This window comes from Clostridium sp. OF09-36 (genome assembly GCF_003481985.1).
Lineage (GTDB): Bacteria > Bacillota > Clostridia > Lachnospirales > Lachnospiraceae > Brotaphodocola.
In genome coordinates this window covers 114040-160102 of record NZ_QUMD01000008.1, presented here as the reverse complement: position 1 = coordinate 160102, position 46063 = coordinate 114040, and the positions used below count along the sequence as shown (strand labels likewise).

General features: G+C 50.6%; 39 protein-coding genes and 4 pseudogenes (1 of these 43 cut by a window edge). 27 read left to right on the top strand and 16 right to left on the bottom strand.

Translation table 11 applies throughout. The features are described 5' to 3' along the window. The coding region (locus DXA97_RS20455; RefSeq protein WP_147355553.1) for a hypothetical protein at window positions 1–195 on the bottom strand (195 nt) is incomplete at its 3' end. A 342-nt stretch (window positions 196–537) separates the two neighbouring features. On the opposite strand from DXA97_RS20455, the gene DXA97_RS08865 reads away from it, so the two are divergent. The 4 genes from DXA97_RS08865 to DXA97_RS08850 all read left to right on the top strand — a co-directional run bounded on the left by DXA97_RS08865 (window position 538) and on the right by DXA97_RS08850 (window position 5901). Beyond that, window positions 538–1869 (top strand): leucine-rich repeat protein, encoded by a 1332-nt coding sequence (locus DXA97_RS08865; protein WP_182436843.1) that lies wholly within the window; start codon window positions 538–540, stop codon window positions 1867–1869. A gap of 27 nt (window positions 1870–1896) precedes the next feature. After that, window positions 1897–3267, top strand: a complete 1371-nt coding sequence (locus DXA97_RS08860; RefSeq protein WP_118719573.1) for a VWA-like domain-containing protein — start codon at window positions 1897–1899, stop codon at window positions 3265–3267. Between the two features lie 112 nt (window positions 3268–3379). Continuing rightward, entirely contained in the window at window positions 3380–4954 is a 1575-nt protein-coding gene (locus DXA97_RS08855) for an AAA family ATPase (RefSeq protein ID WP_118719571.1), read from the top strand. A gap of 8 nt (window positions 4955–4962) precedes the next feature. Continuing rightward, a complete protein-coding gene (locus DXA97_RS08850; protein WP_243031976.1) occupies window positions 4963–5901 on the top strand; it encodes a mechanosensitive ion channel domain-containing protein in 939 nt (312 codons plus the stop codon). 57 nt (window positions 5902–5958) lie between these two features. Here DXA97_RS08850 and hcp read toward each other — a convergent pair whose 3' ends face one another. Then, window positions 5959–7593 carry a hydroxylamine reductase gene (gene hcp, locus DXA97_RS08845; protein WP_118719569.1) on the bottom strand — a complete coding sequence of 545 codons (1635 nt, stop codon included), beginning with the start codon at window positions 7591–7593 and terminating at the stop codon, window positions 5959–5961. Window positions 7594–7755: 162 nt separating this feature from the next. Here hcp and bsh point away from each other — a divergent pair, with 162 nt between their 5' ends. Next, window positions 7756–8745, top strand: coding sequence for a choloylglycine hydrolase (gene bsh / locus DXA97_RS08840; protein WP_118719567.1), 990 nt, complete (start codon window positions 7756–7758; stop codon window positions 8743–8745). Window positions 8746–8748: 3 nt separating this feature from the next. Here the strand turns inward: bsh and DXA97_RS08835 are convergent, their stop codons facing one another. The 4 genes and pseudogenes from DXA97_RS08835 to bioB all read right to left on the bottom strand — a co-directional run bounded on the left by DXA97_RS08835 (window position 8749) and on the right by bioB (window position 11789). Then, window positions 8749–9882 carry a diguanylate cyclase gene (locus tag DXA97_RS08835; RefSeq protein WP_347560248.1) on the bottom strand — a complete coding sequence of 378 codons (1134 nt, stop codon included), beginning with the start codon at window positions 9880–9882 and terminating at the stop codon, window positions 8749–8751. A gap of 62 nt (window positions 9883–9944) precedes the next feature. Next, the gene (locus DXA97_RS08830; RefSeq protein WP_118719565.1) at window positions 9945–10142 is read right to left on the bottom strand and encodes a hypothetical protein; all 198 of its coding nucleotides are present in this window, start codon (window positions 10140–10142) and stop codon (window positions 9945–9947) included. A 93-nt stretch (window positions 10143–10235) separates the two neighbouring features. Next, window positions 10236–10795 (bottom strand): annotated as a pseudogene (locus DXA97_RS08825) (biotin transporter BioY). 22 nt (window positions 10796–10817) lie between these two features. Continuing rightward, window positions 10818–11789 (bottom strand): biotin synthase BioB, encoded by a 972-nt coding sequence (bioB, locus tag DXA97_RS08820; protein WP_118543192.1) that lies wholly within the window; start codon window positions 11787–11789, stop codon window positions 10818–10820. A gap of 347 nt (window positions 11790–12136) precedes the next feature. Between bioB and DXA97_RS08815 the strand changes: the two genes are divergently transcribed. Further along, window positions 12137–12658, top strand: a complete 522-nt coding sequence (locus DXA97_RS08815; protein ID WP_118719563.1) for a phosphatase PAP2 family protein — start codon at window positions 12137–12139, stop codon at window positions 12656–12658. Between the two features lie 226 nt (window positions 12659–12884). Continuing rightward, the gene (gene clpB / locus DXA97_RS08810; RefSeq protein ID WP_118719561.1) at window positions 12885–15476 is read left to right on the top strand and encodes an ATP-dependent chaperone ClpB; all 2592 of its coding nucleotides are present in this window, start codon (window positions 12885–12887) and stop codon (window positions 15474–15476) included. A 47-nt stretch (window positions 15477–15523) separates the two neighbouring features. Here clpB and DXA97_RS08805 read toward each other — a convergent pair whose 3' ends face one another. Further along, window positions 15524–16423: a LysR family transcriptional regulator gene (locus DXA97_RS08805; RefSeq protein WP_118543195.1), complete on the bottom strand. Its 900-nt coding sequence runs from the start codon at window positions 16421–16423 to the stop codon at window positions 15524–15526. A gap of 276 nt (window positions 16424–16699) precedes the next feature. Between DXA97_RS08805 and DXA97_RS08800 the strand changes: the two genes are divergently transcribed. Then, complete coding sequence (locus DXA97_RS08800; protein ID WP_182436842.1) at window positions 16700–19084, top strand: phosphoketolase family protein; 2385 nt, start codon at window positions 16700–16702, stop codon at window positions 19082–19084. Window positions 19085–19282: 198 nt separating this feature from the next. Here DXA97_RS08800 and DXA97_RS08795 read toward each other — a convergent pair whose 3' ends face one another. The 3 genes and pseudogenes from DXA97_RS08795 to DXA97_RS08785 all read right to left on the bottom strand — a co-directional run bounded on the left by DXA97_RS08795 (window position 19283) and on the right by DXA97_RS08785 (window position 23559). Further along, window positions 19283–21025 (bottom strand): [FeFe] hydrogenase, group A, encoded by a 1743-nt coding sequence (locus tag DXA97_RS08795; RefSeq protein WP_118719559.1) that lies wholly within the window; start codon window positions 21023–21025, stop codon window positions 19283–19285. Continuing rightward, window positions 21019–22848 (bottom strand): annotated as a pseudogene (locus DXA97_RS08790) (NAD(P)-binding protein). The gene DXA97_RS08795 and the pseudogene DXA97_RS08790 overlap by 7 nt, the downstream one beginning before the upstream one ends. 381 nt (window positions 22849–23229) lie before the next feature. Continuing rightward, window positions 23230–23559: a cupin domain-containing protein gene (locus DXA97_RS08785; RefSeq protein WP_182436841.1), complete on the bottom strand. Its 330-nt coding sequence runs from the start codon at window positions 23557–23559 to the stop codon at window positions 23230–23232. A gap of 396 nt (window positions 23560–23955) precedes the next feature. Here DXA97_RS08785 and DXA97_RS08780 point away from each other — a divergent pair, with 396 nt between their 5' ends. The 11 genes and pseudogenes from DXA97_RS08780 to atpC all read left to right on the top strand — a co-directional run bounded on the left by DXA97_RS08780 (window position 23956) and on the right by atpC (window position 32747). Continuing rightward, window positions 23956–25140 carry an NADP-dependent malic enzyme gene (locus tag DXA97_RS08780; RefSeq protein WP_118719557.1) on the top strand — a complete coding sequence of 395 codons (1185 nt, stop codon included), beginning with the start codon at window positions 23956–23958 and terminating at the stop codon, window positions 25138–25140. A 350-nt stretch (window positions 25141–25490) separates the two neighbouring features. Continuing rightward, window positions 25491–25835: an AtpZ/AtpI family protein gene (locus DXA97_RS08775; RefSeq protein ID WP_118719555.1), complete on the top strand. Its 345-nt coding sequence runs from the start codon at window positions 25491–25493 to the stop codon at window positions 25833–25835. Then, window positions 25832–26296 carry a hypothetical protein gene (locus tag DXA97_RS08770; RefSeq protein ID WP_118544254.1) on the top strand — a complete coding sequence of 155 codons (465 nt, stop codon included), beginning with the start codon at window positions 25832–25834 and terminating at the stop codon, window positions 26294–26296. The genes DXA97_RS08775 and DXA97_RS08770 overlap by 4 nt, the downstream gene beginning before the upstream one ends. Before the next feature lie 19 nt (window positions 26297–26315). Further along, complete coding sequence (gene atpB / locus DXA97_RS08765) at window positions 26316–27017, top strand: F0F1 ATP synthase subunit A (protein ID WP_118544255.1); 702 nt, start codon at window positions 26316–26318, stop codon at window positions 27015–27017. A gap of 66 nt (window positions 27018–27083) precedes the next feature. Beyond that, window positions 27084–27344 (top strand): ATP synthase F0 subunit C, encoded by a 261-nt coding sequence (atpE, locus tag DXA97_RS08760; RefSeq protein WP_118544256.1) that lies wholly within the window; start codon window positions 27084–27086, stop codon window positions 27342–27344. Between the two features lie 58 nt (window positions 27345–27402). Continuing rightward, entirely contained in the window at window positions 27403–27918 is a 516-nt protein-coding gene (gene atpF, locus DXA97_RS08755; protein ID WP_118719553.1) for a F0F1 ATP synthase subunit B, read from the top strand. Continuing rightward, on the top strand, window positions 27906–28454 hold the full coding sequence (gene atpH / locus DXA97_RS08750; protein ID WP_118719551.1) for an ATP synthase F1 subunit delta: 549 nt from the start codon (window positions 27906–27908) through the stop codon (window positions 28452–28454). Before atpF ends, atpH begins: the two co-directional genes overlap by 13 nt. A gap of 21 nt (window positions 28455–28475) precedes the next feature. Further along, complete coding sequence (gene atpA / locus DXA97_RS08745; protein ID WP_118544259.1) at window positions 28476–29978, top strand: F0F1 ATP synthase subunit alpha; 1503 nt, start codon at window positions 28476–28478, stop codon at window positions 29976–29978. 19 nt (window positions 29979–29997) lie between these two features. Further along, window positions 29998–30861, top strand: coding sequence for an ATP synthase F1 subunit gamma (atpG, locus tag DXA97_RS08740; RefSeq protein WP_118544260.1), 864 nt, complete (start codon window positions 29998–30000; stop codon window positions 30859–30861). Between the two features lie 85 nt (window positions 30862–30946). Continuing rightward, a pseudogene (gene atpD, locus DXA97_RS08735) lies at window positions 30947–32337 on the top strand (F0F1 ATP synthase subunit beta). An 11-nt stretch (window positions 32338–32348) separates the two neighbouring features. Continuing rightward, window positions 32349–32747 carry an ATP synthase F1 subunit epsilon gene (atpC, locus tag DXA97_RS08730; protein WP_118719549.1) on the top strand — a complete coding sequence of 133 codons (399 nt, stop codon included), beginning with the start codon at window positions 32349–32351 and terminating at the stop codon, window positions 32745–32747. A gap of 83 nt (window positions 32748–32830) precedes the next feature. On the opposite strand, the gene DXA97_RS08725 is transcribed toward atpC, so the two are convergent. The 6 genes from DXA97_RS08725 to DXA97_RS08705 form a co-directional block, all read right to left on the bottom strand. Further along, window positions 32831–33190 (bottom strand): cupin domain-containing protein, encoded by a 360-nt coding sequence (locus tag DXA97_RS08725; RefSeq protein WP_118544264.1) that lies wholly within the window; start codon window positions 33188–33190, stop codon window positions 32831–32833. Window positions 33191–33302: 112 nt separating this feature from the next. Further along, window positions 33303–34001 (bottom strand): response regulator transcription factor, encoded by a 699-nt coding sequence (locus tag DXA97_RS08720; RefSeq protein ID WP_118719547.1) that lies wholly within the window; start codon window positions 33999–34001, stop codon window positions 33303–33305. Beyond that, complete coding sequence (locus DXA97_RS08715; RefSeq protein WP_182436840.1) at window positions 33994–36003, bottom strand: DUF4118 domain-containing protein; 2010 nt, start codon at window positions 36001–36003, stop codon at window positions 33994–33996. Before DXA97_RS08715 ends, DXA97_RS08720 begins: the two co-directional genes overlap by 8 nt. 69 nt (window positions 36004–36072) lie before the next feature. Further along, complete coding sequence (locus DXA97_RS20140) at window positions 36073–36246, bottom strand: hypothetical protein (RefSeq protein ID WP_154106736.1); 174 nt, start codon at window positions 36244–36246, stop codon at window positions 36073–36075. A 16-nt stretch (window positions 36247–36262) separates the two neighbouring features. Further along, a complete protein-coding gene (locus DXA97_RS08710; RefSeq protein ID WP_118719543.1) occupies window positions 36263–36910 on the bottom strand; it encodes a TrkA family potassium uptake protein in 648 nt (215 codons plus the stop codon). Between the two features lie 19 nt (window positions 36911–36929). Beyond that, window positions 36930–38261 carry a potassium transporter TrkG gene (locus tag DXA97_RS08705; RefSeq protein ID WP_118719595.1) on the bottom strand — a complete coding sequence of 444 codons (1332 nt, stop codon included), beginning with the start codon at window positions 38259–38261 and terminating at the stop codon, window positions 36930–36932. Between the two features lie 233 nt (window positions 38262–38494). Between DXA97_RS08705 and DXA97_RS08700 the strand changes: the two genes are divergently transcribed. From DXA97_RS08700 to DXA97_RS21545, 8 genes and pseudogenes are all read left to right on the top strand, one after another. Then, the gene (locus tag DXA97_RS08700; protein WP_118719541.1) at window positions 38495–39610 is read left to right on the top strand and encodes a DUF3810 domain-containing protein; all 1116 of its coding nucleotides are present in this window, start codon (window positions 38495–38497) and stop codon (window positions 39608–39610) included. A 117-nt stretch (window positions 39611–39727) separates the two neighbouring features. Next, window positions 39728–42111: pseudogene (glgB, locus tag DXA97_RS08695) on the top strand (1,4-alpha-glucan branching protein GlgB). A gap of 28 nt (window positions 42112–42139) precedes the next feature. After that, complete coding sequence (locus tag DXA97_RS21550) at window positions 42140–42361, top strand: PfkB family carbohydrate kinase (RefSeq protein ID WP_279221145.1); 222 nt, start codon at window positions 42140–42142, stop codon at window positions 42359–42361. Next, a complete protein-coding gene (locus tag DXA97_RS08690; protein WP_347561533.1) occupies window positions 42349–43038 on the top strand; it encodes a PfkB family carbohydrate kinase in 690 nt (229 codons plus the stop codon). Before DXA97_RS21550 ends, DXA97_RS08690 begins: the two co-directional genes overlap by 13 nt. Before the next feature lie 157 nt (window positions 43039–43195). Beyond that, on the top strand, window positions 43196–44173 hold the full coding sequence (locus tag DXA97_RS08685; protein WP_118719539.1) for a nucleoside hydrolase: 978 nt from the start codon (window positions 43196–43198) through the stop codon (window positions 44171–44173). A gap of 95 nt (window positions 44174–44268) precedes the next feature. Continuing rightward, window positions 44269–44997 carry a nucleoside phosphorylase gene (locus DXA97_RS08680; RefSeq protein WP_243107598.1) on the top strand — a complete coding sequence of 243 codons (729 nt, stop codon included), beginning with the start codon at window positions 44269–44271 and terminating at the stop codon, window positions 44995–44997. 38 nt (window positions 44998–45035) lie between these two features. Then, window positions 45036–45773, top strand: a complete 738-nt coding sequence (locus tag DXA97_RS08675) for a GntR family transcriptional regulator (protein WP_118719537.1) — start codon at window positions 45036–45038, stop codon at window positions 45771–45773. Between the two features lie 122 nt (window positions 45774–45895). Beyond that, a protein-coding gene (locus DXA97_RS21545) for a hypothetical protein (RefSeq protein WP_279221144.1) crosses the window boundary here: on the top strand, window positions 45896–46063 show its 5' portion. Its footprint extends 24 nt past the window's final position; the window shows 168 of its 192 coding nt (coding positions 1–168); it begins with the start codon at window positions 45896–45898; its stop codon lies beyond the right edge, outside the window.

Sequence of the window (46063 nt, the reverse complement as noted above, 5' to 3'; positions counted from 1 at the left end):
AGAAATCTCTAAATCCAGCGGAAGTTTGATTTGATAATACAGCGAAAATGAGGTATAATCCCTCTGTATTATTTTGTTTAGTCGCATAAACTGATTATACCACGAACGCGGGCTTTTCGAAGCTCGGCGTTTTGTGTTGGATATATAAAATGAGCTGCCGCACGTTAGTGCGACAGCCCCTTTTTGGTTTGCCATATGGAAATTCTCACATTCCTTAGCTGCCTACATCGTATTCTATTTTTGCCATGTTGTCAATATGTCTTGAATGCATATGGTCAATCCTGGATAAATTCCAGTAGTCTTTGGAGGTATAAGGACCTTTGACCAATGGCATGTTAACACTTCCTTTCCATTATCGTTATTATAGGAGAAACAGAGACGACAAACAAGGCTTTACTTTTGCCCCAAAGTTTTCTAATATAATAAAGAACCGTGTGACTGCAAAGTGTAACGCAGTTATTACCGTTCATGCGTTGCGCAAACAGCAGGATTTGTTTGTTGTTTTTCAGCAACAAGTTAGAATATAGAGGCATTACGATGAAGTTTATTTATACCAGAATCAACGATGAAATCCGTATAGATCAGATTGAAGACCCGGAGGCGGTGATCTATGTGCCGGAGCAGTTTGAGGATTGCCCGGTGACAGAACTTGGCTCCTATGTGCTGGCGCACAGTTCTGTGGAGGAGATTCATCTTCCACCGTATGTCAGAAAGATCGGTGCGTACGGATTTTATGAGTGTGAACAACTAAAAAGAATTTATTGTTATAGCCGGGTGCTGGATCTTGGTGCCGGGCTGTTTGCTGGTGTACCTGCAGTAGAGTATCTGGATATTACGGAGTTTCCGGGTGAGCGTTCCTGCTTAAAGGAGATGTTGACAGAACTCCGGCAGACTTTGCGGGTGCAGATCCATTGTTACTGCACACGCATGCGTGTGCAGCAACGGGATTTTGCCGATGCTTCGCATTCCAAATCGGCAAAATCCGCAGCCACAACTGTATCGTACGGAATTTTCAGTTCAGAAAATTCCTACCCGTGTACAGCCATGATTCAGCCGCTGCGGCAGGCGGGGCGAAAGGAAGCAGGGCAGGAAATCTTAAAACCGGGAGAAACAAAGCAGCGGGAAAGAGAACAGCAAAACTTGGATCTGTCTTCGGAGAAACTGCCGGAAGAATACGAGGCAAGACTGATCTTTCCGGAGTATTTCGAGGATTCGGTTGAGAATACACCAGCCCGCATTGTCTGCATCGAGACGCATGGCTGTGGGCACCGTTACCGGTACTGTTTTGCCGGGCGGGTGTTCCAGTACCGGGGCTACGATGAGCTTTTTCCACATGTGCAGGTGCAGGAAAAAGAAGAACTGGTCACAGAGCTGGCATTGGGAAGGCTGCTCTATCCCAAAGAATTATCGGAGAAATTCCGGGAACAGTACCAGACTTATATCCGGGAGCACTGGGAGATGGCCGGACGGCTTTTGATTCAGGCAGATAACATGAAGAAGAACCACGTGAGCAACCTGGAACCAGGAAAACTGCCGTGGCTGGTAGAAGAGGTGCTTATGCCAAGGAAGGATCAATGCGAAACCCGGCAGCCAGAACTTGCGGCAGAACAACTCCGGAATACGGAACAAAATCAGCCGCTTCAGAATTTCTCTGCCCAGCTTTCCACATTTATTCAGATAGCTCAGGAATCCGGCGATACGGAAATGGTGAGCTGGCTTATGGAACGGCGGCATCATCTGCGGGCAGCAGATTCGATGCAGTCTGCAGGTGCAGTGCAGGATGCTGAAACGACGCAGAATTTAACTGATGACATGGAAAATCTCATGAAATCGCAGCCGCCAAAGCGGAAACGCCGGTTTGAATTTTGAAACAGAAGAAAGGGGAAATCATAAACTATGATCGATCCAACCAGGCACAGACAGCTGGAAGAACTGAATATGGTGGAACTTTGTACCCGGATCTTTCGGAATGCCAGGAACGAGCTGTACCTGAATATGCGGTATCTGGACCTTTCGTTAAGTTCGCTTGCTTTTGAGGCAGACCCGGGCTGCCGTGGTGTGGGGACAGATGGATTTGTGATCTACTATCATCCAGATTACGTCTGCGATCTGTACCAGAGGGGACGCGTGCATGTGAACCGGGCATATCTGCACATGGTGCTGCACTGCCTGTTCTGCCATATGGACACGCGCGGCAAACGGGAACCGGAACTTTGGAACCTGGCCTGCGATATTGCGGTGGAATCCATGTTGGACGACATGTATGTAAAATGCATTCGTGTGGCACCGACGCCGTTTCGCCGGGACTGGTACGGACGGCTGCATGCGAAGCTTACTGTGCTGAATGCAGAGGGTGTGTATCGCGTGCTGAAGGAAGAGCAGCTGGAGCCGAGGAGGCTGGAGCGTCTGGCGGCGGAGTTTCTGGTGGATGACCACAGTTTCTGGGATCTCCCGGAGGATTCCCCGAAGACTCCCATGGTGCGCCAGACGCAGTGGAGCAATAACCGGGAAAAGGTGCAGACCGAGATGGAAACCATGGGAAACCAGCAGGATGAGGAAAATAAAAGCATACTGGAGCAGATCCAGGTGGAGAACCGGGAACGGTATGATTACCGTCACTTTCTGCAGCGCTTTTCGGTGCTGCGGGAGGAGATGCAGGTTGACCCAGATTCCTTTGATGCGATCTTTTATACCTATGGGCTTTCGCTGTATGGCAATATGCCGCTCATCGAGCCGCTGGAATCCAAAGAAGTCAGCCGGATCGAGGATTTTGTTGTGGTGATCGACACCTCCATGTCCTGTTCCGGGGATCTGGTGCGGTGTTTTCTGGAGGAAACTTACGACGTGCTTTGTCAGTCGGACAGTTATTTTAAGAAGACCAACATCCACATCATCCAGTGCGATGAACAGGTGCAGCAGGACCGTCTCATTACGAATCAGGAAGAGATGGAAGCCTACATGCGGGATTTTACCATCATCGGGCAGGGCGGCACAGATTTCCGTCCGGCATTCGAGTATGTGAATGGGCTGATCCGTCAGGGGGCTTTTCACCGCCTGAAGGGACTTCTGTATTTTACAGACGGAGAGGGGATCTACCCGGTAAAGCGGCCGGTGTATGATACCGCCTTCGTCTTTTTGAAGGATCAGTATACCGATATTTCTGTCCCGGCCTGGGCCATGAAACTGATCCTGGAGCCGGAGCAGCTGCTGGAGAACAGCGGCGGACAATCTTCTGGCAGTAAGGCAGCGAAGGTCGGTCCGCTTTAGGAGCAGCTGCTGGAGAACGATGTCACAGGCAGCGAACATGACGGACGGAACGTAACTGTGAAGGTACGGAACAGTTACGATAGAATTACATTGGAAAGGAAGAACAGGAATCATGAACATTAAGCGGGCAAAACAGGAAATCAAAGACACTGTGGCCGCGTATCTGGCAAAGGATGAGTTTGGGGCTTACGAGATTCCCTCCATCCGCCAGCGCCCGATGCTTCTGATTGGACCGCCGGGAATCGGCAAGACCCAGATTATGGAGCAGGTGGCGCAGGAATGTCAGATCGGTCTGGTGGCTTACACCATCACCCATCATACCCGGCAGAGTGCGGTGGGACTGCCCTTTATCGAGCATAAACAGTACGGCGGAAAGGAGTATGCCGTTACCGAGTATACGATGAGTGAGATCGTGGCATCGGTCTACGAGCGCATGGAACGGAGTGGAATGCCGGAGGGCATTCTGTTTATCGATGAAATCAACTGTGTGTCGGAAACATTGGCACCGACTATGCTGCAGTTTCTGCAGGGCAAGTCGTTTGGAAACCATAAGATTCCGGAGGGCTGGATCATTGTGGCAGCAGGAAACCCGCCGGAATACAACAAGTCAGTGCGCGAGTTCGATATTGTCACCATGGACCGGATCCGTCGCATCGATGTGGAGCCGGATCTGAACGTCTGGAAAGAGTATGCAAAGACAGCCGGGGTGCATCCGGCGATCCTTTCCTATCTGAGCGTGCGGCCGCAGAATTTCTGTCAGATCGAGACAACGGTGGACGGCAAGCGCTTTGTGACGCCGCGTGGCTGGGAAGATCTGTCCGAGCTGATCTGGATCTACGAAAAGCAGGGCCGCAAGATGGACCGGGAACTGGTGGGAGAATATCTGCAGTTTCCAAAGATTGCGAAGGACTTTGCAAATTATCTGGAGCTGTATTACAAATACCAGGACGATTACCAGGTGGAGCAGGTGCTTGCGGGTCATATTTCCGAGGCTGCGGTGGACAAGCTGCAGCGGGCGTCCTTTGATGAGCGCATCAGCGTGGTGAGCCTGCTTCTGTCAGGATTAAATGAAAAGTTCCGAAATCTTATTTATATGGAAGAGATGATGAGTCTGCGTATGGAGCAGATGAAAAAGCTGCAGAGTGCAGGTTTCCTGGAAGAGATAAGAGCAAAGCAGAATGCGGAAATCGGGAAGCGGGGCGTGGAGGCAGCAGAGCAGAGCCGGGATGGTGTGCTGGCAAATGCCCTGGCAGCACTTGCCGGTCAATTCCGCGCAGACTGGACCAACCGGCTGGAAAATGCCCTGCTCTCCCGCGCACAGCTTCGCACCTGCCGTGCGGTGAGTGCCAAACTGGAAGAGGATTCCATGGCACTCTTAAAGAGCGGCATCACCGACTGGGACGAGGGCTTTGCGCTTTTGCGTGAGCGTTTTGGCGTGGACAGTGACCGTTATGAGGAACTGTTCGATGAGGCGGGCGCAGCGCTGGAGCATGCGTTTGACTTTATGGAAGCGGCTTTTGCAAACAGCCAGGAGCTGGTGCTGTTTGTGACAGAACTCAATACCGGGGCATACAGCGTTCATTTCCTGCAGGATTATGAATGCGAGCGCTATTACCAGTACAACCGGAATCTGCTGTTCTCCCAGGAGGAGCAGGAGATCGAAGCACTACTAAATAAGAGAGGGTAAGAACCACAATGATGTTTTTGACAAAGCTGATGCTGCTCACGGCAGCAGAAACGGATGCAGACCTTTCTACTGTTTTGGAGGAAACCAAGGCAGTGGCAGAAGAGGTGCATGAGGATCTGCAGAATTTAAAACCCAATGTAATTTTAGAAACCGTAAAGAGCTGGCTTCCGGGACTTATGAGCTTTGGTTACCGTCTGGTGATCGCCATTCTCATTCTGGTGATCGGAAACCGGATCGTGCATGCCGTGCGCAAGTTCTTATATAAGACCTTTACACGCATGAATCTGGATCCGAGTATCAGCCGTTTCCTGATCTCTGTGGCAGATGCCTGCATTTACGCGCTGGCAATCTTTATCGCGGCCGATAAGATCGGTATCCCGTCGGCTTCCATCATCGCGCTTTTGGGTTCTGCCGGACTGGCTGTTGGCCTTTCCCTGCAGGGCAGCCTGGCGAATGTGGCAGGCGGAATCCTGCTGCTGCTGCTGCGTCCGTTTGGCGTGCATGACTACATTGTGAGCGGCGGATACGAGGGAACGGTACAGAGTATCGGCCTGGCTTACACCACCATCATTACGGTCGATAACAAAAAGATTACGATCCCAAATGGCCAGATTTCCAATAGCACGGTTGTAAATGTTACTTCCCAGGAAAAGCGCCGGGTAGACCTGGTGATAGGAATCGGTTATGGCGCCGATATCAAAAAGGCAAAAGAGCTGATCCGTCAGGTGTACGAGAAGCATCCGCTTGTACTGGCAGAGGACGGCATCACCGTTTTTGTGGATGAGCTGGCCGACAGCGCGGTTATGCTCGGCTGCCGCGGCTGGACCAAAACGGAAAATTACTGGCAGGTCCGCTGGGATGTGCTGGAAAGTATTAAGGAAGTGTTCGATGCGAACGGCATTGAGATCCCGTTCAACCAGATGGATGTCAATATCAAACATCAGTGAGACATTGAAAATGCACCGCAGGCTTTTGGCTTGCGGTGCATTTTTGCAGAAACTCCATTACTCGAAAAATAATTTCAGATCCTCCTCAACCGTTCCAATACCCGCGATGCCGAAGTTTTCCACCAGAACTTTCGCAACATTTGGGGATAAGAAGGCCGGAAGGGTCGGTCCTAAGTGGATATTCTTCACACCAAGGTATAAAAGCGCCAGCAGGACAATGACCGCTTTCTGCTCATACCATGCGATGTTGTAGACGATCGGCAGGTCGTTGATGTCGTCCAGACCGAAAACTTCCTTTAATTTCAGTGCGATGACAGCCAGGGAGTACGAGTCATTGCACTGTCCGGCATCCAGCACACGCGGGATCCCGTTGATATCGCCCAGATCCAGCTTATTATATTTGTACTTTGCGCAGCCAGCAGTTAAGATTACGGCATCGTGCGGCAGTGCCTTTGCAAAATCGGTGTAGTAGTTTCTGGATTTGGCCCGTCCGTCACAGCCAGCCATAACTACGAACTTCCGGATCGCACCGGTTTTTACCGCGTCTACGATCTGGTCAGCCAGGGCCAGCACCTGGTTGTGGGCAAAGCCGCCCAGGATCTCACCCTGTTCAATCTCCGTCGGAGCTGCGCAGCGTTTTGCCTGTTCGATGATTTCAGAGAAATCTTTTTCTTCGCCAATCTCACCGCCGATGTGCTTACAGCCCGGATATCCGGCTGCACCGGTGGTGTAGAGGCGGTCTTTATAGCTGTCCTTCGGCGGTACGATGCAGTTGGTCGTCATAAGGATCGGTCCGTTGAAGCTCTCAAACTCTTCTTTCTGTTTCCACCATGCATTTCCATAGTTGCCGACGAAGTTCGGATACTTCTTGAAAGCCGGATAGTAGTGAGCCGGAAGCATCTCGGAATGGGTGTATACATCTACACCGGTTCCCTGTGTCTGGATCAGCAGCATCTCAAGGTCGCGCAGGTCGTGGCCGGAAACCAGAATGCCCGGGCGCTTGCCGACACCAATGTTTACACGGGTCATTTCCGGGTGACCGTAAGCGCCGGTATTGGCTGCATCCAACAGAGCCATACCCTCCACACCGTATTTTCCGGTCTCCAGGGTTAAGTTTACATAATCCGAGACAGTCAGGGAATCATCCAGCGTAGCGGCCAGGGCGCGCTGCAGGAAAGCATCCAGCTCCGCATTCTCCTTTAACAGGGCATTCGCGTGCTTGCTGTAGGCGGAAAGTCCTTTTAAACCATAAGTGATCATCTCGCGCAGGCTGCGGATATCCTCATCCTTGGTAGAGAGAACCCCTACCAGGGCCGCTTTGACTGCAAAGGTATGTTCCTCGCCGTTCCAGAGTGCGGCAGCCGGAAGCACGGAGGTATCCGGGCATTGCTTTAAGAGATTTTCCTTGGTGTCCAGCGTTTCGCGGATGCGGGCAACGATCATCTCTTTGTCAAAGTTCGCGTTAGTGATGGTGGTGAAGAGATTCACAGTGATGAGATGGTTGATCTCAGCGCTGATTTCGGTTCCCAGGCTGCGCAGATGCGTGGTGACAGCGGAAATCCCGCGGGTAACATATACTAAAAGGTCCTGCATGGCAGCGACCTCCGGAGTTTTTCCGCAGACACCGGAATTGGTGCATCCGGTACAGCCTGCAGTTTCCTGGCACTGATAGCAAAACATATTCTGACTCATAAATATTTCCTCCTTACAATACAAATAATATCAGTAACGTAACAACATGGTTAGAGTATAATAGATATGGCTGCATTTGAATGTTGTTTAAACAACAAAATTGCATTATAATGGTGTTAAAATGCTGGAAATATATGGAATGATAAAGAAGGAGGAACCGCGATGTGTACAGCAGCAGTCTATAAAACAAAAGACTTTTATTTTGGACGGAATCTGGATTACGAATTTCCGTACGGGGAGGAGGTTACAGTCACACCCCGGAATTATCCGTTCCATTTCCGTTTCCTTGGTGAGATGGAGCATCATTATGCCATGATCGGCATGGCACATATTGCGGATAACTATCCGCTTTATTACGATGCGGTAAATGAAAAAGGGCTCGGCATGGCCGGTCTGAACTTTGTGGGAAACGCTGTGTACGGAGAACCCGTAACCGATGGAACAAAAGAAAATGTTGCGCAGTTTGAACTGCCGCTGTGGCTGTTGGGACAGTGCGCAACTGTGAAAGAGGTGCGTGCGCTGCTTTCAAAAATCCAGATCACGAATACGCCATTCAATGAAAAATATCCGGTTTCCCAGCTCCACTGGATGATCGCGGACCGGGAAGAAACCATCGTAGTGGAAGCCGTGGCAGACGGACTTCATATTTATGATAATCCGGCCGGAGTCCTCACAAACAACCCGCCGTTTCCGCAGCAGATGTTCCGCTTAAATGATTACCGCGGTCTGTCCCCGAGGCAGCCGGAAAACACCTTCGCACCGGGTCTTGACCTTACGGCCTACAGTCGCGGTATGGGTGCATTGGGGCTGCCGGGCGATCTATCTTCTGCATCCCGCTTTATACGGGCTGCTTATGTCCGTGCAAATTCTTTATCGAAAGACTCTGAAAGCGCAAGCGTGAGCCAGTTCTTCCATATCCTGCACTCCGTAGAGCAGCAGAGAGGCTGTTGTGATGTAGGCGGCGAAAAGTATGAGATCACGATTTATACTTCCTGTTGCAATGCAGACAAGGGAATCTACTACTACACTACCTACGAAAATCACCAGATTACAGGCGTGGACATGCATGCGGAGAATCTGGATGGGGCAGAACTCGCACGGTATCCGCTTGTGCAGGGTGAGCAGATCTGCTGGCAGAACCGGAGAAAATAACAATTATTTCCCCGAGCTATATTCCCGCCCCATCTTACTTTTCTGCTTATTCAGATACATGTAGTGATCTGCCTTGTCGAACAGCGTCCGCAGCGTGCATTCTTTGTACTCGGTGGATACTGCCCAGCCGAATGCATAGCTGATTGGCGTGTGCTTTCCATACTGGTTGAAGCGGTCAACCGTTTCCTTTAATGCCTTCAGATGGGACATGATCTGGGGTTCATCGGTGTTGTAGATCACAGCCATAAATTCATCGCCGCCGTAGCGTCCCACAAAATCCATGGATGGGATGGTGTTTCTAAGGATCCGTGCGAAATTGGAGATCAGCGCATCTCCGGCAGAGTGCCCCAGGGAATCGTTGACGGTTTTTAAGTTATTCAGGTCAAAAACCAGGCAGCCGATGGGTTCCTCTGCCGAGATAAAGCTGGAATCCTGCAAAAGCTCCTCGCAGCGGCTCTTGTTAGGAAGGCCGGTGTGAACGTCAAGATACGCCTTTTGCTGGAGAATTTTGTTTGCTTTTGCGATTTTTCTTGCGGTGATATACTGGCGGAGAATCAGCACAAGAAGCAGGATCATATCGGCTGCGGAGATGTATTCGATCGACCGGATATGGCGTGCCAGCATTTCGGAATAATCCTCAGCGGCGGTTACGGTCTGGTCGGCAAGGTCGAAGTAGGTCTCACTCATGCCAACCACATCGGTTTTCAGATATCCGTTTTCGCGGACCAGAAGAATCTCCTGTTTTAGCTTTTCCCAGTAGGCAACCTGTTCATCCAGCTTCTGCTGGTAGGTATCGTCCGGGATGCGCACCAGCTCGTATTCGCCGGTGCCGTATTTCAGACCAGTCAGAATATTGTCCAGATATTGGATCAGATTATTGTTCGGGGCATCGGTAATTTCGAGCTTGACCAGACGCTGGGTCGCACCGCGCACCAGTCCGGCATAGTTGATGACCCGGGCTGTGCCCTGAATCTGTCCGATCTGGACCATCATGGTGCTGACAAGTCCGATCAGGATCACGATCAGTATGCTTTGCAGGGCAGTGAAAAAATTCTGCAGTTTCTTTATCTGTTCCGAGACAAACTGGGAACGTGTCATGACAATGCTGTCTGAAGATGCTGATGATGTTTGTTTCATAAGAACTCCTCCGAAAAATGTGCTATAATGCGGCTATTGTTTCCATAATATTTAAAACGCTGTTAACGGGCGAAGCGTTGAAAGGCAGTGCCGCCTGGTGTGGTCTCTGCAGACCAGGTGTAGGCTTCTGGCAAGCGGTCTTTATTGAAAATAGCATCCTGCCAGCGGTGTCTTGCGGCAGAATGCTTTTTATGTGGCGCATTATGATTCATATTTTTCCAGATCATATGACTGATCAGGAGACCTCGGATGGATGTCATGTTTTTTTCCTCGCTTGTTTAAGGTTTTGTGTTTTTACGATTCGTTGTCTCATGGAGACACTCATGACATCCATTATACTACAGTTGTTGCTATTATTGAACCACAGAACCCAGTCTTTTGCGGATTTCCGGACCGATACTCATGGCAAGCACCATCTTGATGAGGTCAGCCGGGATAAATGGGATAACGCAGACTGCAAGGGCAGCCGATACCGTGTAGTTGGCCTGGAAGCAGAACCATACGGTTCCGAGTGCATAGCAGACCAGGGTGCCGACGATCATGCCGACCAGCTGAACCCAGCGCTTTTTGCAGTGGTCAATCACAAATCCGGCAATGATTGCCATCGGGATAAAGCCTACTATGTAACCGCCGGTTGGTCCGGCGAGCTTGGCAACGCCACCGGTAAAACCGGAAAAGACAGGAAGTCCGGCAAAGCCGAGCAGTAAATAAATGAAATAACTGATTGTCCCTTTTTTCCAGTCCAACAGGTAAAGAGACAGATAGATGGCGAAATTAGTAAGAGAGATCGGCACCGGCCGATCGGGATGGACAGCGGTGCGAGAATACAGGTGACAGCGGTCATAAGCGCTATCATAGTCATGGCATAAGTGTTGCTTCTCCGGAAAGATCCGGCGGTAGTCTGGTTTGTCATAGTGAACTCCTTTCGTTTTTTGTTAAGCGGATTCGATTTCGTAAGTGAAACCGGCTTCCTCAATGGCCCGGATGGTATCCTGGATTCCCTGCCCGCCCGCGGTCAGGTAACCGGAGGCAAAAATGGAATCCACCACGCGGAGCAGGTCTTTTTCTTTTCCCTTAAAATAAACTTCCCGTCCGGCAGCACAGCGGATATCAGATTTCGGGACCAGAAGTCTGGCAAGGCAGAGCACCTTCAGACAGTATTCCGTTGTGAGCCCAGAAATATCGGCGTGCTCTAACGGCGTACCCGGGATCGGAAGCAGGAAATTGATCGGGAGTGCTTCCGGCTGGATCTCGCGGAGTTCCAGAAGCATGTCGACAACATCTTCTTTGGACTCGCCCATGCCGATGATTCCGCCGCTGCAGATCTCAAATCCCAGTTCCTGAAGCATTTTGATGTTGGCCACGCGCTGCTCAAAGGTATGGGTGGAGCAGATGTTGGGATAATAGGAACGGCTGCTGTTTAAATTGTGGTTGATGCGGTCGAGTCCGGCTTCTTTTAAAATTTTTGCCTGATGCTCGGTCAGAAAACCAATGGAACAGCACAGATGCGTACCGGTTTCTTTCATTTTACGGATCCGTTTCGCCAGATCTTCGATTTCCGCGTCGGTGAATTTCATTCCGCTTAAGCCGATACAGTGGCGGGACAGATGGTTCTCGTTGACAAAGTCATTGTCTTTATATAATTTCTCATCGTCTACCCATTTGTATTTATCAATCTCAGCTTTGGAGCGGCAGGACTGGGCACAGTAAGCGCAGTCCTGGGAACAGTTTCCGCTGCGGGCATTGGTCAGGATATGGATGCTTACATGGTTTCCTTTATACTTTCTGCGCAGGACCTCTGCACGGGCGATGAGTTCCGGAAGTTCTCCATCCGGAGTGTTTAAGATGGCAAGCGCTTCCTCGCGGGAAAGCTGTGGATCGGTGGAAATATCAGGCGTTGTGCTCATAAGATCGGATCTCCTTTGATATGGTAAATAAAAATTGGCTTTGAGAAATAAAATAGCACGGGGAGATATGATTGTCAACCTATAATTGAAAATTAGTTAACAATTAGATGCAAGGAAATAGAAGACAGCCAGAGCATGTGGACAAGGGAGTCCATGTATTGCGATGAAATTTTCAGAGTTTCGAATTTGTTTAGAAAATACCGTTGTTTTGTTAAAAATAGGTTGGTAAAATCGAGATACTATATGATAGGTACGATTCGATATCCTATAGAAATGATAAAATGATTTTCCGGGCAGGACAGGTTTGGGGCTGCTGCCGGAAATCAAAGGAAGGGTGAATCAATATTATGGAATTAAGAATATTAGACTGGATCCAGACTTTTCGGACACCGCTTGGGGATTCGCTGATGTGTCTGATCACAGGCATAGGAAATGTGGGAATTATCTGGATTGTCCTTACCTGTATTTTATTGTTGATCCCCAAAACAAGAAAGTACGGTATGGTGGTGCTTGCGGCTCTGGTACTGGATATGGTTTTATGTAATGGTATTTTGAAGCCGTTGGTAGGCAGGGCACGCCCATTTACAGCAAATCCGTCGATTCAGCTTCTTGTCTCAAAACCGGCAGATTATTCTTTTCCGTCCGGTCATACGGCGGCAGCCTTCGCTGCCGTGTCGGCACTCTTTTTTGCCGGGGAGAAAAAAATCTGGAAAGGTGCACTGGTGCTGGCTGTACTGATCGCATTTTCCAGGTTGTATCTGTATGTGCATTATCCGACGGATGTGCTCGCAGGCGTTCTTGTGGGCTGCATTTGCGGGTACGCAGGAAACTGGATGATAAAGAAAATTCCTGCTAAGTTATCCCGGTAAAAATTAACTGGAAAGCACTTTTTTGGATTCCTCCAGATGAAAAACCAGCTCTTTTTGCAGTTGCAGAAGATGGCATTGTGAGAAACACAAATTCTTCACAAAAAAATTAGCACTCACCTATTGACAGTGCTAACAACATGTGCTATAGTACAGTCAATGTTATAGAAGTAGTATAACAGATGAGATAAAAGATGACGTTGCACTAAAAGGAATGGAGGTGTGATTTATGAATATAAACAAATTTACCCAGAAATCAATGGAAGCCGTCCAGAATTGTGAAAAGCTTGCTTACGAATATGGCAATCAGCAGATCGAACAGGAGCATCTGTTCTACAGTCTGCTCACACTGGATGACAGCCTCATTTTAAAATTGTTAACCAAGATGGGCATCAGCAAAGAGCTGATCACCAATGAAGCACAGCAGAAGCTGGCAGGACTGCCGAAGGTAAGCGGTTCCAGCCAGGTTTACATCAGCAATGATTTAAATAAAGTCCTCATCAATGCGGAGGACGAATCCAAAGCCATGGGCGATGAGTATGTCTCTGTAGAGCATATTTTCCTGTCCATGTTAAAGTATGCGGACCGCACCATGAAGGAGCTGTTCCGTCAGTATGGCATTACCCGCGACACCTTTTTGCAGGCACTGTCTACGGTGCGCGGCAACCAGAGAGTTGTCAGCGACAATCCGGAAGCAACCTATGACACCCTGGAAAAATATGGCTACGACCTGGTAGAGCGTGCGAAGGACCAGAAGCTTGACCCGGTCATCGGCCGTGACAGCGAGATCCGTAACGTAATCCAGATTCTTTCCCGAAAGACCAAGAACAACCCGGTCCTGATCGGTGAGCCTGGTGTTGGTAAGACGGCGGTTGTCGAGGGACTGGCCCAGCGTATTGTCCGCGGCGATGTTCCGGAAGGCTTAAAGAACCGCAAGCTGTTTGCGCTGGATATGGGCGCACTGGTCGCAGGTGCGAAGTATCGCGGCGAGTTTGAGGAGCGTTTAAAAGCGGTCCTGGAAGAAGTCAAAAAGAGCGAAGGACAGATCATTCTGTTCATCGATGAGCTGCATACCATTGTGGGAGCCGGTAAAACCGAAGGCTCCATGGATGCGGGCAACCTCTTAAAGCCGATGCTGGCCAGAGGCGAGCTGCACTGTATCGGTGCGACCACACTGGATGAATACCGGAAATACATTGAGAAAGATGCGGCCCTGGAACGTCGTTTCCAGCCGGTGCTGGTAGACCAGCCGACCGTAGAAGATACCATTTCCATTCTGCGTGGTATCAAGGAGCGTTACGAAGTGTTCCACGGTGTCAAGATCACGGACTCTGCCCTGGTGGCAGCAGCCGTGCTTTCTGACCGTTACATCACTGACCGGTTCCTGCCGGATAAGGCGATCGACCTGGTCGATGAGGCCTGCGCCCTGATCAAGACCGAGCTTGACTCCATGCCGACCGAACTGGATGAACTTTCCAGAAAGATCATGCAGATGGAGATCGAGGAGACTGCGTTAAAGAAAGAGACAGATCATTTGAGCCAGGAGCGTCTGGCTGACCTGCAGAAGAATCTGGCAGAGCTGCACGACGAATTCGCCAGCAAGAAGGCTCAGTGGGAGAATGAGAAGAATTCCGTTTCCCATCTGTCCGCATTGCGTGAGGAGATCGAGCAGGTAAACCGCGATATCGCAACTGCACAGCAGCAGTATGATTTAAATAAAGCAGCAGAATTGCAGTACGGCAAGCTGCCGCAGCTGCAGAAAGAACTGGAAGCCGAGGAGGAAAAGGTCAAGAATCAGGATCTGAGCCTGGTGCATGAGAGTGTCACTGAGGATGAGATTGCGCGGATCATCTCCCGCTGGACCGGCATTCCGGTAAATAAATTAAACGAGAGCGAGCGCAGCAAGATCCTGCATCTGGATACCGTGCTGCACAAACGGGTCGTAGGCCAGGATGAAGGCGTGGAAAAGGTAACCGAAGCCATCCTTCGTTCCAAAGCCGGGATCAAGGATCCGACCAAACCGATCGGTTCCTTCCTGTTCCTTGGACCGACCGGTGTCGGCAAGACCGAGCTTGCGAAAGCCCTGGCTGAGGCACTGTTCGACGATGAGAACAATATGGTCCGTATCGATATGAGTGAGTACATGGAGAAGCACTCTGTAGCCCGCCTGATCGGAGCACCTCCGGGATACGTTGGTTACGATGAGGGTGGCCAGCTGACTGAGGCAGTCCGCAGAAAACCGTACTCTGTTGTTCTCTTCGATGAGGTAGAGAAGGCACATCCGGATGTATTCAATGTCCTGCTTCAGGTATTGGACGATGGCCGTATCACCGATTCCACCGGCAAGACCGTGGACTTCAAGAACACCATTCTGATCATGACCTCCAACATCGGTTCCCAGTATCTGCTGGATGGCATCGATGAAAACGGCAATATCAAGCCGGAGGCTGAGGCTATGGTCATGCAGGATCTGCGTGCCCACTTCCGTCCGGAGTTCTTGAACCGTCTGGACGAGACGATCCTCTTCAAGCCGTTAACAAAGGATAACATCAGCCACATCGTGGATCTGATGGTAGCCGATGTCAACCGCCGTCTGGAAGACCGCGAGCTGAAGGTAGAGCTGACCGGCAATGCCAAGAGCTTTGTAACCGACCACGGTTACGACCCGGCATACGGCGCACGTCCGCTGAGACGTTATCTGCAGAAGAATGTAGAGACGCTGGCTGCAAGGATCATCCTGGAAGGCAACATCAGCGAAGGCCAGACCATCGTGATCGATACCGATGAGAAGGGCGAGAAGCTGATCGCATATGTAGAGTAACAATATTATCAGGCTTAACAGCCCCGTGTGAACTGCCGAATGGCAGTTCACACGGGGCTTATTTCTTTCGCGAATTTCTGGAATGCCTTGGATGCTACGCTTTGCGGATATTCGGAGTCGGAGATCAGCAGGATGTTCCGTTCCGGAAACTGCTCCTGCACCTGGATCTGGAAGATGTTTCCGGCGGCGAGTTCGCTGTGGGCGAAGGCCTCGGGGATGAAGCCGATCCCTAAGTTGTGGCGCACGGCGGGCAGGATCAGGTCGGTGGTGGCCAGCTCCATGTCGGGCGAGAAGGAGAGTCCGTACTGCGCAAAGTAAGTGTTTAAAAAAGTACGGCTGATGGATTCTGAGGTCAGGCTGATCCAGGGGTAAGAGGCCAGCTCGCGCAGAGAGACCGGATGACCTTTCAGTTCCGAGAAGCGTTTTCCACTGATGAGAATGTCGCGGTAGGTGTGCAGCTTTTTCATGCGCAGAGGTTCGGAAATATGGAGCGGGAGAGAAGAAACCACGGCAAAATCCACCTTGCCGTCCCGCACAGCCTGAATGGAATCCTGGGTGCTGTGATTTAAGATCTGGAAGTGGACACCAGGATATTCCTCATGGAAATTTTCCATAGCTTCAAAAAGCCAGGAGTGGAGGGCGGTTTCTGTGGCGCTGATGGAGATGCTGCCATTCTCCAGCTGCAGCAGATCACTTAAGTGGCTTTCGGCGCGGAAAAACTGCAGGCATCCGGCGGAGACGTATTCAAAGAAGCGGCTTCCCTCGGCGGTCAGTTCCATTCCGGATTTGCTGCGGATAAAGAGACGGCAGCCAAGGTCTGCTTCCAGCTTGTGGATGACGCGGGTTACGGCAGGCTGGCTGGTGTTTAAAGCAGCGGCGGCGCGGGTTAAGTTGCCGTATTTTGCGACATAGTAAAAAATTTTATAGTATTCGAAATTAGATGTCATGGTATATTCTCCAAGTTTATCAGTCTGTTTTTCTCAAAAAGTTGTCTCCATTATATTACAGAAATCAAGGAAAATCCACGGTTTGCGGCATATCCATATCAAATTGATATGAATATAATGCAGAAATTGCATTTTACAGATTGGATTGTATGTGCGAAAATACAATGCGTAAACGTTAGAAAAATAACAAACCAAAATTTTTGAGCAAGAAACGCAACGTTTCCCATGTTGCGCAGACAGCAGCAAAACGACGTAAGTAAAGAAAGAGGTAAGATCATGGAGAACAACACCTGTCTGGAAAAGCAGCCTCTGTGTGAGGAAATGCTGGAAAAGATGAACGCCTACTGGCGTGCGGCAAACTATCTGTCTGCCGGTCAGTTATATCTGTTAGATAATCCGCTTTTAAAGAAACCGCTGAGCATGGATCAGATCAAAAAGAAAATCGTAGGACACTGGGGAACCGTTCCAGGACAGAACTTTGTGTATGTGCACTGCAACCGTGCTATCAAGCGCTATGATCTGGATATGATCCTTCTTTCCGGCCCGGGACATGGCGGCAACTTCCTGATCGCCAACACCTATCTGGACGGAAGCTACAGCGAGGTATATCCGAATATCAGCCAGGACGAGGAAGGTATGAAGAAGATGTTCAAGCAGTTCTCCTTCCCGTGTGGTGTTCCGAGCCACTGCGCTCCGGAAACGCCTGGTTCCATCAACGAGGGCGGCGAGCTGGGTTATTCCATTGCGCATGCATTTGGCGCCGTGTTCGATAACCCGGACCTGATCGCAACGGTAGTTGTAGGTGATGGCGAGGCAGAGACCGGACCGCTTGCGACTTCCTGGCAGTCCAATAAATTCTTAAACCCGGTCACCGATGGTGCAGTTCTTCCAATCCTGCACTTAAATGGTTACAAGATCAGCAACCCGACCATTTTCTCCCGTATCCCGCATGACGAGATTAAGTCCTTCTTCGAGGGCTGCGGCTGGAAGCCGTACTTTGTTGAGGGCGATGACCCGATGACCATGCACAAGAAGATGGCAGAGACCATGGACGCTGTGATCGAGGAGATCAAGGCTATTCAGAAGCATGCAAGAGATGAGCAGGACCAGGAGCGTCCGAAGTGGCCGATGATCATCCTGCGCACTCCGAAGGGCTGGACTGGTCCGAAGGTAGTAGACGGACAGCAGATCGAGGGCTCCTTCCGTGCCCATCAGGTGCCGATCAGCATGGAGAAGCCGGAGCATTTACAGCTGTTAGAGGAGTGGTTAAAGAGCTACCACGCAGAAGAGCTGTTTGATGAAAACGGACGCCTGATCCCGGAACTGGCTGAGCTGGCTCCGAAGGGCAATGCCCGTCTTGGCGCAAACCCGCATGCAAATGGCGGACTGCTGCTGAAAGACCTGCGTCTCCCGGATTTCCGCGAGTATGGCATTCCAGTTGAGCCGGGCAAGACCAAGGCTCAGGATATGATTGAACTTGGCGGCTATATCCGTGATATCTTTAAGCTCAATGAGGACAGCAAGAACTTCCGTATCTTTGGACCGGATGAGAGCATGTCCAACCGTCTTTACAAAGTATTTGAGGAGCAGAACCGCGACTGGAACGGCGAGCTGCTTCCGACCGATGATAAGCTGGCAAGAAATGGCCGTATCATGGATGGTATGCTGAGTGAGCATATGTGCGAGGGCTGGCTGGAAGGTTACCTGCTGACCGGCCGTCATGGCTTCTTCGCAAGCTATGAGGCATTTATCCGTATCGTGGATTCCATGGCTGCGCAGCATGCAAAGTGGCTGAAAGTCTGCAACCAGCTGTCCTGGAGACGCCCGATCGCATCCTTAAACTTCATCCTGACTTCCAACGTATGGCAGCAGGACCACAACGGATTTACCCATCAGGATCCGGGATTCTTAGACCATATCGCTAACAAGAAAGCAGACGTTGTCCGCATGTATCTCCCGCCGGATACCAACTGCCTGCTGTCCTGCTTCGATCACTGCATCAAGAGTAAGAACTATGTGAATGCGATCGTTGCATCCAAGCATCCGAGCTGCCAGTGGCTGTCCATGGAGCAGGCTGTAAAGCACTGCACCCAGGGTATCGGTATCTGGGAGTGGGCAAGCAATGACTGCGGCGAGGAGCCGGATGTTGTTATGGCATGCTGCGGCGATACTCCGACCCTGGAGACCATGGCTGCCGTTACCATTCTGAGAGATGAGCTTCCTGAGCTGAAGATCCGCGTTGTAAATGTGGTTGACCTGTTCAAGATGGAGTCCGACCATAAACATCCGCACGGCTTAAGCGATGCAGAGTACGATGCAATCTTTACTCCGGATAAGCCGGTTATCTTCGCATTCCACGGTTATCCGACCCTGATCCATGAGCTGACCTACGAGCGCAACAACCACAATATGTCTGTTCATGGTTACCAGGAGGAAGGTACGATCACGACTCCGTTCGACATGCGTGTCCAGAACCAGCTTGACCGCTTCAGCCTGGTGAAAGATGCCGTGATGCATCTGCCGCAGCTTGGCAACCGTGGTTCTTTTCTGATTCAGAAGATGAACGACAAACTGGTAGAGCACAAGCAGTACATTGCCGAGTACGGCCAGGACCTCGAAGAGATCCGCAACTGGGAGTGGCATGTACCGGTAGAAAAATAAGTACAGATGATAGTGAAACAGAAGTATTATATATAGAAGAAACGCCGTCCGCAAAATGGGCGGCGTTTCTTTGTCTAAAAAAATCAGCGGAGGTGCCGGTGGCACCTCCGCTGATCTGGCAGTTGTGGGTATACCGCAGGGCGGCACACCATGTTTAGAAGGATAATGAGGAAATGAATTACATCGCACGAACCGTCATTACTCCGGATCGTGCATGGACCATGCATTGTGGTCCGTGTGTAAGATCATGTGGGACTTGTGGGAAAGAGGATGTTCAAGGAAATCCTGGTACAGCTTTGCCACGTCCTGATTCTCATGGGAGAACCGGATCTTACTGTTCTTGTCGAGGAAGTGCAGGTTTTCACCGCGCACGCCTGCCAGTTCTTTGCCGTCACAGATCGGCTGTCCGCCGCCGCCGACACAGCCGCCGGGGCAGGCCATGACTTCTACGAAGTCATAAGATACATCGCCGCGCCGGATCGCCTCGAGGAGTTTTCTTGTGTTGCCGAGGCCGCTGACAATGGCGGTGCGGACCGTGGTTCCGTTAAAGTCGAGGTTTGCTTCTGTGAGTGCATAATCCTCATTGACGGTACGGATGTCATCAAAGAAATCCGGGTCCGGATTTTTGCCGGACAGGGCATGGTAAGCGGTTCGAAGTGCCGCCTCCATGACACCGCCGGTTGCGCCGAAGATGACGCCGGCACCGGTCCACTCCTGCATGAGGCTGTCTGGCTTTCGGTCAGTCAGCACTTCCGGCCGGATGTGGGTTTCGCGGAGCATGCGTGTGAACTCTCGTGTGGTCAGCACAATGTCCACGTCTTTCCCTGCGTATTCTTTATAGTAGAAATCCATGTTTGCCTCTGCCTTTTTTGCAACGCAGGGCATAACGGATACGGTCACAATATTTTCCGGGTCCACGCCGATGGACTGGGCGAAGTAGGTCTTCATGACAGCACCAAACATCTGCTGCGGGGATTTCGCGGTCGAAAGCTGCGGAACCATCTCCGGGAACTGGGTTTTTACAAAACGCAGCCAGCCCGGACAGCAGGAGGTGAACATCGGCCGGTTGTTTAAGGAACCGCTCTGGAACCGATCCAGAAATTCGGTTGCTTCTTCCATGATCGTTAAGTCGGCGGAGAAGGAGGTATCGAACACGTAGTCCGCGCCCATGCGCTTCCAGGCATCTAAAATCTTGCCGACGGTAGCGTCTTCGCGTTTCATTCCCATGGCTTCGCCCCATGCAGTGCGGACCGCGGGAGCAATCTGGACTACAACGGTTTTCTTTTCATCTGCAATGGCATCCCATACTTTTTCGGTGTCATCGCGCTCGCGCAGGGCGCCCACCGGACAGTGGGTGATGCACTGGCCGCAGAGGGCACAGTCTGCATCGGTGATCTTGCGGTTGCCTTTGACATTGACGGTGGTTCTGGAACCGGTACTGGTCACATCCCAGATACCCAGTCCCTGCACTTTATCGCAAACCTGGATGCAGCGCATGCACTTGATGCACTTTTCCGTGTCGCGGATGAGCGGGAAATTCTTATCCCATGGAGCATGTTCTACACGCTCTTTAAACGGAAGGTCGATGATGTTTAAGTCGTTTGAAAGCGTCTGCAGAGTACAGTTGCCGCTGCGGACACAGGTTGCGCACTTAAAGTCGTGCTGGGAGAGGATGAGCTGTACATTCTGTTTTCTTGCCACACGAACCCGCGGACTGTTTGTTAGGATTTCCAGTCCCTCCTGCACTTTATTGTTGCAGGAGGTTACCAGCTTCTCTTTTCCGACAACCTCCACGAGACATACGCGGCAAGCCGCAATCTCGTTGATATCTTTTAAATAGCAGAGCTTTGGAATGTCGATTCCTGCAAGGGCAGCCGCTTCCATAATGGTGGTTCCCTCCGGAACCGAGATTTCGTTATGATCGATCTTTAAATTTACCATCTGTTTTCACGACCTCCTTTGAAGATTCCATAGCCGAAGTGATCGCAGCCGAGGCAGCGGCTTGCTTCCTGTCTTGCTTCTGCTTCGGTCATGCAGTTTTCCACGCCTTCGAAATCGCAGACGCGCTCGCAGGCCTCGCGCTCAGTCATATTGACACGGCCGCATGGAATGCGGTCACGCAGATCAGGCTCTGGAAGCACAACATCGCAGCTGATCGTGTGACGGAAACCAAGATATTCGTCTATGTTTGCCGCAACGACCTTGGCAGCGGCAATGGCTTTGATGACGGATGCCGGGCCGGACGCGCAGTCGCCGCCTGCAAATACGCCAGGCATATGGTCGAAACCGCCGTAGCGCTCGGTCTGGATCTTGCCGCGGTTGACCGGAAGACCGGCTTCCTCGAAGTGCTGGAATTCGATATCCTGTCCGATCGCCACGATCAGGGTCTGGCACGGAACAAAGATATCCGGCTCGCCGGTCGCACGCACACTGGCTCTGCCGCCTTTAATCTTGCTGATCATCTGCGGGGTGACATAGACACCGCGCACATGGTTGTTTTCATCGACATCGATCCGGGCCGGAGCCATCAGGGTTTTTACTTCAATGCCCTCGGCAACAGCGCCTTCAATCTCACCCGGAAGTGCAGTCATATCAGCTACACGGCGCCGGTAGAGGATAGAAACCTTCTTTGCGCCGAGACGTTTTGCTGTTCGGACTGCATCCATGGAAACGTTGCCGCCGCCAATGACAGCAACCTCCTGTCCGCTCAGATCCGGATTTAAGTTCTTTCCGACATCACGCAGGAAGTGGACTGCGGAGATGACACCTTCTGCAGATTCTCCTTCAATGCCAAGCTTTTTATCTGTGCTTGCGCCGATGGTGATGAGCACGGCATCGTATTCCTTGCACAGTTCCTGAATCGTAATGTCAGTTCCGATCCGTTTTCCGTACTCGACTTTCACACCAGTCTCCAGAATGGCGTTGATATCGTCATCAAGACGCTCCTTTGGCAGACGGTAGTTCGGGATGCCGTAGCGGAGCATGCCGCCCAGTTTCGGGAGCATTTCAAAAACGGTGGTCTGATGTCCCATGAGCTGCAGGTAATAGCTGCGCTTAAGCCGCCCGGGCCGCCGCCGATGATGGCAATCTTTTTGCCGGTGGAAGCAGCACAGGCTGGCGGAGGAACTTTGCCGGCATAATCTGCTGCGAAGCGTTTCAATCCGCGGATGTTGACGGCGTCGTCAATGATGTTTCTGCGGCAGCGGGCCTCACACGGATGTTCACAGATGAAGCCGCAGGTGGTCGGAAATGGATTGTCCTTGCGGATCAGACGGATGGCATCGGCGTAGCGGCCTTCGCGTACCAGGGAAACGTAACCCGGAATATCCACATGGGCCGGGCAAAGGGAAACGCACGGAACCGGCTGCGTGTAGTTGCAGGTACAGCGGCCTGATGAACGTGCTCCTCATAGTCTTCACGGCATTCTTTTAAGCTTCGGTATACCGTATGGGCAGCTTCGTAGCCAATGGCACAGTCAGCACCGTTCATAATGCTCTGGGACAGTTCCTCCATGAGCTTTAAGGTTTCCATGGTGGCTTCCCCGTTCATAACATCGGTGAGCAGGTTCTTTAACTGCCACAGGCCGACACGGCACGGGACACATTTGCGCAGGTGTGGGTGTGGCACATCTCCACAAAGGCTCTGGTCATGTCAACCGGGCAGAGACCTGGCGGACTGGATTCGATTCGGCGTTCCAGGTCTTTGTACAGCTCCTCAATCATGAGCTGAGCCTGGTTGGGACTGGTGATTTCCAAACGACTCATAGTAGGTGTTCCTCCCTTTTTGTTAGGTGGCCATGCGCTTGATTGCCACGTTATTGTACAAAATGATGATGTTTCTCAAATACAACTGCCTCTAAGTATACAGAGTGCCAGAGAAAAAGGCAAGCGAAAACTAAAAATTTTTTAGGTTTTCTAAAAGTTTGTCAGAAATAAAACAAAGGAAGCCGCATTCCGGGTCTTTGGACCTTTCATGCGACTCCCTTTTGGGTATCTTATAAACTTAAAACTTTTTCTCATATTATCCGGCAAGACAGCCGCACTGCGCGGTCCTTGAAATGACCGCAGCTGAGACCAAGTATACAATAGGACCGCTTGTTTGGCAAGTCTTGTTTTGTTTCCGGTTGAAGCTTTTTTTCTCAACAACTAGAATACCACAACCAGCAGCATCTTAAACTGCTCCTGTCCATACACGGCATGCGGATGCTTTGCCGGCATGACGATAGACTCCCCTTCATGCAGTTCATATGCCTTGCCGTCGATGGTGATGCGGCCAACGCCGTCTAAGCAGATGACGAACGCGTCACCGCCAGATTCGTGGGTGCTGATCTCCTCGTCCTTGTCGAAAGCGAAGAGGGTAACGCTTAAGGCATCATTCTGGGCGAGGGTCTTGCTGACGACCTGGCCTTTCTGGTAGGAAACCTCATCTTTTAATGTGAGAACCTGGGACTTGTCGATATTTTTGATAAAGCTCATGATGATAAACCTCCTTGAATGTTGGATAAAATCTGCCCGTAACTGTTTTATGCTAGCAGTTACATATGATTCTATTATAAACGCAATAGCAAAGAAAATCCGTTGTCCAGGCAACAAAATGTTGAAATAGAAGCTATGCTGCAAAATTTGTTGTTTGTGCGATATATGAGCAGTGACGAAAACATTCCTTTCTGTCAGGTTGACGCCTTTTCTACTTTGTATTAGAATGAAATCAGCTGTAACGCATCAGAAAACCGAAACAGCAGATCCATCGGCGTCGTTACGCGGTCAGGCGCATGCGGGACGGCAATGCCAGATTCTGACAGAAAGTTAACAGCCGTTTTGGAAAAATTGATGTGAATGTAGAAAATTTAACAAATACAGGAGGACAAACTGGTGGATAAGAAGCAGCTTGCAATTGAAAAACACAAAGAATGGAAGGGAAAAATTGAGGTCATTTCCCGTGCGAAGGTTACAACTCCGGAGGAGCTGTCCATCGCCTACACCCCGGGCGTGGCAGAGCCGTGCCTGCTGATCGCAGAGGATGAGGACAAGGCTTACGATTATACCCGTAAAGGCAATCTGGTTGCTGTCATCACAGACGGAACCGCAGTGCTGGGACTTGGCGATATCGGACCGTCTGCTGGTATGCCGGTTATGGAAGGAAAGTGCGCACTCTTTAAAACATTTGCAGATGTAGACGCATTTCCGCTGTGTGTGGATTCCAAGGATGTGGACACCATCGTCAATACCATTGCCCTGATCTCCAAGAGCTTTGGCGGCATCAACCTGGAGGATATTGCAGCTCCGCGTTGTTTTGAGATTGAGAAAAAGCTGAAAGAGCGCTGTGACATTCCGGTCTTCCACGATGACCAGCACGGTACTGCTATCGTAGTAGGTGCTGCACTTCTGAATGCAGTGAAAGTAACCGGCAAGAAGATGGGCGAGCTCCGTGTTGTCATCAATGGCGCTGGTGCTGCTGGTGTGGCAATTGGTAAGCAGCTGATTGCAATGGGCTTTGGAAATATTATCATGTGTGACATCCACGGCATTATCTGTGAGGGCGATGCAAACTTAAATTCTGGTCAGGAAGAAATCTCCCATATCAGCAACAAGAATAAAGAGCATGGAACACTTGCTGATGCCTTGAAAGGTGCTGATATCTTTGTTGGTGTGTCCAGACCGAACCTGGTAACCAGAGAAATGGTAGCTACCATGAACCACGGTATGTATTGTCATGCAAACCCGGTTCCGGAGATCATGCCGGATGAGGCAAAAGCAGGCGGTGCAGCCGTAGTTGGTACCGGACGTTCTGATTATCCGAACCAGATCAACAATGTGCTGGTATTCCCGGGACTCTTCAAGGGCGTTCTTGCAGTACGTGCGAAAGACATTACCGAGAAGATGAAGATCGCGGCAGCGCATGCGATTGCTTCCGTCATTCCGGAGGAGGAACTGAATGCAGAATATGTGATTCCGTCTTCCTTTGACAAGAGAGTTGCCCTGGCAGTAGCGAATGCAGTAGCAAAGGCTGCTGTGGAAGAGGGCATCAACCGGGTTCCGTATGAAGAGATAAAGTAATGGTTTGGAACTTCATCCGTACGAAATAAAAATCACGAAAAAATGAGAATCAAAAAGATCTCATAAGTGCTATATAAGATAAGAAGAAATTTCTTCTGCAAAGAATCTGTTAAAACCGTCACATTTTCAGGGTGTGACGGTTTTTTTGGTATAAGTGTGGTTTTAAGTGGCAAGTTTGACAATTTTTATCGGTTGTTTTTGTGAAAATGTTCGATAAAAAAAAGACAGAAATGTTTGCAATGTGCAAGATTCACCATTTTTAAACGAAACATCTATTCATAATGGACAAAACCAAAAAGTTTGGTTATAATATGTAGTACATGCAAAAATGCAGAAAGAGGTGAGCGTTGGTGCATTATAAGAAAAGCGTATTCCGTAGTCTTGCCATGGTAACACAGCTTGGCCTTAGCGTACTGACTCCAATCCTCCTGTGCATTTATACAGGTTATCTGGTGGATTCCCATTTTGGGACGAAGCTCATGGTACCAATGCTGATCCTTGGGGTGTTGGCTGGCGGACGCTGTGGCTGGATTATGGCGAAGAATACTCTTTTGCAGGAGCAAAAAGAGGACGAACGTCTAAGACGTGAGCAGCAGGTCGGACAGCAGCGCAGTGGAATCAGCAAACCGAAACAGCCAAGCCGTATTACGGGTGCAGGTGCAAGGTCAGACAGCAAAGGAGGCAGATCACAATGAGATGGCTGAGTAAGTCAACAAAGCGGCTGCTTGCGGAGATGTCGGCCGGGATTATTTTTTACAATCTGGTCCTGATCGTTCTTTCGTTTCTGCTTCTTCCCAAGGTTTCCTATCCGGTTATTCCGGTAGTCCTGGGACTGATTGCAGGAGCAGCAGGAGCGATCTGCATGCTGATCCATATGGCGGTGACGACCGAGCGGGTACTCGACAGCGGAAGTGAGAACTATGCGAACAAATATACCGTTGCGCAGAGCATGCTGCGCAAGCTTGTGTTTGTGGCAGCACTTCTGATTTGCTGGAAAGTGCTTAAGATCGATCTTCTGGCAGCGGTCATCGGCGCTATGGGCATGAAAGCAGGTGCATACCTGCAGCCACTGATTCACAGAATTTCCGGTGGAAAAGATCCTGAGCCTTCTGTCCAGGCAGAAAGCACGGAGCAAGACCGTCCGGGGATATCATGAGAGAAAGGAGGAACCGTGAATGGGAATGCTGATTTCCAATGAGCCTGACTTTATGATACACGGGGTATTAAAATACCAGTTGTTCGGTCAGGATTTTTGGATCACAACAACGACCATAGGCATGTGGATCATCACCGCGCTGATTTTGATTCTTGCGGTACTGGCAAACCGGACCTTGAAAAAGGCAACGGACCAGCCCGGAACGTTTCAGAATGTGCTGGAGATGGCGTACGAGGCACTGCAGGGCATGACTGCAGGAATTCTGGGAGGCAATGCAAGACGTTTCATCAACTACATTGGAACGATCTTTGTATTTATCCTCTTCTGTAACTTAAGCGGTCTGCTGGGACTGCGTGCTCCGACTGCAGATTATGGCGTTACTTTCCTGCTTGGTATGTTTACGTTCTTTATTGTAAACTACCAGGGCATCAAGAACAGGGGCGTAAGACATTTTACCAGCCTGTTTGAGCCAACACCGATCTTATTCCCGATCAACTTAATCGGTGAGATCGCGAACCCGATTTCCATTTCCCTGCGTCTGTTCGCAAACCTGCTGTCAGGCGTGATCATTATGGGATTATGGTATGGCATGATGCCGATCTTTACCAATATCGGTATTCCGGCGGCACTTCATGTTTACTGTGATGTATTCTCCGGTGCGATCCAGACATACGTATTCTGTATGCTGACCATGGTTTATATCAATGATAAGATGGAATAAGCCAAGTCATGCCAGGATGAATGGCACATCACATCAATTTATTTTATTTTTTAGGAGGACTTAACTATGAATGGTATCTCAGGACAGGACTTTATCTTTGGTTGTTCCGCAATCGGCGCTGGTCTGGCAATGATCGCCGGTATCGGACCTGGTGTAGGACAGGGTATTGCAGCTGGTCACGGTGCAGCAGCAGTAGGCCGTAACCCGGGTGCAAAATCCGATATCACTTCCACCATGCTTCTTGGTCAGGCAGTAGCAGAGACCACCGGTCTGTACGGTCTGGTTGTTGCTATCATCCTGATGTTCGTTAAGCCGTTCGGCGCATAAGAACAGAAACGTTACGGAGAGCGTAGCGAACAGTAACGAACGAAAGGAGGCGTAAGACTTGGACAGATTGATCGGATTTGATCCGCAGCTTCTGCATGATGCAGTGCTGACCGGTATCAATATCTTCATTTTATTCTTTGCATTGTCCTATCTGCTTTTCAATCCGGTGCGCGATGTGCTGGAAAAGAGAAAACAGAAGATTGCCGGGGAACTGGCTTCTGCTGCGGAAGACAAAGCTTCTGCAGAGTCCATGAAGGCGGAGTACGAGGCAAAATTAAGAGACGTGAACAAAGAAGCTGAGAGCATTCTGGAGACTGCACGGCGTAAAGCCAAAGCCCGTGAGGAGGAAATGCTCGATGAAGCCAAGGCCGAAGCAGCCAGAATCATTGAGCGGGCAAACCGCGAAGTCGAGCTGGAGAAGAAGAAAGCCCTCGATGACATGAAGCAGGAGATCGTAGACATTGCTGCTTACATGGCAGAGAAGGTGGTTGGAAACTCCATCGATGTAAAGATTCAGGATGCTTTGATTGATGAGACTTTGAAGGAAATGGGTGAACATACATGGCAAAGCTAGTTTCAAAGGTGTACGGTGATGCATTGTTTGAGACAGCCATGGAAAAAGAGATCATGGACACGCTCTACGAAGAGACCAGTGCCCTGCTCCCCATTTTACAGGACAACCCGGAACTCTTTTCCGTTCTCGGAAATCCGCAGATCGTAAAAGAAGAAAAGGTTACCTTATTACATCAGGTCTTTTCCGGAAAGATTGCGGAGGAGCTGATGGGCTTCTTGAGCATCATTGTTGAGAAAGACAGACAGAACGAGATGATCTCGATTCTGGAATATTTCATCCAGAGGGTGAAAGAATTCAAAAAGATCGGAGCTGCTTATGTGACCAGCGCAGTGGAGCTGGGCGTGGAGCAGAAGGCCGCTTTGGAAAAAAGACTGCTTGAGACCACCGGTTATGTGCAGTTTGAAATGCATTACGATGTGGATGCGTCCCTCCTTGGGGGCATGGTCATCCGCATCGGAGACCGTGTAGTGGACAGCAGTATTAAGACAAGGCTTTACGGGCTGAAGAAGGAGTTATCCGCGCTTCAGCTGGCATAATAAGCCGGAAAGGAACAGACAATGAATTTGAGACCAGAAGAAATCAGTTCGGTAATCAAAGAACAGATTGCAAAGTATTCTACCAAACTGGAAGTCTCTGACGTCGGAACCGTTATCACGGTTGCGGACGGTATCGCTCGAGTTCATGGACTGGAGAAAGCCATGCAGGGTGAGCTTCTGGAATTCCCGGGAGAAGTATACGGCATGGTCCAGAACCTGGAGGAGGACAACGTAGGTGTCGTTCTCTTAGGTGATACCAGGAACATCAGTGAGGGAGATATCGTTAAGACAACCGGACGTGTGGTTGAGGTCCCGGTAGGCGACGCCATGACCGGACGAGTTGTCAACGCACTGGGTATGCCGATCGATGGCAAAGGCCCGATCGAGACTGACAAATTCCGCCGTGTTGAGCGTGTCGCTCACGGCGTAATCGAGAGAAAATCGGTAGACACCCCGTTACAGACCGGTATCAAGGCAATCGATGCCATGATCCCGATCGGCCGTGGACAGCGTGAGCTGATCATCGGTGACCGTCAGACCGGTAAGACCGCGATCGCGATCGATACCATCATCAACCAGAAAGGTCAGGGCGTTCACTGTATCTACGTGGCAATCGGTCAGAAGGCATCTACCGTTGCCAACATTGTAAGAACCTTAGAGGAGTTCGGCGCTATGGACTACACCACTATCGTAGTTTCCACAGCATCCGACTTAGCTCCATTACAGTACATCGCACCATATTCCGGATGTGCGATCGGTGAGGAGTGGATGGAAAACGGAGAGGACGTACTGGTTGTCTACGATGACTTAACCAAGCACGCTGCCGCTTACCGTACCCTGTCCCTTCTTCTGAAGAGACCGCCGGGACGTGAGGCTTATCCGGGCGACGTATTCTATCTGCACTCCAGACTGCTGGAGCGCGCATCCCGTCTTTCTGACGATTTAGGCGGCGGTTCCTTAACCGCACTGCCGATCATCGAGACCCAGGCGGGCGATGTATCCGCATACATTCCGACCAACGTAATTTCCATTACCGATGGTCAGATTTACCTTGAGACTGAGATGTTCAACTCCGGTTTCCGTCCGGCAATCAACGCTGGTCTGTCCGTATCCCGTGTAGGCGGCGCGGCACAGATCAAGGCAATCAAGAAGATTGCAGCGCCGATCCGTGTGGAACTGGCACAGTACCGTGAGCTGGCAAGCTTCGCGCAGTTCGGTTCCGAGCTGGATGCCGCAACCACCGAGCAGCTGGCACAGGGCGAGCGCATCCGTGAAGTCTTAAAACAGCCTCAGTACCAGCCAATGCCGGTTGAGTACCAGGTAATCATCATTTACGCAGCAACCAGAAAGCATCTTCTTGATATTCCGGTTGCAGATGTGCTGGCATTCGAGAAAGATTTATTCAAGTATATTGACAGCAAGTACCCGGAGATCCCGGCAGCAATCCGCGACACCAAGGTGCTGTCTGAGGAGACCGAGGCTCTGCTTGTAAAAGCGATCAAAGAGTGCAAAGAGCAGCGCTAGATAAGGCAGGTGAACGATCATGGCATCGATGAGAGATATTAAACGCAGAAAAGCAAGTATCCAGAGCACCGGCCAGATTACCAAAGCCATGAAGCTGGTTTCTACAGTCAAGCTGCAGAAATCCAGACAGAAAGCAGAAGGCTCCAAGCCTTATTTCGACTTGATGTATGAGACGATCTCTTCTATGCTGAAAAAGTCAGGAACCATCGACCACAAATACCTGCGGGCAGGCAATACGGATGGAAAGGCGGTCATCGCGATCACTTCCAACCGCGGCCTTGCCGGCGGCTACAACAACAACATTGTCAAGCTCATCGCAGGAAATGAGGCGCTGACCCCGGAGAAGACCCGGGTCTACGCCATTGGCCGTAAGGGCCGTGACGGACTGGCAAAGAAGGGCTACGAGATCACTGCGGACTACTCCGAGGTGATCGACGAGCCGGCTTACCAGGATGCGGCAGATCTCACAAAAGAACTGCTGGCAGCATTCGGACGCGGAGAGGTCGGAGAGATCTATCTTGCATATACTTCGTTCAAGAACACCGTAGTTCATATTCCGAAGCTCATCAAGCTCCTTCCGTTTACCATGGAAGAAAGCGGCGAAGCAGAGGCTCCGAAAGCGGAAGCACTCATGAACTACGAGCCGAGCGAAGAAGAAGTGCTCGATATGATCATCCCGAAATATATGAGCAGTCTGATCTTTGGTGCGCTGCAGGAGGCAGTTGCCAGTGAAAATGGCGCGCGTATGACCGCCATGGATTCGGCAACCAACAATGCAGAAGAGATGCTGGGCAAGTTAGAGCTGCAGTATAACCGTGCGCGTCAGGGTTCCATTACCCAGGAGCTTACGGAGATCATTGCAGGCGCAAATGCGATCAATTAATCTGTTTTGACAGAGCCTGGTGCCCTGCCAAAACGATAGCGCTCCCAGGGAGTGCATTCGAGAAAGAAATAAAAGGAGAAGCAAGATGGCAGAACAAAATACTGGTAAGATCACACAGATCATCGGTGCGGTCATGGATATCAAGTTCTCCCAGGGCAAGATTCCGGAAATCAACGAGGCAATCAAGGTACCGCTCGAGGACGGCGGCACCCTGACCGTCGAGGTTGCACAGGATCTTGGTGACGATACCGTAAGATGTATCGCAATGGGAACCACCGATGGTCTGAGACGTGGTATGGACGCCATTGCAACCGGCGCACCGATTTCTGTACCGGTTGGTGAGAATACGCTGGGCCGTATTTTCAACGTACTGGGCGAGCCGATCGACAATAAAGAAAAGCCACAGGTGGAAGAGTATCTTCCGATCCACAGAAAAGCTCCTACCTTTGAGGAACAGTCCACCCAGACTGAGATCCTTGAGACCGGTATCAAAGTCGTAGACCTGCTCTGCCCTTATCAGAAGGGTGGTAAGATCGGTCTGTTCGGCGGTGCTGGTGTAGGTAAGACCGTCCTGATCCAGGAGCTGATTCGTAACATCGCTACCGAGCACGGCGGATATTCCGTATTCACCGGTGTAGGTGAGCGTACCCGTGAGGGTAATGACCTTTACTACGAGATGACCGAGTCTGGCGTTATCAATAAGACCACCATGGTATTCGGTCAGATGAACGAGCCGCCGGGAGCACGTATGAGAGTCGGCCTGACTGGTCTGACCATGGCAGAGTACTTCCGTGACAAAGGTGGTAAGGATGTCCTGTTGTTCATCGACAACATCTTCCGTTTCACCCAGGCAGGTTCCGAGGTATCTGCACTGCTTGGACGTATGCCGTCCGCAGTAGGTTACCAGCCGACCCTGCAGACCGAGATGGGTGCTCTGCAGGAGCGTATCACCTCCACCAAGAACGGTTCCATTACTTCCGTACAGGCAGTTTACGTGCCGGCCGATGACTTAACTGACCCGGCTCCGGCAAACACCTTCGCACATCTGGATGCAACCACGGTATTAAGCCGTGCCATCGTAGAGCAGGGTATTTACCCGGCAGTAGACCCGCTGGAGTCCACCTCCCGTATCCTCGACCCGCGTGTCGTTGGTGAGGAGCACTACAAGGTAGCCGCGGCGTGCAGGAGGTTCTGCAGAAGTACAAAGAGCTGCAGGATATCATCGCCATGTTAGGTATGGATGAGCTTTCCGAGGAAGATAAACTGACCGTATCCCGTGCACGTAAGATCCAGAGATTCTTATCCCAGCCGTTCTTCGTAGCAGGACAGTTCACCGGTCTGGAAGGCCGTTACGTTCCGTTAAGCGAGACCATTCAGGGCTTCAAGGAAATCCTGGAAGGCAAGCATGACGACATTCCGGAGCAGTATTTCCTGAATGCAGGTAATATCGATGACGTTCTTGCCCGCGTGAAATAGGGGGTATGTCTATGGCTGATGGAATGAAATTAAAGGTTGTCACCCCGACCGGCGGGTTCTACGACGGAGATGTCTCCATGGTAGAGCTGACCACCACCGAGGGTGAGATCGGTATTTACCCGGACCACATTCCGCTGACTGCTGTTGTTGCGCCAGGCGTCCTCAAGATCCATGAGAACGGCGGCGAGAAGGAAGCAGCACTCATGTCCGGATTCATCACCATTCTGCCGGAGCAGGTAACGATCATGGCAGAGGTAGTGGAGTGGCCGGATGAGATCGACTATCACCGTGCAGAAGAGGCACGTTCCCGTGCGGAGCGCCGTCTTTCCTCCGGTCAGGCTGATCTTGATGTAGTGCGCGCAGAAGCAGCGCTCAAGCGCGCGCTGGTGCGTTTGAATTTGAGACATTAAACAAAATAGAGCAATAAAAACGGAGCATTCGCAAATGATCTTAGCGAATGCTCCGTTTTTGCTGTTAATTTGTATAAGAATCTTTATTCGTACAAAAATCCCGGCTCATTATAGATCAGAGCCATGAACTCCACATCTTCGCTGGAGTTGTTTTCCAGGCTGTGGAACTGTCCGACCTCGATGATGCAGCAGTCGCCAGGGCCAACTTTGGTGACAGACTTGTCGTTGTCGATGAAGTCAGCCTGTCCCTTTAAAATGTAATACGGCTCGGTGTCATGGACGTGCTGGTGCCAGCCTACGCTTGCGCCCGGAGGAAGTACCACCTTAGCGTACATTCTTCCGTGACCTAAAAATTCTTCTTTGGAAATGATGTGATGCACATATGCGGTACCTTTGCCGCCGCCCAGATGTTCAACCGCAACAGTATTTTCTTTGCGAACCATAATTTCAGCCTCCTTAGTCTGTAATACCGTGACTGTTCCATGTTTCCACGGTCACGTGTTATCAAAAGTATATCCCAAAATGAAACAAAATGAAATATAAAATTATGGAAGATTACAATCTTAGCATCCGGTATCCGACTCCGATATGGGTCTGGATCTGCTGGGGCGCGCCCGGAGCGGATTCCAGCTTTTTGCGGAGCGTTGCCATAAAGACCCGGAGAGAGGCTACGTCGCTTTTAAAGCTGCTTCCCCATACATGCTCGGTGATATAGGTGTGGGTCAGGACCTTTCCGACATTGCGTGCCAGCAGGCACAGAAGCTTGTATTCGGTGGGGGTCAGGGACAGCGGTTCCTCGTTTAAGCAGGCGCATCCGGCAGAAAAATCGATCTTTAAAGGACCGTTTTGGAAAACGGAATCCCGGGCAGATATATTTTCCTGTATAAAGCTTAAACGGCGCTGGGTCACACGCAGGCGGGCCAGAAGCTCATCAACGGAAAAGGGCTTGGTCAGGTAATCATCGGCACCATTGTCCAGAGCTTCAATCTTGTCGGTATCCTCGCTGCGGGCGCTGATGACGATAATGGGGGTCATGCTCCAGGTGCGGATCTGCCGGATGATGTCGATGCCGTCAATATCTGGAAGTCCAAGATCCAGCAGAATGATATCCGGATTGTGGGAGGATGTCTCGATCAGCGCGGTTTCTCCGTTTGCTGCGGTTAAAAAGCGGTAATCGTGCAGCTTTAAGGTGGTAGTGATCAGGTTGCGGACGGGTGCATCGTCCTCCACAACCAGAATCAGCGGTTTATTCATGGATAGTTACCTCCTCGCAGGGTAATGTAAAGGTAAAGACACAGCCGGAGGGCGTATTGTCAGATACGGAAATTTCTCCTCCGTGGGCCCGGATAATGGAGCGGCATAAACAGAGTCCAAGACCAAGGCTTCGGCGGCTGTCCGCGATGCGGTTTGCGCCGGTATAACACATATCAAAGACAAAAGGCTTTGCTTCATCCGGAATGCCCGGACCATCATCCGTGACCCGGATCCGCACCTTTGATGCCAGCCTGTCGGTCAGGATCTGGATCCGGCTGCCCTTTTGTGTGTATTTGATGGCATTGTCCACCAGGTTGATGATGACCTGCACAATGAGCCGGGCATCCATGCGGGCAAGCAGAAAATCATCCGTGCTTTCTGCTGTAATGCTATGTTCAACGCTTTGACGGCTGACATGACGGAGCGCTTCGGAAATGACCTCGCTGACCAGTTCGGTTTCCATGCGCAGGTTCATGCGGCCGTCTTCAATGCGGGTGACAGCCAGCAGATTTTCTACCAGATTGATCAGCCACATGGAATCGTCGTAGATGTCCGCGTAGATCTGCAGCCGGGTGGCTTCGTCGATGGCGGAATGGTTGGAGAGCAGGTTGCTGGCATTGCCGGATATGGCAGTCAGCGGGGTGCGCAGATCATGGGAGATGGTACGCAGCAGATTGGCCCGGAACCGTTCCTTTTCCATCAGAAGAGCTGCCTGCTCTTTTTCCCGGATATTCTGGCGGTTTTCCATGGCCAGGGCGCCTTCTCCCAGTATGGAAACCAGAACGCTGTATTCAAAGGAATCCATGGGATGCTCTCCGGCTTCCATGCCGGCAACTCCATAGACAGCATCCTGTACCCGGATGGCCAGATAATGGCACAGAGCATCCGGAAAAGTGTCGGTATAGGCACCGGCCCGTTTGTTGTGAGCCAGAACCCACAGGGCAACCTCCCGTTCCCGGGGGCAGGTCAGAAATTCAGATTTTTCTGTGGAAGCAGGATCCGGGGAGAGGATGGGTGTTCCTAATGTCCCATGTTGAACCGGGTAAATGATGATGTGTTTCCCGAGTAATTTTTGGATCTGGGAAATCAGGGTATTCAGGATTGCTTTGTCGGTTTCTGCCTTTTGCAGAAGCTGGTTGGTGTCAAACAGGACCTTGGTGCGGTAGGCCAGCTTGGCGGACTGGCGGGCGTGATCCTTCAGACGGGTGGTCAGGGCACTGCTTAACAGGGCCACGGCAAACATCACAATAAAGGTGACCGGATATTCCTTTCCGTACACATGAAAGGTGAAGCGAGGAGTGGTAAAAAAATAGTTAAAAACAATAACGCTGCAGGCAGAAGCCAGCAGACTGCAGCTCCATCCGGTCGTGGCGATGGAGGCCAGCAGGACTCCGAGGATATAAAGCGTGATGATGTTTGCCTCTGACAGTCCGGCCCGGTAGAAGAAGAGACCGGTCAGTGTCACGGAAATCAGAATGCAAACGGTGCGCAGCAGATCTGTTGCCTGAATATTCCAGACTGCATTCCGGAGATGCCCTCTGGGGTGGTAGCTGCTGTGAGCGGAGGCAGCATCCGGAATAATGTAGATATCCAGATTCGGCGCGATTTCTGTCAGCTTTTCTGTCAGGGACGGCTTGCTCCAGATATGTCGCCGCCGGATATTGCTGCGCCCAAGGACAATTTTTGTAATATTGTTGAGGCGCGAAAATTCCGCGATCTGGTAGGAAACATCGTCACCGTATACGGTTTCGATGGAGGCTCCAAGCTGCTCGGCCAGACGCATGTGTTCTTTCAGACGATTCTGATCTTCTTTGGACATGGCAGAATGATCCGGTGTCTGGACATAGAGCGCAGTCAGGGTGCCATGAAAGGCCTCAGACATACGGGCACCCGTCTGCACGATCCTCAGGTTTGATGGCGCAGAAGAAAGACAGACGAGGATATGCTCTCTGGTCTGCCTTTCGGAATGATATGTTTCAGAAAAATTGTTATCCTGTATCATAATGCTGGATCCTTCCATATTCGGGCATGGTTTTTCTGATTTCCATCATAAAACGGATTCTTTTGCAAATCAATCTAAAGAATCATTTTCTTCCGGCATTTTCCGGTCAGGATCCGGCCGCTGCTGTTCCATGCGCAGATTCCCTTTGCGCAGCCGGTCCAGAATCTGGTCAATCCGGCTCATAAGCAGATAGATGAAGGTAAAAAACAGGATGAGAAAGAGAATCAGAATCAGATTTCCCATAAGATCACCTCCGAAATCAGATCCGGAAACATTTCTGCAGATCGCGGTAGCGGCCAAGGACCAGGATGGAGTCTCCTGCGCAAAAACTGGTCTGCGGCGTAACCGAATACTCAATTTTGCCATTATGGCGCACTCCGATGATGTTGATGCCATACTGCTTCCGGATGTCGATCTGCGAGACACTCATGCCGATCCACTGGTCAGGAAGATCGACTTCAAACAGATCATGATCTCCGTCAAGATCAACAAAATCCCGGATGTGGTCAGAGCTGCAGCGAATGGCGGTCCACTTGGCCAGCTGTTTTTCCGGGTAGACGACTTCATCCGCGCCGTTGCGCAGCAGGAACTTGGCATGGACATCTCTGGCAGCCCGGGAGACAACCAGTCTGGCACCCAGCTCTTTTAAGAGCGATGTGGTTTCCAGGGAACTTTGAAAGTCAGTTCCGATGGCAACAATGCAGACATCGAAATTGCGTACGCCCAGGGAAGAAAGAAAATCCTCCGAGGTGCTGTCGCCAATCTGAGCGCTGGTCAGGAAAGGAAGAGCTTCGTTGACACGCACCTCATTATGATCGACTGCCATCACCTGGTGCCCCAGGGAATGCAGCTCCATGGCAATATGTTTTCCAAAACGGCCGAGGCCAATCAGTAAAATTGATTTCATAATCTTGCTCCTTTACGTGTTATCCTACAGTGATTTTTTCCAGCGGATATTTGCCAAACCGGATCCGGTGTCCGGACAATGCGGCGTAGATTAAAGTCAGTCCTCCGACTCTTCCCAGATACATCAGAATGATCAGGATGATCCGGGAGATACTTCCGAGTCCGGGAGTAATGCCGAAGCTGAGACCGACCGTGCCTACCGCTGAGGCTGTTTCAAACATACATGCCATCATGGGAAGATCCTCTATGCGGCTGATGAGAAATGCGCCGGTCAGACAGAGACTGAGATACATCATCAGGATGGAGGCAGCATTTGCTACAGTTTCCGGGGCAATCCGGCGCTTAAACAGCTCCGGGTTTTCGTTCCGCCGAAAGACCGATACGGCAGTGGCGGTAAGAACTGCGAGGGTAGTGGTTTTCATGCCTCCTGCAGTAGAACCGGGACTTCCGCCGATGAGCATCAGAATGATGGTCAGCATCTGGCCGGATTCAGTGAGTTTACTGAAGTCTGCTGTGTTAAAACCGGCAGTTCGTGGAGTTACCGACTGAAACAAGGATAAAAGGATCCTGGTTCCAAAGCCTCCCTGTCGGAATTCTCCGAAATAGAAATAGAGGGCAGGAAACAGGATCAGGATGGCTGTGGTGGTTAAAATGACCTTGCTCTGCATGCGGTACCGGCTGAAATGAAGCTGATTGCTTCGAATATCTTCCCAGGTCAGAAAGCCGATGCCGCCGATGATGATAAGTGCCATGATGACCAGGTTGACCAGTGGGCTTGCGGCATAAAGAGTGAGGGAAGAAAAGGGAATGCGGATTCCCATCAGATCGATCCCTGCGTTGCAGAAGGCGGAAATGGAATGGAACATGGCCATCCAGAGTCCGCGGATGAGGCCAAAATCTCTGCAAAATACAGGGGCCAGCAGAGCGGCACCGGACAGCTCGATCAGGAGCGTAGCCCGGATGATAAAGCCGGTCAGGCGCACAATGCCGCTCATCTTTGGTGCGGCCACGGCTTCCTGCATGGTACTGCGCTGCATCAGACCGATCTTGCGTCCAGAAATGATGGTGACTGCCGCAGCGACAGTTACGACTCCCATGCCGCCAATCTGGATCAGCACCAGGATCACAGCCTGACCGAAAACGGACCAGTAGGTACCGGTATCCACCACGATCAGGCCTGTCACGCAGACAGAGGTGGTGGAGGTGAATAATGCACTTAAAAACGGAGTAACGCAGTGGGTGGCGGAGGAAACCGGCAGCATTAAAAGAAGTGCGCCGGCCAGAATGACTCCGGCAAATCCCAGGACAATGATCTGAAAAGAATTTAATGGTTTTATGGAAAATGGTTTCATGGATACAGCTCCAATCTTCTGTCGGGCAGTGATACCGTTGTTTTTGTTAGTTCCATTATAGAAAAAAAGAGTTAAAGAGGGCACAAAGGTATTTTGCCCGGTATTAAGATGGTACAAAGATTCTGGCTCCTGCTTTTTGTATTGTATGGAAAACAGTGAAAATATATAGTAAACTATAGTAAAAACATGCTGTTATTGGACAATATTTGGGGTACACATTTCAGGAGAGATTCATGAAAAAAAATAAGCGATATGACAGTCAATATTTTGTGGCAGCAGGAATCTCCCTGCTGCTTCTGACAGCAGTATTTCAGCTTTCTGCCCGGACACTTCCGGGCTTTGGCACCTGGTATGCCCACCATATTTACCCGTGGATCGTGGAGGGTGTGGGGCGATTGACGGGGCTGCTGCCATTTTCTGTAGCGGAGATGGGGCTGTATGGTCTGCTGTGCCTGCTGTTTCTGGATGTGGTGCGTCTGTCTGCGGCGCTAATCCGACCGGAAACTGCAAAAATTCTGACAGTCATTGGCAGGCGGTGGCTTTTGATCGTCGGTACGCTGCTGTTTTTATACACCGTTAACTGCGGCATCAATTACTATGCCTCCTCTTTTTCTTCTTATGCCGGTCTGGAGGATGGCACTTACGCTGTGGAAGAGCTGGAGGCCCTGTGCAGTGATCTGGTGGAGCTGGTCAATGAATCTGCAAAATCCGGTCGGCAGTTTTATCGGGAGAACCGCAGTGCCTGGCGGGCAGAAGCGGTAACAGCCATGCAGGCGGCAGGAGAACAATTCTCCTGTCTGGGAGGATTTTATCCAAAACCAAAGGAGGTTTTGGTATCCCAGATCCTTTCCGTGCAGCAGCTGTGTGGCGTTTACTCTCCGTTTACGGTGGAAGCGAACTATAACGGGGACATGCCAGATTACAACGTGCCTCATACCCTTTGCCATGAGTTATCCCATTTGAAGGGCTTTATGCGGGAGGATGAGGCGAATTTTATCGGGTATCTGGCCTGTATTTCATCAGAAAATGAAGCGTTCCGCTATAGCGGTTACCTGACCGGCTGGGTTTATGCGGGAAATGCCCTGGCCCGGGCAGACAGGAAGCGCTACATAGAACTGACGAAACAGCTCTGCGGGGAAGCAAGGCAGGACCTGGATGAAAATTCGGATTTCTGGAACCGGTATGAAAGCAGGGTATCGGAAGCGGCAACCCGGATGAATGACACTTATCTGAAAATGAACTCCCAGGCCGACGGCGTGAAAAGCTACGGAAGGATGGTGGACCTGATGTTATCCTACCGAAGAATACAGCAGCGATTTCTTAACGAAAACTTGATAAATTTAGATTAAACCAGTGGAAAACGTGAGAAAAATCGGCTATAATAAATTTCAGAATTAATGATCGGAAAATTTGAAAAGTCGCAATTTTTGTCGAATTTCCGACTCTATATTTTGGGAGGGCTATCAATGGATCAGGTATTATATGATTTAATGGACTGGGCTGGAATTGAGGAAATCGTGTATTCCGAGGCGGCAAATCCGGAACGCCTTCTGGGAGCGCATGAGGTGGAAGAGGGACTGCTGATCCAGGTGTTCATGCCGCACGCAGTAGCTGTGGCAGCGAAGGTTGGAAATAAGAGCTATCCTATGGAACTGCAGGACGAGGCCGGATATTATGCGGTGCTCCTGCATGGGAAGAAGATGAGCAAATATCTCCTGGAGATTACTTACGATAACGGGACAACGGAGGAATTGCAGGATCCATACGCATTCCCGTCTCAGTTTACAGACGCAGAACTGAAAAAGTTTGACGCAGGAATCTATTATGATGTATATCGCAAAATGGGTGCGCATCCGATGACCATTGACGGCGTAAACGGTGTTTATTTTGCCGTATGGGCACCGTGTGCCATGCGTGTCAGTGTGGTCGGTGATTTTAATATGTGGGACGGCCGCCGCCATCAGATGAAACGTCTTGGGGATTCGGGGGTCTTTGAACTGTTTATGCCGGGCTGAAGGCCGGAACACTTTACAAATATGAGATCAAGAACCATCGCGGGGAACCGATGCTGAAATCAGATCCGTACGGAAACTACTCAGAGCTGCGTCCGGACAATGCCTCCATCGTCTGGGACCTGGAGCAGTTCACCTGGAGTGATGAGGTCTGGATGAAGAACCGGGAGCTGGGGGCGGCCAAGGACAAGCCGCTTTCCATCTATGAACTGCATCTGGGCTCCTGGATGCGCCATGAATTAAAACTGGACGAAGACGGGGAGCCGGTAACCGGTTCGGAGTTTTACAACTACCGGGAGATCGCGCCGAAGCTGGCAGAGTATGTGAAAAAGCTGGGCTATACCCATGTGGAACTGATGCCGGTGATGGAGCATCCGTTAGACGAATCCTGGGGCTATCAGGTAACCGGCTACTATGCGCCGACAAGCAGGTATGGCACGCCGGATGATTTTATGTATTTCATGAATTACATGCATGAACAGGGTATCGGCGTGATCCTGGACTGGGTACCGGCTCATTTTCCGCGTGACGCCCACGGTCTGGCATGCTTCGATGGAAGCTGTGTTTACGAGCATCAGGACCCGAGGCAGGGTGCGCATCCGCACTGGGGTACCCTGATCTATAATTACGGACGGCCGCAGGTTACAAACTTCCTGATCGCAAATGCATTGTTCTGGGCAAAGCAGTACCACGCAGACGGTATCCGTATGGATGCAGTGGCGTCCATGCTGTATCTGGATTACGGCAAGAACGATGGCGAGTGGGTGGCCAATATCTACGGCGGCCATGAGAATCTGGAGGCCGTGGATTTTCTGAAGCATTTAAACAGTATCTTCAAAAAGGAGATCAGGGGCGGTCTTCTGATCGCGGAGGAATCTACCGCATGGCCGCAGATCACCGGTTCCGTGAAAGAGAATGGTCTGGGCTTTGACTATAAGTGGAACATGGGCTGGATGAATGATTTTACCGGTTACATGCAGTGCGATCCTTATTTCCGCAACCAGCATTACGGCGAGCTGACTTTCAGCATGCTCTATGCCTACAGTGAGGACTTTGTGCTGGTATTCTCCCACGATGAGGTGGTGCATGGTAAGTCTTCCATGCTCTTAAAGATGCCGGGTGAGACGTATGAGGAAAAGGCAGCGAACCTGCGAACCGCATACGGTTTTATGTACGGACACCCGGGCAAGAAGCTGTTGTTCATGGGACAGGAATTTGCGCAGATCTCCGAATGGAATGAGAATGAGGAACTTCCGTGGAACATTCTGGAATATCCGCTGCACAAGAACATGCAGGACTACGTGAAAGCGTTGAACGAATTCTACCGCAGCCATCCGGCTATGTACCAGAAAGACTTTGAACCGGAGGGCTTTGAATGGATTAACTGTACCTCTGCGGCAGACAATATCGTCGTATTTACCAGAAAGACGGATAAGCCGGAGGACACTTTACTCTTTGTCTGCAACTTTGCACCGGTTGTCCATGAAAAATATCAGATCGGACTTCCGTTTGCCGGAAGATACAAAGAAATCTTCAACAGCGATGCGAAGAAGTTTGGCGGAAGCGGTGTGGGCAATTCCCGCGTCAAGGCAGCAAAGAAGGAAGCGTTCGATGGACGGGATTACTCCATGCTGGTCGATGTACCGCCTATGGCAATGATCGTATTCTCCTGCGAACCGGCAGCACCGAAGAAGCCGGCAGCACCGAAGAAAGCGGCAGCGAAAAAAACTGTAGAGCCGAAAAAAGCTGGAACGAAGACTGCGGAGAAGAAAGCAGCGACTGCTAAGACCGCTGGCACGAAGAAGTCTGCAGCAGCAAAGAAAGCAGCAGAAAAATAGCAGCACCGAGGAAAGCAGAGGAAGATACATGAAGAAAATCGTAGTGGTCGGAAGCATTAACATGGATTATGTGACCCATGTGCAAAAGCAGCCGGGAGTCGGAGAAACGGTTTCTGGCCAGGGGCTGGATTTAAAACCGGGCGGAAAGGGTGCCAACCAGGCTTATGCAGCCGCATATCTGGGCGGGGATGTCACCATGCTCGGCGCAATTGGCGATGATGCAGCAGGGCGTATGAGCTGGAAAGTTTAAAACATGCCGGTGTTAACACGGAGTACATCCGGACTGTAAAAGGAGTCAGCACCGGAACGGCGCTGATCGCGGTAAATGCAGAAGGTGACAACAGCATTATTGTGATTCCGGGAGCCAATGAATTGGTGGATCGTGCCTACGTGGATTCCGTGAAGCATGTGATCGAGGCAAGTGACATTGTGATCCTGCAGCTTGAGATTCCGTTTGAGACGGTTTGTTATGTGGCAGAAATGGCAAAGAAAGCGGGAAAGACCGTCATTCTGGATCCAGCTCCGGCGAGAGAACTTCCGAAAGAGCTGATCTGCGGACTTACCATTGTAAAACCGAACCAGACCGAGATCATGAAGGTACTTGGCCGTAAGGGAGAAACCTGCCAGCCGGAGCGCGAGCTTCATACGCTTAAGGAGATGGGCGTTGCGCATCCGATCATTACACTTGGCTCTGACGGATGCTGCACGCTGGATGAGAGTGGAAACCTGGAACGTGTTCCTGCCGTGAAGGCAAAAGCGGTGGATACAACCGGTGCGGGGGATTGCTTTACCGGTGCTATGGCGTGCAGCCTCGCAGAGGGCAATTCCCTGGAAAAAGCGCTGGAATTTGCAGCAAAAGCGAGTGCGATTGCGGTAACGCGTGCCGGAGCGCAGCCATCTTTCCCGGCAAGAAAAGAAATTTTGTAAGCGCATCACAAAAAAATATTGGGCAATTTCCATGATGATTTTGGCAAGTAATTGTAAAAGCTGTCATAAATTACAATAAAACATGGCTATCGTGTTGACAAACATGGTAGCCATGTTTTATTATAAGCATACAAGATAAAAAGGAGCGGATTTATAAATGAAAAATATTATAATCGATGCGGACACCGGAGTGGATGATTCCCTGGCAATCCTTTATGCACTGCGTTCTCCAAACTTCCATGTGGAGGGAATTACCACCTGTTTTGGCAATAACAATGCAGAGCAGTCAGCGGACAACAGTCTCCGCCTGATCAAACTTTCCAATTGTGGTTATGAAGTCCCGGTTGCAGTTGGGGCAAATGAATCCTTAGAGGGCGTGTTTGAATCCGCTCCGGCATTCATTCATGGTGACAACGGCATTGGCAATGTGATTTTGCCAGAGAGCAGCCAGAAACCGTTAGACGAAAAAGCGGAGGACTTTATCATCCGCAAGGCGAATGAGTTAAACGGAGAGCTGATCATCATCACGACTGGCCGGATGACCAACCTGGCTAAGGCATATCTGAAAGATCCGGAACTGCCGAAAAAAGTGAAAAAAGTAGTGTCCATGGGCGGCTGCATCGATGTTCCAGGCAACATCAATAACTATGCAGAGGCCAACATCCACGGAGATGCCAAGGCAGCGGATGTTGTGTTTGGAGCAGGGTTTCATCTGACACTGGTAGGCCTGGACGTAACTATGAAAACGTTCATTACAGACCGGGATGTCAGAAACCTCTGCGAATACGCTTCTGAGGAGTGCAAGCCAATTGCAGAATATATCCGCGAAGTATTAAAGTTCTACTTTGAGTTCCACCGGGTATCTATGGGTATGGCAAATGCCTGCGTAGTGCATGACCCGCTGGCTATGCTGATCGCGGAAGATCCGAGCCTTGGCATTTATAAGATGATCCGGGCAAGTGTGGAATATGAACATGAGCCATTCAAGGGCATGATCAAGAAAGATATGGGATTTATCCCAAATCTGGACCGGGAAGAAATTGCAGCCTGCATCAGTGTTAATTCAGAAGTGGCAGTCAGAAGACTGTTTGCTGTTTTTCAGGATATGACACCGGGAAGATATAACTGGAAATAAAGACGGACGGTTCTCGTTTCGGTCAGAAGTGAAACCGGAAATATCAAAGAAAAAAGAACCATAAAGAAAATCATCACAAAAAAGGAGAAGTCGTTATGGGAAAGAAAATGATGCATATTGGACTGGAACCAGGGGAAGTCGGCCGTTATGTATTCCTTCCGGGAAGTCCGGAGCGCACCGAAAAGATTGCAGCATACTTCGATCATCCGAAGGAAATCGCCTACAACCGGGAGTTCCGTACATTTGTCGGGGAACTGGACGGGGTGAAGGTAGCGGTTACCAGTACCGGAATCGGCGGACCGTCCGCAGCAATTGCAGTAGAGGAGCTCTACCAGTGCGGTGCGGACACCATGCTCCGCGTCGGAACCTGCGCATCCACGTCGAAAAAGGTATCACTTGGTGATGTTGTGATCCCAAACGGAGCGGTAAAGATGGAAGGCGTCAGCGCCCATTATCTTCCGGTAGAATTTCCGGCAGTGCCGGACTTCCAGGTTGTAAAAGCCATCGAGCAGGCGGCACAGAAACTGGAATTGCCATACAACATCGGAGTGACCATTACCAAGGCATCATTTTACACCCAGACTACACCGGAAACCAAACCGGTGGGACCGGAACTGATCTATAAATGGGAGGCTTATGAAAAAGGCGGTGCAACCTCCACCAGCATGGAGTGTTCAGTCCTCTTTTCCGTAGGCGCATCTCTTGGCATCCGTACCGGCTGTGTTATGGCGAGTGCAACCAGCTATAAGGATTATTCGGCAAACGGCAGAAAGACCGATATCGATATCGAAGACAGAGCAATCCGCACAGCGCTTGAGCTATGAGAACGCTGATCGCAGAGGATAAGGAGAATGCCTGATTTATGAATGACTGTGCAAGTCTGCCAAAGCTGAAAGAACTGAATATTCCATATTACGTTCAGATTTACGATATCATATATGAAAGGATCAGCAGCGGGGCTTTAAAGGAAGGCGATACGATTCCGGGTGAAAATGCGCTGGCAGCATACTGGAATGTAAGCCGCAGTACGATCCGCCTGGCAGTGCGCAAGCTGGAGGAGGATGGTCTGATCTACAAGATGCAGGGAAAAAAGACGACGGTGACGGGGCAGATGGAACGCAGCCGTACCGGCATTTCTCAGATCGTAAATCCGTGTCTGACCGGATGCCAGCAGCCGGTTACAAGAACCGAATCCATAATTTCCTTTCAGAATGGAGGAAAACTGGTAAGTGATCTTCTGGGTCTGGAGCGGGGATCTTTCATTGCACTTGCCGTGGATACGAAATATTTTGTGAAGGAAGTGCATGTTGCATCTTCGGTAACGGTAATCCCGGTGCTGGAGGTAGAAAAAACAGGCATTTCCGTAGATGACCAGAAAGAAATTGAAGATTTTGTATTGAATCAGATTTACCGGAAAGCAGAGCGCTCGGAACTTTCCATGAGCGCCATGGAGTGGACGGAAGAAGAAACCGACAAGCCGAAGACATCGATCCTGATCGTGATGGACGATGTACTGTCGGAGGGCGATCATGCGGTTTCCTACCACAAATACTGGATGGATGGGAACTGGTACCGTTTTTCCATGGAACGAAGAAGATAAGATTTGTGTGTGTGAATCGGGTAAAGAGTTACACAGACAGGAAGAATGAGAATAACGATCATAAAGAAATACAGCTGCCCAAGGCAGTTTGTACATAATTTATTCTAATGAGGAGGATCATCATGAAAAAGAAAGTAGTAAGCGTAGCACTGGCAGCAGCAATGACAGCAGGCGTCCTGGCAGGATGCGGCGGTTCTTCCAGCAAGGAGACCACAGCAGCACCGGCAGCAGAGAAGACGGAAGAGAAGGCAGATGCAGCTGAGAGCACGGAGCTAAGGCTGAGGAAAAGA

What these genes read in the sequence shown, in the direction of transcription:
- DXA97_RS08835 (WP_347560248.1), bottom strand. Translation starts at nt 9,882, where the DNA reads ATGAAACAAACATCATCAGCATCTTCAGACAGCATTGTCATGACACGT.
- atpE (WP_118544256.1), top strand. Translation starts at nt 27,084, where the DNA reads ATGAATGGTATCTCAGGACAGGACTTTATCTTTGGTTGTTCCGCAATC.
- atpG (WP_118544260.1), top strand. Translation starts at nt 29,998, where the DNA reads ATGGCATCGATGAGAGATATTAAACGCAGAAAAGCAAGTATCCAGAGC.
- DXA97_RS08805 (WP_118543195.1), bottom strand. Translation starts at nt 16,423, where the DNA reads ATGACATCTAATTTCGAATACTATAAAATTTTTTACTATGTCGCAAAA.
- DXA97_RS08800 (WP_182436842.1), top strand. Translation starts at nt 16,700, where the DNA reads ATGGAGAACAACACCTGTCTGGAAAAGCAGCCTCTGTGTGAGGAAATG.
- bsh (WP_118719567.1), top strand. Translation starts at nt 7,756, where the DNA reads ATGTGTACAGCAGCAGTCTATAAAACAAAAGACTTTTATTTTGGACGG.
- DXA97_RS08855 (WP_118719571.1), top strand. Translation starts at nt 3,380, where the DNA reads ATGAACATTAAGCGGGCAAAACAGGAAATCAAAGACACTGTGGCCGCG.
- DXA97_RS08705 (WP_118719595.1), bottom strand. Translation starts at nt 38,261, where the DNA reads ATGAAACCATTTTCCATAAAACCATTAAATTCTTTTCAGATCATTGTC.
- DXA97_RS08815 (WP_118719563.1), top strand. Translation starts at nt 12,137, where the DNA reads ATGGAATTAAGAATATTAGACTGGATCCAGACTTTTCGGACACCGCTT.
- bioB (WP_118543192.1), bottom strand. Translation starts at nt 11,789, where the DNA reads ATGAGCACAACGCCTGATATTTCCACCGATCCACAGCTTTCCCGCGAG.
- DXA97_RS08865 (WP_182436843.1), top strand. Translation starts at nt 538, where the DNA reads ATGAAGTTTATTTATACCAGAATCAACGATGAAATCCGTATAGATCAG.
- DXA97_RS08850 (WP_243031976.1), top strand. Translation starts at nt 4,963, where the DNA reads ATGATGTTTTTGACAAAGCTGATGCTGCTCACGGCAGCAGAAACGGAT.
- DXA97_RS08715 (WP_182436840.1), bottom strand. Translation starts at nt 36,003, where the DNA reads ATGATACAGGATAACAATTTTTCTGAAACATATCATTCCGAAAGGCAG.
- atpC (WP_118719549.1), top strand. Translation starts at nt 32,349, where the DNA reads ATGGCTGATGGAATGAAATTAAAGGTTGTCACCCCGACCGGCGGGTTC.
- hcp (WP_118719569.1), bottom strand. Translation starts at nt 7,593, where the DNA reads ATGAGTCAGAATATGTTTTGCTATCAGTGCCAGGAAACTGCAGGCTGT.
- clpB (WP_118719561.1), top strand. Translation starts at nt 12,885, where the DNA reads ATGAATATAAACAAATTTACCCAGAAATCAATGGAAGCCGTCCAGAAT.
- DXA97_RS20140 (WP_154106736.1), bottom strand. Translation starts at nt 36,246, where the DNA reads ATGGGAAATCTGATTCTGATTCTCTTTCTCATCCTGTTTTTTACCTTC.
- DXA97_RS08685 (WP_118719539.1), top strand. Translation starts at nt 43,196, where the DNA reads ATGAAAAATATTATAATCGATGCGGACACCGGAGTGGATGATTCCCTG.
- DXA97_RS08860 (WP_118719573.1), top strand. Translation starts at nt 1,897, where the DNA reads ATGATCGATCCAACCAGGCACAGACAGCTGGAAGAACTGAATATGGTG.
- DXA97_RS08675 (WP_118719537.1), top strand. Translation starts at nt 45,036, where the DNA reads ATGAATGACTGTGCAAGTCTGCCAAAGCTGAAAGAACTGAATATTCCA.
- atpB (WP_118544255.1), top strand. Translation starts at nt 26,316, where the DNA reads ATGGGAATGCTGATTTCCAATGAGCCTGACTTTATGATACACGGGGTA.
- atpH (WP_118719551.1), top strand. Translation starts at nt 27,906, where the DNA reads ATGGCAAAGCTAGTTTCAAAGGTGTACGGTGATGCATTGTTTGAGACA.
- DXA97_RS08830 (WP_118719565.1), bottom strand. Translation starts at nt 10,142, where the DNA reads ATGACATCCATCCGAGGTCTCCTGATCAGTCATATGATCTGGAAAAAT.
- DXA97_RS08725 (WP_118544264.1), bottom strand. Translation starts at nt 33,190, where the DNA reads ATGGTTCGCAAAGAAAATACTGTTGCGGTTGAACATCTGGGCGGCGGC.
- DXA97_RS08770 (WP_118544254.1), top strand. Translation starts at nt 25,832, where the DNA reads ATGAGATGGCTGAGTAAGTCAACAAAGCGGCTGCTTGCGGAGATGTCG.
- DXA97_RS08720 (WP_118719547.1), bottom strand. Translation starts at nt 34,001, where the DNA reads ATGAATAAACCGCTGATTCTGGTTGTGGAGGACGATGCACCCGTCCGC.
- DXA97_RS08710 (WP_118719543.1), bottom strand. Translation starts at nt 36,910, where the DNA reads ATGAAATCAATTTTACTGATTGGCCTCGGCCGTTTTGGAAAACATATT.
- DXA97_RS08785 (WP_182436841.1), bottom strand. Translation starts at nt 23,559, where the DNA reads ATGAGCTTTATCAAAAATATCGACAAGTCCCAGGTTCTCACATTAAAA.
- DXA97_RS08795 (WP_118719559.1), bottom strand. Translation starts at nt 21,025, where the DNA reads ATGGTAAATTTAAAGATCGATCATAACGAAATCTCGGTTCCGGAGGGA.
- DXA97_RS08680 (WP_243107598.1), top strand. Translation starts at nt 44,269, where the DNA reads ATGGGAAAGAAAATGATGCATATTGGACTGGAACCAGGGGAAGTCGGC.
- DXA97_RS08700 (WP_118719541.1), top strand. Translation starts at nt 38,495, where the DNA reads ATGAAAAAAAATAAGCGATATGACAGTCAATATTTTGTGGCAGCAGGA.
- atpA (WP_118544259.1), top strand. Translation starts at nt 28,476, where the DNA reads ATGAATTTGAGACCAGAAGAAATCAGTTCGGTAATCAAAGAACAGATT.
- DXA97_RS21550 (WP_279221145.1), top strand. Translation starts at nt 42,140, where the DNA reads ATGAAGAAAATCGTAGTGGTCGGAAGCATTAACATGGATTATGTGACC.